General features: G+C 70.1%; 55 protein-coding genes and 1 pseudogene (2 of these 56 cut by a window edge). 32 read left to right on the top strand and 24 right to left on the bottom strand.

Features of this window, described 5'->3' with window-relative positions; translation table 11 throughout:
• Positions 1–1054, top strand: partial view of an APC family permease gene (locus JJ691_RS39575; RefSeq protein WP_249227304.1) — the 3' portion only. Its footprint begins 749 nt before the window's first position; only the last 1054 of its 1803 coding nucleotides appear in the window; the start codon falls outside the window, past its left edge; the stop codon is at positions 1052–1054.
• Here the strand turns inward: JJ691_RS39575 and JJ691_RS39570 are convergent.
• The gene (locus JJ691_RS39570; protein ID WP_211764607.1) at positions 1051–1698 is read right to left on the bottom strand and encodes a TMEM175 family protein; all 648 of its coding nucleotides are present in this window, start codon (positions 1696–1698) and stop codon (positions 1051–1053) included. The genes JJ691_RS39575 and JJ691_RS39570 overlap by 4 nt on opposite strands.
• A gap of 11 nt (positions 1699–1709) precedes the next feature.
• Positions 1710–2948 (bottom strand): acetyl-CoA C-acetyltransferase, encoded by a 1239-nt coding sequence (locus tag JJ691_RS39565; RefSeq protein WP_211764606.1) that lies wholly within the window; start codon positions 2946–2948, stop codon positions 1710–1712.
• A gap of 57 nt (positions 2949–3005) precedes the next feature.
• On the opposite strand from JJ691_RS39565, the gene JJ691_RS39560 reads away from it, so the two are divergent.
• Both JJ691_RS39560 and JJ691_RS39555 read left to right on the top strand, forming a co-directional pair.
• Positions 3006–4307 carry a 3-oxoacyl-ACP reductase gene (locus JJ691_RS39560; RefSeq protein ID WP_211764605.1) on the top strand — a complete coding sequence of 434 codons (1302 nt, stop codon included), beginning with the start codon at positions 3006–3008 and terminating at the stop codon, positions 4305–4307.
• Positions 4307–5152 (top strand): MaoC family dehydratase, encoded by an 846-nt coding sequence (locus tag JJ691_RS39555; RefSeq protein WP_211772002.1) that lies wholly within the window; start codon positions 4307–4309, stop codon positions 5150–5152. The genes JJ691_RS39560 and JJ691_RS39555 overlap by 1 nt, the downstream gene beginning before the upstream one ends.
• Positions 5153–5209: 57 nt before the next feature.
• Here the strand turns inward: JJ691_RS39555 and JJ691_RS39550 are convergent, their stop codons facing one another.
• Positions 5210–5857 carry a TetR/AcrR family transcriptional regulator gene (locus JJ691_RS39550; protein WP_211764604.1) on the bottom strand — a complete coding sequence of 216 codons (648 nt, stop codon included), beginning with the start codon at positions 5855–5857 and terminating at the stop codon, positions 5210–5212.
• A 75-nt stretch (positions 5858–5932) separates the two neighbouring features.
• On the opposite strand from JJ691_RS39550, the gene JJ691_RS39545 reads away from it, so the two are divergent.
• Both JJ691_RS39545 and JJ691_RS39540 read left to right on the top strand, forming a co-directional pair.
• A complete protein-coding gene (locus JJ691_RS39545) occupies positions 5933–6472 on the top strand; it encodes an SCP2 sterol-binding domain-containing protein (protein ID WP_211764603.1) in 540 nt (179 codons plus the stop codon).
• Positions 6473–6487: 15 nt separating this feature from the next.
• Positions 6488–7702, top strand: a complete 1215-nt coding sequence (locus JJ691_RS39540; protein WP_211764602.1) for an acyl-CoA dehydrogenase family protein — start codon at positions 6488–6490, stop codon at positions 7700–7702.
• A gap of 71 nt (positions 7703–7773) precedes the next feature.
• Here JJ691_RS39540 and JJ691_RS39535 read toward each other — a convergent pair whose 3' ends face one another.
• Positions 7774–8193 (bottom strand): hypothetical protein, encoded by a 420-nt coding sequence (locus JJ691_RS39535; protein ID WP_211764601.1) that lies wholly within the window; start codon positions 8191–8193, stop codon positions 7774–7776.
• Positions 8194–8462: 269 nt separating this feature from the next.
• Here JJ691_RS39535 and JJ691_RS39530 point away from each other — a divergent pair, with 269 nt between their 5' ends.
• Positions 8463–9374, top strand: coding sequence for a glutaminase (locus JJ691_RS39530; protein ID WP_211764600.1), 912 nt, complete (start codon positions 8463–8465; stop codon positions 9372–9374).
• Here the strand turns inward: JJ691_RS39530 and JJ691_RS39525 are convergent.
• The 3 genes from JJ691_RS39525 to JJ691_RS39515 all read right to left on the bottom strand — a co-directional run bounded on the left by JJ691_RS39525 (position 9371) and on the right by JJ691_RS39515 (position 11770).
• Positions 9371–10066 carry a hypothetical protein gene (locus JJ691_RS39525; protein WP_211764599.1) on the bottom strand — a complete coding sequence of 232 codons (696 nt, stop codon included), beginning with the start codon at positions 10064–10066 and terminating at the stop codon, positions 9371–9373. The two genes, JJ691_RS39530 and JJ691_RS39525, sit on opposite strands and share 4 nt — an antisense overlap.
• Positions 10067–10094: 28 nt before the next feature.
• On the bottom strand, positions 10095–10514 hold the full coding sequence (locus JJ691_RS39520) for a pyridoxamine 5'-phosphate oxidase family protein (RefSeq protein WP_211764598.1): 420 nt from the start codon (positions 10512–10514) through the stop codon (positions 10095–10097).
• 266 nt (positions 10515–10780) lie between these two features.
• Complete coding sequence (locus JJ691_RS39515) at positions 10781–11770, bottom strand: helix-turn-helix domain-containing protein (RefSeq protein ID WP_249227303.1); 990 nt, start codon at positions 11768–11770, stop codon at positions 10781–10783.
• Positions 11771–11970: 200 nt separating this feature from the next.
• Between JJ691_RS39515 and JJ691_RS39510 the strand changes: the two genes are divergently transcribed.
• Entirely contained in the window at positions 11971–12189 is a 219-nt protein-coding gene (locus JJ691_RS39510) for a S1 RNA-binding domain-containing protein (RefSeq protein ID WP_211764596.1), read from the top strand.
• Between the two features lie 51 nt (positions 12190–12240).
• Here the strand turns inward: JJ691_RS39510 and JJ691_RS39505 are convergent, their stop codons facing one another.
• The 4 genes from JJ691_RS39505 to pdhA all read right to left on the bottom strand — a co-directional run bounded on the left by JJ691_RS39505 (position 12241) and on the right by pdhA (position 17034).
• Complete coding sequence (locus tag JJ691_RS39505; protein WP_211764595.1) at positions 12241–13383, bottom strand: beta-1,3-glucanase family protein; 1143 nt, start codon at positions 13381–13383, stop codon at positions 12241–12243.
• Between the two features lie 94 nt (positions 13384–13477).
• Entirely contained in the window at positions 13478–14785 is a 1308-nt protein-coding gene (locus JJ691_RS39500) for a dihydrolipoamide acetyltransferase family protein (protein WP_211764594.1), read from the bottom strand.
• Between the two features lie 15 nt (positions 14786–14800).
• Complete coding sequence (locus tag JJ691_RS39495; RefSeq protein ID WP_211764593.1) at positions 14801–15838, bottom strand: alpha-ketoacid dehydrogenase subunit beta; 1038 nt, start codon at positions 15836–15838, stop codon at positions 14801–14803.
• Entirely contained in the window at positions 15838–17034 is a 1197-nt protein-coding gene (gene pdhA / locus JJ691_RS39490) for a pyruvate dehydrogenase (acetyl-transferring) E1 component subunit alpha (protein ID WP_211764592.1), read from the bottom strand. The genes JJ691_RS39495 and pdhA overlap by 1 nt, the downstream gene beginning before the upstream one ends.
• Positions 17035–17439: 405 nt before the next feature.
• Between pdhA and JJ691_RS39485 the strand changes: the two genes are divergently transcribed.
• Both JJ691_RS39485 and JJ691_RS39480 read left to right on the top strand, forming a co-directional pair.
• Positions 17440–17730: a hypothetical protein gene (locus JJ691_RS39485; RefSeq protein WP_211764591.1), complete on the top strand. Its 291-nt coding sequence runs from the start codon at positions 17440–17442 to the stop codon at positions 17728–17730.
• Between the two features lies 1 nt (position 17731).
• Positions 17732–19159, top strand: a complete 1428-nt coding sequence (locus JJ691_RS39480; protein ID WP_211772001.1) for a M20/M25/M40 family metallo-hydrolase — start codon at positions 17732–17734, stop codon at positions 19157–19159.
• A gap of 4 nt (positions 19160–19163) precedes the next feature.
• Here JJ691_RS39480 and JJ691_RS39475 read toward each other — a convergent pair whose 3' ends face one another.
• Positions 19164–19445, bottom strand: coding sequence for a CopG family antitoxin (locus JJ691_RS39475; RefSeq protein WP_211764590.1), 282 nt, complete (start codon positions 19443–19445; stop codon positions 19164–19166).
• Between the two features lie 113 nt (positions 19446–19558).
• On the opposite strand from JJ691_RS39475, the gene JJ691_RS39470 reads away from it, so the two are divergent.
• The 12 genes from JJ691_RS39470 to JJ691_RS39415 all read left to right on the top strand — a co-directional run bounded on the left by JJ691_RS39470 (position 19559) and on the right by JJ691_RS39415 (position 33243).
• Entirely contained in the window at positions 19559–22234 is a 2676-nt protein-coding gene (locus JJ691_RS39470; RefSeq protein ID WP_249227302.1) for an MGH1-like glycoside hydrolase domain-containing protein, read from the top strand.
• 196 nt (positions 22235–22430) lie between these two features.
• A complete protein-coding gene (locus JJ691_RS39465) occupies positions 22431–23864 on the top strand; it encodes a DNA-3-methyladenine glycosylase 2 family protein (protein WP_211764588.1) in 1434 nt (477 codons plus the stop codon).
• Between the two features lie 113 nt (positions 23865–23977).
• On the top strand, positions 23978–24898 hold the full coding sequence (locus JJ691_RS39460; protein WP_211764587.1) for an ABC transporter substrate-binding protein: 921 nt from the start codon (positions 23978–23980) through the stop codon (positions 24896–24898).
• A gap of 8 nt (positions 24899–24906) precedes the next feature.
• Positions 24907–25740, top strand: a complete 834-nt coding sequence (locus JJ691_RS39455) for an amino acid ABC transporter permease (RefSeq protein ID WP_249227301.1) — start codon at positions 24907–24909, stop codon at positions 25738–25740.
• A gap of 111 nt (positions 25741–25851) precedes the next feature.
• Positions 25852–26604, top strand: a complete 753-nt coding sequence (locus JJ691_RS39450) for an amino acid ABC transporter ATP-binding protein (RefSeq protein ID WP_211771999.1) — start codon at positions 25852–25854, stop codon at positions 26602–26604.
• Positions 26605–26743: 139 nt separating this feature from the next.
• A complete protein-coding gene (locus JJ691_RS39445) occupies positions 26744–27601 on the top strand; it encodes a substrate-binding periplasmic protein (RefSeq protein WP_249227300.1) in 858 nt (285 codons plus the stop codon).
• Positions 27602–27605: 4 nt separating this feature from the next.
• Positions 27606–28415 carry an amino acid ABC transporter permease gene (locus JJ691_RS39440; protein ID WP_211764586.1) on the top strand — a complete coding sequence of 270 codons (810 nt, stop codon included), beginning with the start codon at positions 27606–27608 and terminating at the stop codon, positions 28413–28415.
• Complete coding sequence (locus JJ691_RS39435) at positions 28412–29167, top strand: amino acid ABC transporter ATP-binding protein (protein WP_211764585.1); 756 nt, start codon at positions 28412–28414, stop codon at positions 29165–29167. Before JJ691_RS39440 ends, JJ691_RS39435 begins: the two co-directional genes overlap by 4 nt.
• Positions 29168–29287: 120 nt before the next feature.
• Positions 29288–30649: an extracellular solute-binding protein gene (locus tag JJ691_RS39430; RefSeq protein WP_211764584.1), complete on the top strand. Its 1362-nt coding sequence runs from the start codon at positions 29288–29290 to the stop codon at positions 30647–30649.
• Positions 30646–31515: a carbohydrate ABC transporter permease gene (locus tag JJ691_RS39425; protein ID WP_211764583.1), complete on the top strand. Its 870-nt coding sequence runs from the start codon at positions 30646–30648 to the stop codon at positions 31513–31515. The genes JJ691_RS39430 and JJ691_RS39425 overlap by 4 nt, the downstream gene beginning before the upstream one ends.
• Complete coding sequence (locus tag JJ691_RS39420) at positions 31516–32328, top strand: carbohydrate ABC transporter permease (protein ID WP_211764582.1); 813 nt, start codon at positions 31516–31518, stop codon at positions 32326–32328. It begins immediately after the preceding gene.
• A gap of 12 nt (positions 32329–32340) precedes the next feature.
• Entirely contained in the window at positions 32341–33243 is a 903-nt protein-coding gene (locus tag JJ691_RS39415) for an ROK family protein (RefSeq protein WP_211764581.1), read from the top strand.
• Here the strand turns inward: JJ691_RS39415 and JJ691_RS39410 are convergent.
• Positions 33240–33767, bottom strand: a complete 528-nt coding sequence (locus JJ691_RS39410) for a TetR/AcrR family transcriptional regulator (RefSeq protein WP_211764580.1) — start codon at positions 33765–33767, stop codon at positions 33240–33242. The genes JJ691_RS39415 and JJ691_RS39410 overlap by 4 nt on opposite strands.
• Positions 33768–33841: 74 nt before the next feature.
• On the opposite strand from JJ691_RS39410, the gene JJ691_RS39405 reads away from it, so the two are divergent.
• Complete coding sequence (locus JJ691_RS39405; protein WP_211764579.1) at positions 33842–34648, top strand: SDR family NAD(P)-dependent oxidoreductase; 807 nt, start codon at positions 33842–33844, stop codon at positions 34646–34648.
• A 73-nt stretch (positions 34649–34721) separates the two neighbouring features.
• Here JJ691_RS39405 and mctP read toward each other — a convergent pair whose 3' ends face one another.
• From mctP to JJ691_RS39390, 3 genes are all read right to left on the bottom strand, one after another.
• Positions 34722–36314: a monocarboxylate uptake permease MctP gene (mctP, locus tag JJ691_RS39400; RefSeq protein WP_249228333.1), complete on the bottom strand. Its 1593-nt coding sequence runs from the start codon at positions 36312–36314 to the stop codon at positions 34722–34724.
• A gap of 59 nt (positions 36315–36373) precedes the next feature.
• Positions 36374–36583: a DUF3311 domain-containing protein gene (locus JJ691_RS39395; protein WP_211764577.1), complete on the bottom strand. Its 210-nt coding sequence runs from the start codon at positions 36581–36583 to the stop codon at positions 36374–36376.
• Positions 36584–36689: 106 nt separating this feature from the next.
• Positions 36690–38396 carry a M4 family metallopeptidase gene (locus JJ691_RS39390; protein WP_211764576.1) on the bottom strand — a complete coding sequence of 569 codons (1707 nt, stop codon included), beginning with the start codon at positions 38394–38396 and terminating at the stop codon, positions 36690–36692.
• A 74-nt stretch (positions 38397–38470) separates the two neighbouring features.
• On the opposite strand from JJ691_RS39390, the gene JJ691_RS39385 reads away from it, so the two are divergent.
• Both JJ691_RS39385 and JJ691_RS39380 read left to right on the top strand, forming a co-directional pair.
• Positions 38471–39772: a hypothetical protein gene (locus JJ691_RS39385; protein ID WP_211764575.1), complete on the top strand. Its 1302-nt coding sequence runs from the start codon at positions 38471–38473 to the stop codon at positions 39770–39772.
• Between the two features lie 133 nt (positions 39773–39905).
• Positions 39906–40805: a septum formation family protein gene (locus JJ691_RS39380; protein ID WP_211764574.1), complete on the top strand. Its 900-nt coding sequence runs from the start codon at positions 39906–39908 to the stop codon at positions 40803–40805.
• 3 nt (positions 40806–40808) lie between these two features.
• Here JJ691_RS39380 and JJ691_RS39375 read toward each other — a convergent pair whose 3' ends face one another.
• The 6 genes and pseudogenes from JJ691_RS39375 to JJ691_RS39350 all read right to left on the bottom strand — a co-directional run bounded on the left by JJ691_RS39375 (position 40809) and on the right by JJ691_RS39350 (position 48102).
• Positions 40809–40967: a hypothetical protein gene (locus JJ691_RS39375; protein WP_211764573.1), complete on the bottom strand. Its 159-nt coding sequence runs from the start codon at positions 40965–40967 to the stop codon at positions 40809–40811.
• A 142-nt stretch (positions 40968–41109) separates the two neighbouring features.
• Entirely contained in the window at positions 41110–42921 is a 1812-nt protein-coding gene (locus JJ691_RS39370) for a phosphoenolpyruvate carboxykinase (GTP) (RefSeq protein WP_211764572.1), read from the bottom strand.
• 835 nt (positions 42922–43756) lie between these two features.
• Positions 43757–44425: a hypothetical protein gene (locus JJ691_RS39365; protein ID WP_211764571.1), complete on the bottom strand. Its 669-nt coding sequence runs from the start codon at positions 44423–44425 to the stop codon at positions 43757–43759.
• Positions 44426–44496: 71 nt separating this feature from the next.
• Positions 44497–46311 carry a dynamin family protein gene (locus JJ691_RS39360; protein ID WP_211764570.1) on the bottom strand — a complete coding sequence of 605 codons (1815 nt, stop codon included), beginning with the start codon at positions 46309–46311 and terminating at the stop codon, positions 44497–44499.
• Positions 46308–46601: pseudogene (locus tag JJ691_RS39355) on the bottom strand (nucleotide exchange factor GrpE); the annotation flags it as partial. The pseudogene JJ691_RS39355 and the gene JJ691_RS39360, both read right to left, overlap by 4 nt.
• Positions 46602–46605: 4 nt before the next feature.
• The gene (locus tag JJ691_RS39350; RefSeq protein ID WP_249227299.1) at positions 46606–48102 is read right to left on the bottom strand and encodes a dynamin family protein; all 1497 of its coding nucleotides are present in this window, start codon (positions 48100–48102) and stop codon (positions 46606–46608) included.
• A 146-nt stretch (positions 48103–48248) separates the two neighbouring features.
• On the opposite strand from JJ691_RS39350, the gene JJ691_RS39345 reads away from it, so the two are divergent.
• Positions 48249–49430, top strand: a complete 1182-nt coding sequence (locus JJ691_RS39345) for a sensor histidine kinase (RefSeq protein WP_442912798.1) — start codon at positions 48249–48251, stop codon at positions 49428–49430.
• Between the two features lie 5 nt (positions 49431–49435).
• Positions 49436–50095 carry a response regulator gene (locus JJ691_RS39340; protein WP_211764567.1) on the top strand — a complete coding sequence of 220 codons (660 nt, stop codon included), beginning with the start codon at positions 49436–49438 and terminating at the stop codon, positions 50093–50095.
• A 33-nt stretch (positions 50096–50128) separates the two neighbouring features.
• On the opposite strand, the gene JJ691_RS39335 is transcribed toward JJ691_RS39340, so the two are convergent.
• The gene (locus JJ691_RS39335) at positions 50129–51043 is read right to left on the bottom strand and encodes an esterase/lipase family protein (protein ID WP_249227298.1); all 915 of its coding nucleotides are present in this window, start codon (positions 51041–51043) and stop codon (positions 50129–50131) included.
• Positions 51044–51169: 126 nt separating this feature from the next.
• On the opposite strand from JJ691_RS39335, the gene JJ691_RS39330 reads away from it, so the two are divergent.
• From JJ691_RS39330 to JJ691_RS39320, 3 genes are all read left to right on the top strand, one after another.
• A complete protein-coding gene (locus tag JJ691_RS39330; protein ID WP_211764566.1) occupies positions 51170–51964 on the top strand; it encodes an HAD-IIB family hydrolase in 795 nt (264 codons plus the stop codon).
• Positions 51964–52752, top strand: coding sequence for a hypothetical protein (locus JJ691_RS39325; RefSeq protein WP_211764565.1), 789 nt, complete (start codon positions 51964–51966; stop codon positions 52750–52752). Before JJ691_RS39330 ends, JJ691_RS39325 begins: the two co-directional genes overlap by 1 nt.
• Before the next feature lie 95 nt (positions 52753–52847).
• Positions 52848–53606 (top strand): hypothetical protein, encoded by a 759-nt coding sequence (locus JJ691_RS39320; protein ID WP_211764564.1) that lies wholly within the window; start codon positions 52848–52850, stop codon positions 53604–53606.
• 183 nt (positions 53607–53789) lie between these two features.
• On the opposite strand, the gene JJ691_RS39315 is transcribed toward JJ691_RS39320, so the two are convergent.
• A complete protein-coding gene (locus JJ691_RS39315) occupies positions 53790–54218 on the bottom strand; it encodes a PPOX class F420-dependent oxidoreductase (protein ID WP_211764563.1) in 429 nt (142 codons plus the stop codon).
• A 91-nt stretch (positions 54219–54309) separates the two neighbouring features.
• Between JJ691_RS39315 and JJ691_RS39310 the strand changes: the two genes are divergently transcribed.
• From JJ691_RS39310 to JJ691_RS39300, 3 genes are all read left to right on the top strand, one after another.
• Positions 54310–55227 (top strand): ABC transporter ATP-binding protein, encoded by a 918-nt coding sequence (locus tag JJ691_RS39310; RefSeq protein ID WP_211764562.1) that lies wholly within the window; start codon positions 54310–54312, stop codon positions 55225–55227.
• A complete protein-coding gene (locus JJ691_RS39305; RefSeq protein WP_211764561.1) occupies positions 55224–55952 on the top strand; it encodes a hypothetical protein in 729 nt (242 codons plus the stop codon). The genes JJ691_RS39310 and JJ691_RS39305 overlap by 4 nt, the downstream gene beginning before the upstream one ends.
• 263 nt (positions 55953–56215) lie before the next feature.
• Positions 56216–56715: the 5' portion of an ATP-binding cassette domain-containing protein gene (locus tag JJ691_RS39300; RefSeq protein WP_211764560.1), read on the top strand. Its footprint extends 400 nt past the window's final position; only the first 500 of its 900 coding nucleotides appear in the window; it begins with the start codon at positions 56216–56218; its stop codon lies beyond the right edge, outside the window.

Below are 56715 nucleotides of genomic sequence, written 5' to 3'. Positions count from 1 at the left end.
GGTGCTCGGCGTGCTGCTGATCGGGCTGGCCGTGCTGATCCAGCGGTTCGACGTGCGTCCGACCGAGGGCCGCACGATCTTGTCGCTGGTCACCGAGGGCTCGATCGGCAACGGCTGGCTGTACGTGGTGATCCAGCTGTCCACGGTGCTGCTGCTGGCGCTGGCCGCGAACACCTCGTTCGGCGGGCTGCCGGTGCTGGCCGCGAAGCTGGCGCGCGACGACTACCTGCCGCACGTGTTCGGGCTGCGGGCCGACCGGCTCGTGCACCGGCACGGCGTGCTGGTGCTGGCCGTGCTGTCCGGCGCGCTGCTGGTCGGCACCGAGGGCCAGGTCGACGTGCTGGTGCCGCTGTTCGCGATCGGCGTTTTTGTCGGCTTCGCGCTGGCCCAGATCGGCATGGTCCGGCACTGGCGGGCTGAACGGGGTCGGGGCTGGCTGCCCAAGGCCCTGTTGAACGGCTTCGGCGCGGTGCTGACCATCGCCGCGCTGATCGACGTCACCGCGTCCAAGTTCCTGGAGGGCGCCTGGCTGATCGTGCTGGTGATCCCGATCTTCGTGGTGCTGTTCAGCCTGGTGAAGCGGGCCTACGACCGGATCGGCAAGGACATCGGCGTCGGCACCCTGCCGAAGCGGCCCCGCCGCACGTCCTCGGTGGTCGTGGTGCCGGTGGTGGCGATCACCAAGCTGACCGCGGAGTGCCTGTCGACCGCGCTGTCGATGGGCGACCGGGTGGTGGCCGTGCACGTGACGTTCGACGACGAGCAGGAGAAGGCCCGGCAGTTCCAGGCCGACTGGCAGGAGTGGCGGCCGGAGGTGCCGCTGGTGCTGCTGGACTCCCAGCACCGGGTGCTCGGCCCGCCGGTCGCCCGCTACGTGAACTCGCTGGAGGACGAGCAGGTGGTGGTGCTGATCGGCGAGATCGAGCCGGCGGCCCTGTGGGAGCGCATGCTGCGCAACCGCCGCGGCGCGGTGGTTGCGCGCTGCATCGGGCGCACCACCTCCGCCGTCGTGTGTCGGCTGCGGTTCCGTCTGGGCTTCTCTACCAGTATCTAGGACTGGGGCAATACTGGCTTAGATTTGTTTAGCTGGCGCATCGCGAGGATCAGCGGCACCAGCAGCCACCAGGCATAGTTGGCCTGGCCCGGGTATCCGGAGACGGCGACGACCGCCCACACCGTGAAGACCACGATGGCCACGATCGGCCGGAAGTACCAGCCGAGTCGGGGAAAGCGGCCGGGCATCGGCTCGATGTCGCCGTGGCGCTGGGCCACCGCGATGATCACGGCCTGCACGGCGAACACCGCGCAGACGTTGGCGGCGTAGAGCGCGAAGGAGAGCGGCTCGTCGCCGTGCTTGGCCAGCAGCGAGGACGGGAACGGCAGCACGGCGACCAGCCCGAGCATCACCACGTTCAACGCCATGATCCGGGCCTGCCGCACCCGCAGCCCGCGGAACAGCCGGTGGTGCGCCAGCCACAGCACGCCGATCACCAGATAGCTGATCAGGTAGCCGACGATTGCCGGCTGCAGCCCGGCCAAGGCGCGCAGAAACTCCTCGCCGTGCACCTCGTCGGGAATCCTGATGTCCAGCACCAGCAGCGTCATCGCGATGGCGAACACGCCGTCGGACAGGGCCAGCAGCCGCCCCAGATCGACTACGCCACCGTTGCTTGTCTCGTCTTCATCGCCCTCGGCCACACGGGAAGAAGTTAGGGCTTCTCCAGGATCGCGGTGACGCCCTGGCCACCCGCAGCGCAGATCGAGATCAGACCGCGACCAGAGCCCTTCTCGTTCAACAGTTTCGACAGCGTGGCGACGATCCGGCCGCCGGTCGCGGCGAACGGATGGCCGGCCGCCAGCGAGGAGCCGTTGACGTTGAGCTTGGTGCGGTCGATGTCGCCGAGGCCGTTCTTGTGCCAGGCCGCGAGCGTGGCCAGCACCTGGGACGCGAACGCCTCGTGGATCTCGTAGAAGTCGAAGTCCGCCAGCGTCAGGCCGGCGCGCTCCAGCATTCGCGGCACCGCGTAGACCGGAGCGGTGAGCAGGCCGTCCTCGCCGTGCACGTAGTCGACGGCGCCCGTCTCGGTCCACGTCAGGTAGGCCAGCACCGGAATTCGGTGCTGCTCGGCCCATTCCTCGCTGGCCAGCAGCACCACCGAGGCGCCGTCGGTGAGCGGGGTGGAGTTGCCGGCGGTCATCGTGTCGCCGAAGACCGGCTTGAGCTTGGCCAGCTTCTCCACGCTGGTGTCGGCCCGCAGGTTCTGGTCGCGGGTCAGGCCGAGGTAGGGCGTGACCAGGTCGTCGAAGAAGCCGCGCTCGTAGGCGGCGGCGAGGTTGCGGTGGCTGGCCGCCGCCAACTCGTCCTGGTCCTCGCGGGCGATGCCCCATTCCTTGGCGGTGATCGCCGCGTGCTCGCCCATCGACATGCCGGTGCGGGGCTCGGCGTTGCGTGGGATGTTCGGCACCACGTGGGTTGGGCGCAGCTTGGTCGCCGCGCGCAGGCGGGCCCCGAGCGTGCGGGCCCGGTTGAACTCCAGCAGCACCTGGCGCAGGCCCTCGTTCACGCCGATCGGGGCGTCGCTGGTGGTGTCGACGCCGCCGGCGACGGCCGAGTCGATCTGCCCCAGCGCGATCTTGTTGGCCGCGGCGATGATCGCCTGCAGGCCGGTGCCGCAGGCCTGCTGGAGGTCGTAGGCGGGGGTCAGCGGCGACAACCGGCTGCCAAGCACCGCTTCCCTGGCTAGGTTGAAGTCGCGGCTGTGTTTGAGCACCGCCCCCGCGACCACCTCACCGACCCGTTCGCCCTGCAGCCCGAACCGGCTGACCAGGCCGTCCAGCGCGGCGGTCAGCATGTCCTGGTTGGACGCCGTGGCGTACGGGCCGTTGGACCTGGCGAACGGGATGCGGTTGCCGCCGAGCACGGCCACGCGCTGAACGGTCGGGGTCATGCCTCGACAATAACCTACTTATGAGTAGACTTACCAGCGAGTAGGGAGGCGTCTCGCATGTCAGATCCGTACCTCCAGTTCGCCCAGTCCGGTTTCGGGCGGTTCGTCACCAGCCGGCTCGGGCTGCCGCGGCCCGCCCGGCTGCGGCGCTACCGGCCGGGGCAGCCGGCGCTGGCGGGTCCGGTGCTGACCGGTGGATCCGGCCGGCTCGACGCCGTGCTCAAGGCACACGCCACCGGCGGGGACGGCCCGTACGGCGGGCTCGTTTTCGACGCCACCGGCATCGACAGCCCCGAGCAGCTGCGGACCCTGCACTCTTTCTTCAACCCGGTGATCCGGCAGCTCGGGTCGTGCGGACGGGTCGTGGTGCTCGGCACCCCGCCCGAGGAGCTCACGAGCGTGCCGGCCGTTGTCGCGCAGCGGGCGCTGGAGGGGTTTGTCCGCTCCGTCGCCAAGGAGCTGCGCGCCGGCGGCACCGCCCAGCTCGTGTACGTCTCCGAGGGCGCCGAGCCGAACGTCGAGTCGACGCTTCGCTTCCTGCTCAGCGCCAAGTCTGCCTACGTGTCCGGGCAGGTGATCCGCGTCGGGGCCGCCGAGGTCATCGAGCCGGTCGACTGGGAACACCCGCTCGCCGACCGGGTCGCCCTGGTCACCGGCGCTTCGCGGGGCATCGGCGCCGCCATCGCCGAGGTGCTCGCCCGGGACGGCGCGCACGTCGTGTGCCTCGACATCGCCGCGCAGGGCGCTGAACTGTCCGACGTCGCCAATCGGGTCGGCGGTTCGGCCGTGCAGATGGACATCACCGCGCCGGACGCGCCCGCGCGGCTCGTCGAGTACTTCCAGCTGCGGCACGAGGGCGTGGACATCGTCGTGCACAACGCCGGCATCACGCGGGACAAGACCCTGGCCAAGATGACCGAGGCCCAGTGGGACGCCGTGCTGTCGGTCAATCTGGCCAGCCAGCTGCGGGTCAACGACGGGCTGCTGCGCGCCGATGCCTTGCGGCGCAACGGCCGTATCGTCGGGGTCTCGTCCATCGCCGGCATCGCCGGCAATGTCGGCCAGACCAACTACGGCACCAGCAAGGCCGGCGTGATCGGCATGGTCCGGTCACTGGCCCCCGAGCTGGCCAGCCGCGGCAGCACCATCAACGCCGTCGCTCCCGGCTTCATCGAGACCAAGATGACCGCCGCCGTGCCGCTGGTCATCCGGCAGGCCGGGCGGCTGATGAACAGCATGTCCCAGGGCGGCCTGCCCGTCGACGTCGCGGAAACCATTGCCTGGTATGCCAATCCGGCGTCGTCCGGGGTCAACGGCAACATCGTCCGGGTGTGCGGTCAGAGCCTGCTGGGGGCGTGATGTACCTGCGTGCGGCCTTGACCAGCTTCCGCCGTGGCGGCTCCTCGCTGCCCGACCATGAGCTGTCCCGCTCCGAGGTGGCCGTCTGCGTGGAGCATTTGGCCGCTTACAACCGGGTTTGCGGCTTCGGCCTCCGTGACGAGCTGCCGGCCACCTACCCCCACGTGCTGGCTTTTCCGTTGCAGATGCGGCTGATGACCTCTCCCGGCTTCCCTTTTCCCTTGCCCGGCTTGGTTCATATCGGAAACCGCATCACCGTCTCGCGGCCCGTTCTCGCCTCGGAGCACTTCGACCTCCGGGTACGGGCCGTCGATCTGCGGCCGCACGAGCGGGGCCACCAGTTCGACGTTGTCAGCGAGCTGCTGGTCGATTCCGCCGTGGTGTGGACCGATGTGAGCACTTATCTGCGCCGCTCGGGCACCGGCTCCAGCGGTTCGTCCGCCGGCGATGCGCCCGAGCCGTCCGCCGTGTGGTCCGTGCCCGGCGACATCGGCCGCCGCTACGCCTCTGTCTCCGGCGACCGGAACCCCATCCACCTCAACGCTTTGGCCGCTCGCCTCTTCGGCTTCCGGCGGGCCATCGCCCACGGGATGTGGACCAAGGCCCGCAGCCTCGCCGCTCTCTCGGAACGGCTGCCGTCCTCGTACACCGTCGACGTTCGGTTCAAGCTGCCCGTGCTGCTGCCGGCCAAGGTCGGCTTCAGCGCCTCTCCAGTCGCTGGCGGTTGGGAGTTCGCCGTCCACGACGTGCGCACGGGAAAGCCTCATCTCAGCGGCACCTTAGCCCCCACCCAATCCCAGGGGGGCGACCCCGAGGCCAGTCTACCAGCGGAAACACCCAGCTGATCTTGAAGCAGGCTCGGTTGTGGACAACCCTCGGGCCGGCGACGAGGCTGTGGACAACTACTTCGGCGGTTGCCACACCTGGCCGTCGACCAGGTTGCCGAAGCCCATCCAGACCAGGTTCATTAGGCGGGCGGCGACGGCGCCGGCGGACTCCTCGGGGTGGTCGAGCCACCAGTCGGCCAGCGATTCGCCGGCGCCGACCAGCGCGGCGGCCATCGCGTCGGAGTGCAGGGACGCGGCGTCGCTGTCGGAGGTGTTGGTCAGCAGGGCGGCGACGAGGCTGATGGCCCGGCGGCGCATGTCCATGAGCTCCTGGGCGAAGGGACCACCCTGGGCGCTGGCCTGGCGGTGCAGGACCTGCCAGCTGCCCCGGTACTCGCCGACGAAGCCGAAGAATGCCCGCAGGCCGTGCCAGAGCTGCACGTCCGGACGGTCGCCGGCCTCGCTGACACCGGCGGCAATGGCCTCCATGAGCCGGGTGGCCTCACGGCGGATGCAGGCGGCGAACAGGTCTTCCTTGGAGCCCAGGTAGGCGTAGACCATGGGCTTGGAGATGTCGGCGACCTCGGAGATCTCGTCCATCGACGCGGCGTGGTAGCCGCGCTGGGAGAAGACCTCGACGGCGGCGTCGAGGATCTGCCGCTCACGCACCTCGCGTGGCAGCCGCTTGGCCCGGACCCGACCGGCCGCGTCATTAGTCCGCATTCGATGCAGGCTAGCTTGCCGACGTACCTACTACACAGTAGGCTTACTGGCCAGTAGGTACGCGGAGGTGGGGTTATGGCCGACATCGAGCAGTTGGCATCGATCGACCCGAAGAAACTCAGCAAGGACGAGTTCGTGGCGCTGCTGTCCTCCTTCACCGAGGCGGCCGACGGCGGTGCGGAGTTCGACCTCAGCGCGATGCCGCCGCAGGACTTCGCGCGGATCATCTCGCGGGCGTCCAAGGACCAGATCGAGGCCGTGATGGCCGCGCCCGCGCTGCGCGGGCCGATCCTGGACGAGGTGTTCCGGCGGATGGAGGTGCACTTCCGCACCGAGCGGGCCGGCTCCACCCGAGCTGTCGTGCACTTCCGCCTGATCAACGGCGAGGACTTCGACCGCTATCAGGTCCACATCGACGACGGCGCGTGCGCCATCACCAAGGACGGCGAGGACGAGCCGCGGGCCACCGTGACGCTGGCCCCGCTGGAATTCCTCAAGCTGGCCACCGGCAACGCGTCTGCCCCCGTGCTGTTCATGACCGGGAAGCTCAAGGTCAAGGGCGACCTCGGCTTCGCGGCCGGCTTCATGAGCCTGTTCGACATCCCCAAGGCGTGAGAGGACAAACTCCCCATGGCCGGCTTCTCCCTCGAACTCAACGAGGACCAGCGCGACCTGCGTGACTGGGTCCACGGCTTCGCCAAGGACGTCATCCGGCCGGCGGCGCCGGAGTGGGACGAGCGCGAGGAGACACCGTGGCCGGTGATCCAGGAGGCCGCCAAGATCGGTCTCTACGGATTCGAGTCGCTGGCGACCTGGTTCGCCGACCCGATCGGCCTGTCGCTGCCGCTGGCCACCGAGGAGCTGTTCTGGGGTGACGCCGGCATCGCGCTGGCGATCATGGGCACCGGGCTCGCGGTGGCCGGCATCTTCTCCGCCGGCGAGCCGGAGCAGCTGGCCGAGTGGGTGCCGGAGTGCTTCGGCGACGAGAACGACCCCAAGGTGGCGGCGTTCTGCGCCTCCGAGCCGCAGGCCGGCTCCGACGTCTCCGGCTACCGGACCCGCGCCCGCTACGACGAGGCCACCGACGAGTGGGTGATCAACGGGCAGAAGGCGTGGGCCACCAACGGTGGCATCGCCAACGTGCACGTCGTCACCGCCGTCGTCGACCCCGCGCTGGGCGCCCGCGGCCAGGCCGGCTTCATCGTGCCGCCCGGCACCCCTGGCGTCGCCAGCACCCGCAAGATCAAGAAGCACGGCCTGCGCGCTTCGCACACCGCCGACGTGTTCTTCGACGACGTGCGGGTGCCCGGCCGCTGCGTGCTCGGCGGCAAGGAGCGCCTGGAGGCCCGGCTGGCCCGGGCCCGCGAGGGCAAGCGGGCCGGCGGGCAGGCCGCCATGGCCACCTTCGAGACCACCCGCCCCACCGTCGGCGCCATGGCCGTCGGCGTCGCCCGCGCCGCCTACGACTACGCCCTGGAGTACGCCAAGGACCGCGAGGCCTTCGGCCGCAAGATCATCGAGAACCAGTCCATCGCCTTCGACCTGGCCAACATGCGCATGGAGATCGACGCCGCGCGTCTGCTGGTCTGGCGGGCCGCCTGGATGGGCCGCAACAACGTGCCCTTCGAGGCCGGCGAGGGCTCCATGTCCAAGCTCAAGGCCAGCGAGGTCGCCGTCTGGTCGACCGAACGCGCCATCCAGATCCTCGGCGGCGCAGGCTACACCCGTGAGCACCCGGTCGAGCGCATGCACCGCGACGCCAAGATCTTCACCATCTTCGAGGGCACGTCCGAGATCCAGCGCCTGGTGATCTCCCGCGCCATCTCCGGGATCCACATTCCCTGAGCCGTCAACGGGGAGGGGCACCCGAGCGGCGGTAGGGTGCCTCTTCTTCGTTCGCAGGCTTGGTGGGACCGTCAGCCGTTCTGGAACGGGCAGTGGCCGGTGTCCTCGCCGATCGAGTTGATTTCCGCGTTCGAGCGGCTGTCATTCGTGTAGACGTACTGGTCCGAGCACTTGACGTCGGACTTGTGCTGAAACGGCGGGCAATAGCCGGTGTCCGAACCGATCGAGTTGATTTCCGCGTTCGAGCGGTCATCGCCTGCGTAATTGATCTGGTTCGTGCACCTGGTGTCGGGTTTGTTCGGCACACCCACAGGGGTCGAATTGGGCACAGGGGTCGTATTGGGCGACGGCACCTTAGTGGGCTGCACGGCCGGAGTGCCGGTTACGGCTGGTGCCGATGCGCTGCTGGTCGTCGGCTGCGGCGAACTGCTGGACGTTGCCGGGCTGATCGTAAAAGTCCCGGAACAGCCGGTCAGCGCGATCACCAGCATGCCGACACCCGCAGCACCAGCGATGATTCGGTTAATCTTCACGGTTGTCCCCCGGTTCGGTCTCTTCGAGTTATCCGGTTTCATGAGATTGGACGTGCGCGACACACGAAGGTTGCGTGTCCCCGGTCCGCCCGATCTTGTCGGCCATAGAGACGCGCCACGCACTCAGTGGTTGCCATAGCGACCGATCGCTTCCTTGCGGGCAAGCGGCGCCCCAAGCACACCGCGCCGAGGTGTCAGTTCGGGCAAAAGTGCAACACAATGGCGACGTGAACTACCAGGAGCTGATCGACGGCGCGGTCGACGCGGCCCGGACCCACCTCGGGCACGGCAAGGTCGCGGACTACATTCCAGCGCTGGCCTGTGCCGATCCGAACGCCATCGGCATGGCGCTGGCGACGGTTGACGGCGAGGTGTTCCAGGCCGGCGACGCCGACCAGGCGTTCTCGATCCAGAGCATCTCGAAGCTGTTCACGCTGGCCCTGGTACTCGCCGAGGGAGGCGACGCGCTGTGGCGGCGGGTGGGGCGCGAGCCGTCGGGCAATCCGTTCAACTCGTTGGTGCAGCTGGAAACCGAGCACGGGATCCCGCGCAACCCGTTCATCAACGCCGGCGCGATCGTGGTGACCGACCGACTGCTCGGCCTCACCGGCGACGCGGCTGAATCCGTACGCCAGTTCCTTCGCGCCGAGTCCGGAAACCCTGAGCTGGCAACGAATGCCGCCATCGCCGCATCGGAGGCGGAGCACGGGCACCGCAATGCCGCACTCGCGCATTTCATAACCAGCCACGGCAATCTCGACAACGACGTGGACACGGTTCTCAGGCAGTACTACGAGCACTGCGCCATCGAGGCCGACTGCCGGGATCTCGCGCTGGCCGGCCGGTTCCTGGCCCGGCACGGGATTCGGGCCGACGGCCGGCGGCTGCTGGCCCGCAGCGAGGCCAAGCAGATCAACGCCGTCATGTTGACCTGCGGCACCTATGACGCGGCCGGCGAGTTCGCGTACCGGGTCGGGCTGCCGGGCAAGAGCGGGGTCGGCGGCGGGGTGCTGGCGATCATTCCCGGCCGGGGCGCGGTCTGCGCCTGGAGCCCGGGCCTGGACCCGGCCGGCAACTCGGTGGCGGCCGTCGCTGCGCTGGACGCGTTCACCACGGCCAGCGGCCTGTCGGTGTTCTAGGTGCCCTGCGGCTTCTCGGGCGGCTGGTAGGTGTCGGTGGGCGGCAGGTTGACCGGCACCTCGAAGCCCATCGGCGGCGTGTCCACGTCGACCTGGTAGACGACCACCTCTTCGTCCACCGCGGCCGCCACCGGCGCGGGGGCGGGGGTGGCCTCCGGCGCCAGGCCCAGCATCAACACGAAGCTGAGCGCGCCGAGCAGCGCCGCGGCGATCAGCAGCCACATGCCGGCACCGGTGTCGAAGGTGTACGTGCTGGCCCCGGCGCTGCTGGCGATCGAGTCGACGAGGTTGGTGACGCCGAACCACACGTAGCCGGCGACCAGGCCGGTGGCGGCGATCGCGAACAGCCGCACCTGTGTCACCTGGCGTGGCGTCTCGGCGCGGCGGCGCAGCAGCAGGTCGGCGCCGTAGAGCGCGAGCGCCCCGGCCACGAGCGCCGGCACGCCGAAGTAGTTGGTGCGGCTGGTGGCGCCGAAGGGCAGCCCGTAGGTCGGGTAGTCGCTGACCCACGACGTGACCACGAACGTGTGGCTGAACTGCGACAACCCGAGCGGGAACGCCACCGTGAAGGTGTAGAAGGCGGCGAAGGTGCCGCCGATGGCCAACACCCCGGCCACCAGCAGCACCACGCCCGCCACCATCCGGCGGGACGGCAGCCGGACCACCGGCACGGACGGCGTCGGTTCGCTCATGTCACGATTCTGCACGAACTCGACGCGCTCAGTAGCGCTTGATCTGCTCCACCTCCCGGCCCGGCCGCCACACCTGAATCAGCAGGTGCTTGCCGTCGTCGCCGATGCCCGTGAACACGGCCTGCCGCAGGTCGAGCCGGAACTTGTGGTGCTCGCTCATCGACGCGTCCCCGACGGCGACACCGGACAGCTTGGCGTCGCCGTCGGGACCGGGACAGGAGTGCAACGCGAACCGCCCGTCCCGCAGCAGATCCCGTGCCTTCATCGCGCCCAGCATGGAGCCGATGGTCAGCTCGGGGCCGTCGAACGCGACCTCGGTGCCGCTGACTCTGGGCGAGCCGTCCCGGCGGACCGTGGCGAGCACATGGCTCACCTGCGCCGTCAGCACGCGCCGCACCTCGGTGGCCAGATCCGGGGCTTCCCGTTCGAACTGCTGCCATGTCGCCATGACGCCACCCTGCCCGCCACCCCTGACAAAACCGGCCGGCCGCAGTCCCGTCACTGGCCACATCCCCCACCACTCCCAGGGGTGGCCGCCCCGTCGCCAGCCTATCCGCGGCGGGCGGTGGTGGATCTTGGTCTGGGGGTGGCTGTGGATAACCCGGGGCCTGTGGACAAGCGGGAATCTGCTGGTCAAGCGACCGGCCGAGGAGGGGTCGACCGCCAGTCGCGGATCTCCGGCATCTGGGTGCCGATGGACCAGCCGCCGGGCCGCTAGTCGCGGGCCTCCGGGATCTCCAGCATCTGGGTGCCGCTGGTCCAGTCGCCGGCCCTGGTGGCGGCGGTCAGCCAGTCGCGGGCCGGTTTGGGGCTGGGGTACTCGGGCCAGCTGTTGATGACGCCGAGCAGGGTCCAGTACCGCTCGGCGCGGTCGTCGGCGAAGGTGTCGTAGAGGCGACCGAGCCAGATGGCGAACTCGGCGTCGTCGTCGCGGCCGAGGGCGGCGGCGAGGGCGGCGCGCAGGTCGGCGACGATGCGCCGGCCGGTCGAGGACTCCGGGGTCTCGCCGGCGGCGATGGCCTCGGTGACCTTGGTCAGGGCCTGCTCGTAGGCGGTCTGCCAGGCCTCGGAGACGACCGTGGAGTCGTCGCCCTCCTCGGTCATCCGGGCGTTCGCCACGGCCATCGACCGGATCTTGGCGCGGAAGTCGGGATCACGGACCAGTTCGACGAACTCGATCCAGGCCTCGACCTGCTCGGGCGTGGGATCGTCGGGCAGGTCGGCGCGGACCTTGCGCATCCAGGCGGCGGTGTCCGACTCGGGCAGGTCCGCGTCGACCTCTCCCCAGAAGTCGTCCAGGATCGCCTGCCGCTCCTCCTCGGTCATGCGGGCCAGTTCGTGCACCATCTCCAACTCCTTGGGGCTCGACCCTCGCTTGGCCACCGCGCGCAGCACGGACCGTCGCAGCCGCAGCGTCCTGATCTGGACGTCGAGTGCCTCGGCGTGCTCCGCGGCCAGCTCCGGGATGCCCACCTCGCGGGAGAGCACCCGGTGCACGGTCGGCAGGTCGACGCCGAGCTCACGCAGCGTGCGAACGAACCGGAGCCGGGTCAGCGCGTGGATGTCGTACATCCGGTAGCCGGCGTGGGTGCGTTCGGTCGGGGGCAGCAGACCGGAGTCGGAGTAGAAGCGGATGGTCCGCACGGACAGGCCGGTCAGCCTGGCCAGTTCCCCGATCCCGTACAGGTCGTCGTCCCCGTTCACGCCCACAACGGTGAAGTCTCCACCTACTGGAGGGTCAACGCATTTACGGCTAGGCTCGCCGACGTGACTGCCGGGTCGGCCTTGAGCCACGAGCGGATCGGGTACCCGGCCACGGCGTGACCGCCTCGCGGGCCCGTGGCCCGCCTCCGCGCGCATTCGTCCGTTCGGGACACGCGCGATGGAGAGGAGGTGAGAAGCGAATGTCCGAGAACTGGAACGAGTTCCTGGCCGGCCACACGGTCGGCGACGTCGTCGACGGCACGGTGAGCAAGGTGCTGCCGTTCGGCGCCTTCGTGCGGGTGGGCGGCTTCGACGGTCTGCTGCCGCAGGTCAAGACCGTGGCCGACGGCGAGCGGGTGCGGGTGCGCATCCTGGCGATCGACGACGCCAGCCAGCGGTTCAGCCTGGAGATGGCCTGAGAAAAGACCGGCAGGGGCGGCTGGCGCCCGCCCCTGCCGGCTCCACGCACCCTAGAACGGTGTCAAGGTCACCGTCATGGCCGTGGGCGCGGGGTCCTGGATGAACGCGGCGAAGTTGGCCACGTCGTCGAAGGCGAACCCGTAGGCGTGGCCGTCGACGCTGTTGTCGTGCATCACCTTCGCGTACAGGTGCGGCTTCGCGTTGGCGTAGAACGCCTTCGGGTCGGTCACCGGCTGGTTGGCGGAGGCGAGCAGGGTGCCGCGGTTCAAGCCGGCGGCGACGATGGCGGCGACCGGCCCGGTCACGCCGTCGTTGGGGGCGGCCAGGGCGCCGTCGCAGAACAGCACGTCCCTGGTCGACGGGCGCTTGATCGGCGCGACGCCGTTGTCGAACTGGAGCACGTCGCCGGAGACACGACCGGTGAAGGTGTTGGTGTCGGTCTTCACCACCAGGTTCGTGGTCGAGTACTTGGTCCACACCTGGTCGATGAAGGAGTCGAAGAAGTCGGCCGGGAACACGCCGGCCTCGATGCCGTGCCCGGGCGCCATCACCCGCTGTCCGTTGTCCACCACCAACTTGCCGAACACCGGATCCTTGGCGAGCGCCTGGAGAATCGCCGCCCGGCCGCCGGCCTTCAGGGTGCCGGTGGTCTGGCTGGCCTTGCCGGTGAGCTGGATCGCCAGCGGCATGCTGAACATGTCCACCATCGTGGTGTTGCAGAACATGCCGGCGTCGTTGAACGTGAACTCGATCCAGTCGTGCAGCACGCCGAAGCTGGGATCGCTCGACACCCAGCCGGCGGGGAACTGCAACGCCGTGCCGTTGACGACCTTGAACGGCAGCTTGGCGCCGGCGGCGAAGTACACCCGGCCGGACATCTTGGGCAGATTCACCGTGGTGCCGAACGGAATGCTCAGATCGGCGAAGCCGTCGGGACCGTTGAGCGAGGCGGACACCGCCTGCAGGCTGCCGTCGGCCCGGACGAACGCCTGGTGGCCGGCCGGATCGGTGCCGACGATGTACATCGTCAACTCGCTGTCGGCGTGTGTGCCGGTCTGGTTGACGGCTCTGAGCGTGAGCGCGGCCGGTGCGGCGGCCTTGGCGTCGCCGGTCCACGACGTGACCGCGATAACGACGGGCGCGGCGGCGGCCACCGCCGCCGCGCCGCCGAGGAACATCCTCCTGTTGATCAAAGCCGGCTCCCGTTCCGCGTAGCGTCCTCGTGAGAGCGCTTACGCGGCCCAGGTCCGAAGTGGTTCAGACCTATGAACGGGAGCCGGCCTCGGATCAGTAGGTGATCGCCACCGCCGGGTCGGCCAGCAGCGCGCCGACGTCGGCCAGGAACTGCGAGCCCTGCTGGCCGTCGACCACCCGGTGGTCGAAGCTCAGCGCCAGCTGGCAGACCTTGCGCGGCACCACCTGGCCGTCCACCACCCACGGCATGTCCCGGATCGCGCCGAAGGCGAGGATCGCGGACTCACCGGGGTTGATGATCGGGGTGCCGGTGTCGACGCCGAACACGCCGACGTTGGTGATGGTGATGGTGCCGCCCAACATGTCGGCCGGCGTGGTCCTGCCCTCCCGAGCGGTGTCGGTGAGCTGTTGCAGCGCCTCGGCCAGGCCGCGCAACGACAGCTGATCGGCGTCACGGACCTTGGGCACCACCAGGCCGCGCGGCGTGGCGGCCGCGATGCCGAGGTGCACGTAGTCCTTGTAGACGATCTCGTTGGCGGCGGCGTCCCAGGTCGCGTTCACGTCCGGGGTGCGGCGCACCGCGAGGCAGACCGCCTTGGCCGCGAACACCAGCGGGGTGAGCTTGACGCCCCGGAACTCCGGGCTGTCCTTGAGCTTGGCCCGCAGCTCCATCATCGGCGTCACGTCGATGGTCAGGAACTCGGTGACGTGCGGGGCAGTGAAGGCGCTGTCGACCATGGCCTGGGCGGTCGCCTTGCGCACGCCCTTGATCGGCACCCGGCGCTCGCCCCGCGAGGCGACCACCGGAGCGGCCGCGACCGGCGTGGCCGCCTGCGCCACGTCCTCACGGGTGATCACGCCGCCCGGGCCGCTGCCGGCCAGCGCGGCCAGGTCGATGCCCAGGTCCTTGGCCAGCTTGCGGACCGGCGGCTTGGCCAGCGGCACGTAGCCGCCGGCGACCGGCTCCGGCTCGGGCGCGATCACCGGCGCCGGCGCCGGAGCGACCGCCGCGGAGACGGCGGCCGACGCCGGCACAGCGGCCGGGGCCCCGACCCGGGCGCGGCGCTTGGCGGTGACCGCCTTGACGCCGTAGCCGACCAGGTTGGGCACCCGCTCCGGCTCGGCCGAGCCGTTGATGGGCGCGGCCTCGCCGTTCGGGTCGGTGTCGATCACGATGATCGGGGTGCCGACGTCGACCGTCTTGCCGGTCTCGACCAGCAACTCGGTGACCACGCCGGCGAACGGGCAGGGCAGCTCGACCGCGGCCTTGGCGGTCTCGATCTCCACGATGATCTGGTTGACGGTGACCGTGTCGCCCGGCTTGACGTGCCAGGTGAGGATCTCCGCCTCAACCAGCCCCTCGCCGACGTCGGGCAGGGGGAAGTGCTTGAACTGCGGCATGGCTGCGAGATCCCCCTACCAGGCGAGTGAACGGTCGACGGCGGCCAGCACCCGGTCCAGGTCAGGCAGGAAGTTCTCCTCCAGCTTGGCCGGCGGGTACGGGGTGTCGAATCCGGTCACCCGCAGCACGGGCGCCTCCAGCGAGTAGAAGCACTCCTGCTGGACCCTGGCGGCGATCTCGCCGGCGATCGACGACTCGCTGGGCGCCTCGCTGACCACGATCAGCCGGCCGGTGCGCCGCACCGACTCGTAGACCGGGGCCAGGTCGAGCGGGGACAGCGAGCGCAGGTCGATGACCTCCAGGTCGAGACCGTCCTCGGCGCCGGCGATGGCCGCGTCGAGGCTGGTCCGCACCATCGGGCCGTAGGTGGCGATGGTCGCCGTGTTGCCCCGAGTTGAATCAGCACGGCGCAGCACCCGTGAGCTGAACAGCGGCTGCGGGGCCACGGTCGTGTCCAGCTCGGCCTTCTCGTGATAACGGCGCTTGGGCTCGAAGAACAGCACCGGGTCGTCACACTCGATGGCCTGGCGCAGCATCCAGTACGCGTCGACCGGGTTGGAGCAGGCGACCACCTTGAGGCCGGCGGTGTGCGCGAAGTACGACTCCGGCGACTCGGAGTGGTGCTCGACCGCGCCGATGCCGCCGCCGAAGGGCACCCGGACCACGATCGGCAGCTTGATCTTGCCCTGGGTCCGGTAGTGCAGCTTGGCCAGCTGGCTGACGATCTGGTCGAAGCCGGGGAAGATGAAGCCGTCGAACTGGATCTCGCACACCGGCCGGTAGCCGCGGATGGCCAGGCCGATCGCGGTGCCGATGATGCCCGACTCGGACAGCGGCGTGTCCAGCACGCGCTGCTCGCCGAAGTCCTTCTGCAGGCCGTCGGTGACCCGGAAGACGCCGCCGAGCTTGCCCACGTCCTCGCCCATGACGATGACCTTGGGGTCGCGCTCCATGCAGACGCGCAGGGCCTGGTTCAGGCCCTTGATCATGGTGATGGTCTGGGGCGCGGCCGACGTGACGTCGGTCGAGCGGTCCATGGTCGGCGCGGCCATCAGTGCTCACCTCCGGCGAACCCGGCGAGGTAGTTCTCGTACTCGTCGCGCTGGGCTTCCAGCACGGGGCTGGGCTCGGCGTAGACGTTGTCGAACATCCGGCCGGGCGGCGGTTCCGGCAGGTTGACGCAGTGCTCACGCAGCACCGCGGCCAGCTCGTCGGCCTCGGCCTCGACGGCGTCGAAGAAGTCGTGGTCGGCGAAGCCGTTGCGGCTGAGGTGGGCCTTGACCCGCTCGATCGGGTCCTTCAGCTTCCACTCCTCCACCTCGGTGGACAGCCGGTAGCGGGTGGCATCGTCGGAGGTGGTGTGCGAGTCCATCCGGTAGGTGAACGCCTCGATCAGCACCGGGCCGTTGCCGTGCCGGCACTCGTCCAGCGCCCAGCGGGCGACCGCCAGCGTGGCCAGCACGTCGTTGCCGTCCACCCGGATGCCGGGGAAGCCGTAGCCGCGGGCCCGCTGGTACAGCGGGAGCCGGCTCTGCCGCTCGGTCGGCTCGGAGATGGCCCACTGGTTGTTCTGGCAGAAGAACACCAGCGGCGCGTCGTAGACCGAGGCCCACACGAAGGCCTCGTGCACGTCGCCCTGGCTGGTCGCGCCGTCACCGAAGAAGACCATGGTGGCCTCCCCGTTGTCGTCGCCGACCTTGCTGTCGAAGCGCTGGCCCATGGCGTAGCCGGCGGCGTTGAGGCACTGGTTGCCGATCACGATCGTGTACAGGTGGAACTTGCTGGCCACCGGGTCCCACGCGCCGTGGTCGACGCCGCGGAACATGCCCACGATGTCGTTCGGGTGAATGCCCCGGCACCAGGCCACGCCGTGCTCGCGGTAGCTGGGGAAGGCCATGTCGGTGGGCCGCAGCGCCCGGCCGGCGCCGATCTGCGCGGCCTCCTGGCCCAGCAGCGGCACCCACAGGCCCAGCTGCCCCTGCCGCTGCAGCGCGTTCGCCTCCCGGTCGGCCCGGCGGACCAGGACCATGTCCCGGTACAGGCCGCGCAGCTCCTCAGGGGTGATGTCGATGTGGAAGTCCGGGTGGTCGACGCGCTCACCCTCGGGGGTCAGCAGCTGGACCAGCTCCGGGCCACCCTCGCTGGTGGCCCGCAGACCCGCGATCACCTGCTCCGCCGTTGGCCGGGCCGCGGTGGCGGCTGGGGCTCCCGACGGCTGCGGTTGCGTCCATCGTTCTGGGGACGACATTGCGCCTTCTCCTCGTCTACGACGCCGGCCGGCCGCTTGTGGCGGACCGGACTCGACTTCGTCGCCGGCCACCGCTGACCCGGTGGGGTGAAACGGTGGTCCGTCGACACTGACGGAACTCTCTTCCATCCTGACACGCGCTCACTCGAACTGGTGAGCGTCACCACACCACTGTCAACCAAGCGTGACCACCTACACCACCGTGAACTGGGGAAACACCTGACCAGACCAGGCTAACCGCCGGCAGCGGCGCAGTACCCCGCGACACCGCCGCAGTACTCGTCGCCCACCGTGTCAGCCCGGCTCGCTATAGTGATCATGGGGGATTCGTCGGGCCCTGGGGAAGGCAGCCGGCGAGTGCGAGGGGTGTCAACCCGCGCAGCCATACCTGCCGAAGGGCCGCTAATGCCGATCATCACCAAGCTCACCCGCCAGATTGACGGCAGTGAGTACCCGTTCTCCAAGCGTGACTTCCCGACCCAGCTGATCTCCGCGGTCAGCGAGTGCGGATGCAAGCAGGGAGAGCACAGCTACACCACGATCGCCGTGACACAGACGGACTCCGCGACGCTGGAGCGTCGCAAGTGCGTGTGCACCGGCTGCCACGAGTGCGAGACCTACGAGGTGCGGGTCATGCCGCACGCGCCCAGCACCGGCCGCCGCCACTCCGAGCCGATCGGCCGCTCCGCCTCCTAGTATCGGCCTGGTGGAGTCAACAGCACTGTTCAACACCGTCACCGGGCTGTGGGACGACGCCGTCCTGCCCAGCCTGTCCGAGTTCATCGCGATCCCGGCCGTGTCGCCCGCTTTCGACCCGGACTGGGCCGCCAACGGGCACCTAGCCGCGGCTGTCGCGCACGTGAAGTCCTGGATCGCCGACCGCGATCTCCCGGGCGTCGAACTCGACGTCGTCCAGCTGCCCGAGCGCACCCCGCTGCTGCTGGTCGACATCCCCGCCACGCCCGGCCACGAGGACGCCGGCACCGCCCTGCTCTATGGCCACCTGGACAAGCAGCCGCCGGTCGGCGGCTGGGCCGATGGCCTCGACGCGTGGACGCCCGTGGTCCGGGACGGTCGGCTGTTCGGCCGCGGCGCCGCCGACGACGGCTACGCCGGCTACGCCGCCGTCGCCGCGGTCGAGGCGCTGCGGGCCAACGGCGGCGCGCACGGCCGGTGCGTGATCATGCTGGAGGCCTGCGAGGAGTCCGGCAGCCCCGACCTGGAGGCGTACGTCCGGCACCTGACCGACCGGCTCGGCCAGGTGACCCTCGTGGTGTGCCTCGACTCCGGCGCCGCCGACTACGAGCGGATGTGGCTGACCACGTCGCTGCGGGGCATGGTCCAGGTGACCGCCACCGTGCGGGTGCTGGACTCCGGCCAGCACTCCGGCATGGTCAGCGGCATCGTGCCCAGCTCGTTCCGGATCTTCCGGCAGCTGCTGGACCGGATCGAGGACTCGGCCACCGGCCGGATCGCCATCGCCGAGATGAACGTGGACGTGCCCGCCGGCCGGCAGGCCGAGATCAGGGAGAGCGTCGACACCGTGCCCGGTTTCGCCGGCGCCGGCATCCCCTTCGCCGACGGCGTCGCCCCGGTCAGTGCCGACGAGGTCGAGCAGGTGTTGAACAGCACCTGGGCCCCCACGCTGTCGGTCATCGGCGCCGACGGGCTGCCCAAGCCGGCCGACGCCGGCAACGTGCTGCGGCCCGCCACCACCCTCGTGCTCAGCTTCCGGCTGCCGCCCACCGCCGACTCCGCCGCCGCGCTGGAGGCCGTCGTCAAGACCCTGACCACCGACGTGCCCTACGGGGCCCACGTCGAGCTGGCCCGGCTGGAGAACGCCGACGGCTGGAACGCCCCCGAGCTCGCGCCGTGGCTGCGCGACGCCCTGGACGGCGCCAGCCAGGAGGTCTTCGGCGGGCCGTGGCGGACCCTCGGCGTCGGCGGCTCCATCCCGTTCATGGGCCTGCTCAACGGCATCTACCCCCAGGCCCAGTTCGTCGCCACCGGCGCCCTCGGCCCGGGCAGCAACGCCCACGTGCCCGACGAGTCCCTGCACATCGACTACGCCAAGAAGATCACCGTGGCCATCGCCAAGGTGCTCGACGCCCACGCCCGACGCTGAGCCGTCAGCAGGTGGTGTGCTCCGGCTCGCGGGCCTCGGCCCCGGGCTGGAGTCCACCCCGCTCGGCCAGCCCTTCCACCAGGACCGTCAGGTGCTCCAGCCGGGCCTGGATGTCGACCACGTCGATCGGGTGAGCCAAGTGGTCCTCCAACACCTGCCGGACCAGGGCCGTATAGCGGACGCCCTTGCGCCGGGCCTCCGCCTTCAGCGCCGTGACCACCGTGGCCGGCAGTCGCAGCGACGTGGTCACCATCGGCCGTGGATCGACCCACTCGCCCGCCTCCATCTCGCCGGACGTGTCGTTGTCGCCGTAGTGCTCGGCCAGCTCCGCGAGCTCCTCGGCCGGACGGCCGAGGAGGTGCGGGCAGGTGCCAGGCCCGGGTGCCGCAGACTGGTGGGGTGAGCGAGCAGATCGAGTGGGCGCGACTGGCCGAATCGGACGGGGCGGACGCCGCGTGGCGGCACTGGGGTCCGTATCTGTCGGGTCGGCAGTGGGGGACGGTTCGCGAGGACTACTCGGCCAGTGGGGACGCCTGGTCGTTCTTTCCGTTCGATCACGCGCGGTCACGGGCCTATCGGTGGGGCGAGGACGGCATCGCCGGCATCTGCGACCGCAACGGCTTTCTCAACCTGGCGCTGGCGCTGTGGAACGGCAAGGACCCGATCCTCAAGGAGCGGTGGTTCGGCCTGGCCAACGAGGAGGGCAACCACGGCGAGGACGTCAAGGAGCACTGGTGGATCCTCGACGGCACGCCGACGCACTCCTGGATGAGCGTGCTCTACCGGTACCCGCAGGAGGAGTACCCCTACCAGCGGCTGCGTGAGATGGCGGCGGCCGCGGGGCGGGAGGGGCGGGAGCCAGAGCTGGCGGACACGGGGGTGTTGGCGGACAACCGGTTCTTCGACGTGGTGACGTCGTACGCGAAGGCGGGGCCGTACGACATCTGTGTGGAGATCGCGGCGACCAATCGCGGCCCGGCGGCGGCGCCGCTGCATCTGTTGCCGCAGTTGTGGTTCCGCAACACGTGGGCCTGGGGCCGGGACGCCCGCCGGCCGGCGTTGGAGGCGACCAGGGTGCGCGGCCGGTGCGCGGTGGTGGCGGAGCACTCGTCGCTGGGCCGGTACACGCTGCACTTCGACGGCGCGCCGACACTGCTGGTCACGGACAACGAGACCAACGAAGTGGCGCTGTTCGGCAGTGACAGCAACGAAACCCGCTACACCAAGTGCGGCATCGACGAGCACGTGGTGCGCGGGGCGACCGGCACGTGCCAGGTGGTCGGCGAGGGCGCGGCGTCCCGGCCGGGAACGAAGGCCGCGGCCTGGCACCGGTTCGACTCGGTGGCCCCGGGCGAGACGGTGAAGGTCCGGTTGCGGCTGGTCGCCGGCAACGGCCACGACGACCCGTTCGGCCCGACCTTCGACGCGGCGATGGGCGATCGCCGCAAGGAGGCGGACGAGTTCCACGAGAGCCTCGCGCCGCAGCTGGACGACGAGCGCCGGCAGGTGCTGCGCAAGTCGCTGGCCGGCCTGATGTGGACGAAGCAGCACTATCGGTTCAAGGTGCGGGACTGGCTGGAGGGCGACCCGGCCCAGCCGCCGGCCCCGGACCTGCGCCGCGGCATCGGCGGCCGCAACGTGCACTGGCGGCACTTCGACGTGGCCGACGTGATCTCGATGCCGGACGAGTGGGAGTACCCCTGGTTCGCGGCCTGGGACCTGGCCTTCCAGGCGGTGCCGTTCGCGCTGGTGGATCCGGCCTTCGCCAAGGAGCAGCTGCTCCTGCTGTGTCGCGAGTGGATGATGCACCCCAACGGCCAGCTGCCGGCCTACGAATGGGATTTCGGCGACGCCAACCCGCCGGTGCACGCGTGGGCGGCATTGCAGGTCTACCGGGCGGAGGCGAAACCGGACCGCAAGTTCCTGTCGCGGATCTTCCACAAGCTGCTGCTGAACTTCTCGTGGTGGGTCAACCGCAAGGACGCCGACGGCAGCGACCTGTTCGAGGGCGGCTTCCTCGGCATGGACAACATCGGCCCGGTCAACCGGTCCACGCCGATGCTGGGCGACTGGCGGCTGGAGCAGTCCGACGCCACCTCGTGGATGGCCGCGTTCAGCCTGCACCTGTTGCAGATGGCGCTGGAGCTGGCCCGCGAGGACGAGTCCTATGAGGACGTGGCCACCAAGTTCGTGGAGCACTTCCTCTACATCGCCAGGGCCTTCAACAACTTCGGCTCCGGCACCCGCGGCCTGTGGCACGAGGAGGACGGCTTCTGCTACGACCTGGTGTCGCGGCAGCACCCCGACGGCAGCGTCGAGTCCGAGCACGTTCGCGTGCGCTCCATGGTGGGTCTGATGCCGGTGCTGGCCCAGGCGGTGTTGGAGCCGTGGGTCTTCGCCGAGCTGCCCGGCTTCACCAGCCGGCTGGACTATCTGCTGCGCAAGCAGCCCGAGTTCGCCCAGTTCATCACCTGGGAGGAGATCGGCGACGAGCGCCGGGCCAGCCTGGCCCTGCTGGACGCCGGCAAGCTGCGCCGGGTCCTGGGCCGCATGTTCGACGAGGCGGAGTTCCTGTCCCCGCACGGCATCCGCTCGCTGTCGGCGGCCCACCGGGACGGCCTGGACGTGCAGTTCGCCGGCCAGGCCCACCTCATCGGCTACGAGCCGGGCGAGTCGCGGACCCCGATGTTCGGCGGCAACTCCAACTGGCGGGGACCGATCTGGTTCCCCACCAACGCGATGCTGGTGGAGGCGCTACGCCAGGTCGACGACTTCCACGACGGACAGTTCCACGTGGACCTGCCCACCGGCTCGGGCAACGCCGTGACCGCGGGCCAGGCCGCCGACGAGTTGGCCCGCCGGCTGGTGAGCATCTTCCTGCCTTCCGCCGACGGCAGCCGGCCCTGCGACGGCAAGCGGGTCGAGGCCACCGACTCACCGCTGTGGCGGCCGCACATCGCCTTCAGCGAGTACTTCGACGGCGACACCGGGGAGGGCCTGGGCGCTACCCACCAGACCGGTTGGACCGCCCTGGTCGCCCGGCTGCTGGCCGCGCCCGACCAGCGGAGCCGCTAGTCACGGATGGTCGCGTTGACCAGGTCCGGGTGTTCGTCGGTGATCCAGTGCGTGCCGCCGGGCACCTCGACGAAGGTCAGTCGGGCACGTGGCGGTCGTGGCCGGGGTGCCGGGCGAGCTGGCGGATTCGCGACACCACCGGGTGATGTCGTTTTCTCGCTAGCCGGGACGGCGGTCCGGTGGTGATGCTGGACGGGTGCACGAGGACGTGGAGCGCTGCCTGCGGGCGGTGCGGTCCAAGGACGCGCGGTTCGACGGCTGGTTCTTCACCGCGGTGATCACGACCGGCATCTACTGCCGGCCGAGTTGCCCGGTGGTGCCGCCGAAGCCGGAGAACATGCGCTTCTACCCGACCGCGGCCGCGGCGCAGCGCGCCGGTTTCCGGGCGTGCAAGCGGTGTCGCCCGGACGCCAGCCCCGGCTCGCCGGAGTGGAACGAGCGGGCCGACCTGGTGGCGCGGGCGATGCGGTTGATCGCCGACGGCGTGGTCGACCGGGAGGGCGTGCCCGGCCTCGCCACCAGGCTGGGCTACAGCGTTCGCCAGGTTCAGCGCCAGGTCCAGGCCGAGTTGGGGGCCGGGCCGCTGGCCGTCGCGCGGGCACAGCGCGCCCAGACCGCGCGGCTGTTGATCGAGACCAGCACGGTGCCGATGGCCGATGTCGCTTTCGCGGCGGGGTTTTCCAGCGTGCGGACCTTCAACGACACCGTGCGCGAGGTCTTCGGCCGCACCCCGAGCGAGCTCCGCACGCGGGCCGCCAAGCGAGCGACGTCGGTCGCCGCCGGCGCGCTGGCCGTGCGGCTGCCGTTCCGCAAGCCGTTGTGCGTCGACGATCTGTTCGGTCAGCTGGTGGCCGACGCGATCCCCGGCGTCGAGGAATGGCGCGACGGCGCCTACCGCCGGACGCTGCGCCTGCCGCACGGCTACGGCGTAGTCGCGCTGCGGCCGCTGCCCGACCACATCGACTGCCGGCTGACGCTGACCGATCTGCGGGACCTGTCGACCGCGATCACCCGCTGCCGCTGGCTGCTCGACCTGGACGCCGATCCGGTCGCGGTGGACGACGTGCTGCGCGCCGATCCCGCACTCGAGCCGTTGGTGGACAAGGAGCCTGGTCGCCGGGTGCCACGCACGGTGTGCGGCGACGAGCTCGCGGTGCGGGCGGTGCTGGGCCGCCGGGCCACCGCCGCGGCGGTTGACCTGGTGACCGCCCACGGCGAGCCGATCGCCGATCCGGCCGGCGGGCTGACCCACGTCTTCCCCGATGTGACCGCGCTCTATCCGGCCACGCCGGCCATCCCCAAGGCCCGCCGCGACACAGTCGTGGCGCTGGTCGATGCCCTGGCCCGCAACGAGATCGACGTCGGCCTCGGCAGCGACTGGGGGCCTGCCCGCGGCCAACTGGCCCAGCTACCCGGCATCGGACCGATGGCCGTCGAGACGATCGCGATGCGAGCGCTCGGTGATCCCGATGCCTTCACGCCCGACGACCCGACGGTCCGGCGCGGCGCCGGTGCGGCGGGCCTGCCGACGACGTCCGCGGCGCTGACCTGCCACGCGGCGGCTTGGCGGCCGTGGCGGGCCTACGCCGCGCAGTATCTACGGGCAGCGCCGAACCATCACGCTAGGTAAGATTTCCGCCACATTTCTTAGTGATCCGTGACAAAACGTGATCAGAAAGCTCTAGGAACTCACACGATCGGGTGACAGGATGCGGCAAAACCGACAGTGAGCGGAGGCACGCCGTGTCCAGATCTGGAGTGAGAGCCACGCTGGCTCTGCCCATCGTCCTGCTGCTCGCCGCCGGCTGCGGCGCGACCGGCAACGGCAGCGGCGACACGGGCAGCGCCGGCGGCACGTCGTCGACGGCGGTGAGCGGTCCGGGCAAGAACGCGGCGCTGGCGGCGATGGTGCCGGCCGACGTGGCCAAGGACGGCAAGCTGACCATCGGCACCGACACCACGTACGCGCCGAACGAGTTCGTGGACGACAACAACAAGACCGTCGGCATGGACATCGACCTGGGCGACGCGATCGCCCAGGAGCTGGGCCTGACCGCGGACTTCCAGGCGGCCAGCTTCGACGGCATCCTGGCCGGTCTGTCGGCCGGCAAGTTCGAGCTGGCGATGTCCTCGTTCAGCGTGAACGCCGACCGGCTGCAGACCGTGGACATGGTCAGCTACTTCACCGCCGGCACCTCGATGGCCGTGCTCAAGGGCAATCCGGCCGGCCTGACCCTGGACACCCTGTGCGGCCACACGGTGGCGGTGCAGAAGGGCACCACCCAGTCCGACGACCTGGCGACCCGCTCGGCCACCTGCACCCAGGGCGGCAAGGGCGCGATCACCATCTCCGAGTTCCAGGCCCAGACCGACGTGGCGCTGGCGCTGACCTCCAAGCGCGCGGACGCGATGCTGGCCGACTCGCCGGTGGTGGACTACGCCGTCAAGCAGACCAACGGCCAGCTGGCGAAGGTCGGCGCGTCCTACGCGAACGCCCCCTACGGCATCGGCGTGGCCAAGAACAAGGGCGACTTCGCCAAGGCGGTGCAGGGCGCGGTGCAGGCCCTGATCGACGACGGCACGTACAAGAAGATCCTGGACAAGTGGGGCGTCGGGGCGGGCGCGGTGGCCAAGTCCGAGCTGAACCCGGCGACGTCCAGCTGAGGACAGCCGTGTCGAACCCGATTCAGGCGGTGCCGGTCCGCCATCCCGGCCGCTGGCTCGCGGCCGCGGTCATCCTGGTCCTGGCCGCGATGCTGGCGCACACCCTGGTCACCAACGAGAACTTCCACTGGGACGTGGTCGGCAAGTACCTGACCACCGACAGCATCCTCAACGGCTTGAAGAACACGCTGATCCTGACCGCGCTGTCGATGGCCATCGGCATCGCGGGCGGGATCGGGCTGGCGGTGATGCGGCTGTCGGCGAATCCGCTGCTGTCGTGGACGGCCGCCGGCTACATCTGGCTGTTCCGCGGCACGCCGGTGATCACGCAACTGCTGTTCTGGTTCTACCTGGGCGCGCTGTTTCCCCGGCTGGGCTTGGGAATCCCGTTCGGGCCGACGTTCGTCAGCGTGGACACGAACTCGCTGATCGCCCCGTTCACCGCGGCCCTGCTGGGACTGGGCCTGAACGAGGCGGCGTACATGGCCGAGATCGTGCGCGGCGGCATTCTGTCGGTGGACCACGGGCAGACCGAGGCGGCCGAGGCGCTGGGCATGACCAGGGCCAGGATCCTGCGGCGAATCGTGCTGCCGCAGGCGATGCGGGTGATCATCCCGCCCACCGGCAACGAGACGATCTCCATGCTGAAGACGACCTCGCTGGTGGTGGTGATCGCCTACTTCGAGCTGATGACGGCCGTGCAGCAGATCTACTCCCGCAACTTCCAGACCATTCCGCTGCTGATCGTGGCGGCGATCTGGTACCTGCTGCTGACCTCGGTGCTGACGCTGGTCCAGGGCCGGATCGAGAAGCGCTTCGCGCGGGGGACGGTGCCCCGATGAGGCCGCCGACGACCCGCGAGTCCCGCTCTCGGGACGTCATGAACCGGTTTTTCGCTTGCCCGAGAGCGGGACTCGCGAGGGCACAGGGGGTGGGCGGTGAGTGGTGAGCTGATGGTCAGGGCCGAGGGCGTGCACAAGAGCTTCGGCCGGGTCGAGGTGCTCAAGGGCATCGACCTGCAGGTCCGGCCGGGCGAGGTGATGTGCGTGATCGGCCCGTCCGGCTCGGGCAAGTCCACGCTGCTGCGCTGCGTCAACCACCTGGAGAAGATCAACGCCGGCCGGCTGTGGGTGGACGGCGAGCTGGTCGGCTACCGGCAGAAGGGCGACAAGCTCTACGAGCTGCCGGACAAGGAGGTGGCCCGCAAGCGGCGCGAGATCGGCATGGTGTTCCAGCGCTTCAACCTGTTCCCGCACATGACCGCGACCGAGAACGTGATGGAGGCGCCGGTGCAGGTCAAGCGGGAGCCGCGGGCGCAGGCCCGGGAGCGGGCGCTGGAGCTGCTGGCCCAGGTGGGGTTGGCCGAGAAGGCCGGGGCCTACCCGGGCCAGCTGTCCGGTGGCCAGCAGCAGCGGGTGGCGATCGCCCGGGCGCTGGCCATGCGGCCCAAGCTGATGCTGTTCGACGAGCCGACCTCGGCGCTGGACCCGGAGCTGGTCGGCGACGTGCTGGCGGTGATGCGCCAGCTCGCCGCCGACGGCATGACCATGGTGGTGGTCACGCACGAGATGGGCTTCGCGCGCGAGGTCGGCGACTCGCTCGTGTTCATGGACGGCGGTGTCGTGGTGGAGCAGGGCTCGCCCCGCGACGTGATCACCGATCCGCAGCACGAGCGGACCAGGTCATTTCTGGCGAAGGTGCTCTGACGGCCAGCAGGCCAGGTCGTTCATCGGCTGCTGGTCGACGGGTGTTCCGAATGGTGGTCGCGCGTCCGGTCAAGTGGGCAGCGGGCCCGTCCGGTGGCAGGATTGCCGATCAACCAGTACCCGGACGAGGGAGAACGTTGTGACCCGCCTGAAAGTGTGGACCGTGATCCCGGCGGTCGCCGTCGCGCTGGTCGCCGGCGGGTGCGTCGAGTCGACGACCGCCTCCGGACCGGGCGCCGACGGGGTGCAGCTGGTGCAGTCGGGCAAGCTGCTCACCTGCGCGCACCTGCCGTATGTGCCGTTCCAGTACAAGGACGGCGACAAGGTGGTCGGTTTCGACGTGGACGTGGTCGACTTCGCGGCCAAGAAGCTGAACGTGCCGCAGCAGATCGTGGACACGCCGTTCGACGGCATCCAGTCCGGCACCGACCTGGACTCCAACCAGTGCGACGTGGTGGCCGGCGCGATCACCATCAACGACACCCGGGCCAAGAACTTCGACTTCACCGTCCCGTACTTCGCGGCCACGCAGGCGTTGCTGACCAAGACCGGCAACGACTACAAGACGCTGGAGTCGCTGGCCGGCAAGAAGGTGGGCGTGCAGTCCGGCACCACCGGCGAGTCCTACATCAAGGGCTGGAACGCCAAGAACGGCGGCTCCATCACCGCGGTGGCGTTCGAGGACTCGGCGCTGCTGGAGGCGGCGGTCAAGACCGGCCAGGTGGACGCGTCCGTCAACGACAACGGCATCCTCTACGACTACGCCAAGAAGAACCCGGACACCCAGGTCAGCGCCGAGTTCAACACCAACGAGCAGTACGGCTTCGGCGTGAAGAAGGGCAACTCCGCGCTGCTCAAGGTGCTCAACGACGCGATCAAGGCCTCGGCCGGCGACGGCACGTACGCGGCGGCGTACGAGAAGTGGTTCGGCAAGAAGCCGGCCTGGCAGCCGGGCGACTCCACCTCGGCGGCTCCGACCACGACCAGCAAGGGCTGAGGCGGTGGCGCTGACCCGTCGGCAGCGGCGGACGGCGATCCGCGGCGTGCAGTACGGCGTGCTCGTGGTTGTCGTCCTGGTGGTGGCGTTCGCCGCCAACTGGGGCGACATCCAGCGCGGCTTCTTCGACCTGGACGCGGCCCGCCAGCTGTTCCCGGACGTGTTGTCGGTGGCGCTGGTCAACACCATCAAGTACACGGTGCTGGGCTTCGCGTTCGGTCTGGTCCTCGGTCTGGCGCTGGCCCTGATGCGCCTGTCCTCGGTGCCGCCCTACCGCTGGATCGCCACCGTCTACATCGAGTTCTTCCGTGGTGTGCCGGCGCTTCTGGTGTTCCTGGCCTTCGGCTTCGGCGTGCCGATCGCCTTCCACATCCGGTTCACCACGCTGAGCACGGTGGTGGTGGCGTTGGGTCTGGTCGGGGCCGCCTACATGGCCGAGACGATCCGCGCCGGCATCCAGGCCGTGCCGAAGGGGCAGCTGGAGGCGGCCCGCTCGCTGGGCATGTCGCAGGCCCGGGCGATGGTGTCGATCATCATCCCGCAGGCCTTCCGGATCGTGCTGCCGCCGCTGACCAACGAGTTGATCCTGCTGGCCAAGGATTCCTCGCTGGTCTACCTGCTCGGTCTGACCGGCACCGAGTACGAGCTGACCAAGTACGGCCGGGACGCGATGAACACGGTGCAGTCGATGACGCCGCTGATCGTCGCCGGCCTGTGCTACCTGATTCTGACGATCCCGCTGTCCTACCTGTCCCGCTATCTGGAGCGGCGCACCGGCGGCAAGTCCAAGCGCGGCCTGGAGGTGCTGACGTGAGCGAGACCGTCGTCGAGATTTCCGGGCTGCGCAAGGCTTTCGGCTCGCTGGAGGTGCTGCGCGGCATCGACCTGACGGTGGCCCGCGGCGATGTCGTGTGCATCATCGGGCCGTCCGGCTCGGGCAAGTCGACGCTGCTGCGCTGCGTGAACCTGTTGGAGCAGCCCGATTCCGGCAAGGTCGTGGTCGACGGCACCGAGCTGACCGATCCGGACGTGGACATCGACAAGGCCCGGCGCAGCCTGGGCATGGTGTTCCAGGGTTTCAACCTGTTCAACCACCTCACCGTGTTGGACAACCTGACCATCGCGCAGCGCAAGGTGTTGCGCCGCGGCCGGGAGGAGGCCGAGCGCATCGCCCGGCAGAACCTGGACAAGGTCGGCCTGGCCGGTCGCGAGCAGTCGATGCCCGCGCAGCTGTCCGGCGGCCAGCAGCAGCGGGCGGCGATCGCCCGCGCGCTGTCCATGGACCCGCAGGTGATGCTGTTCGACGAGCCGACCTCGGCGCTGGACCCGGAGCTGGTCGGCGACGTGCTGGGCGTGATGCGGACGCTGGCCGGCGAGGGCATGACGATGCTCGTGGTGACGCACGAGATGCAGTTCGCCCGCGAGGTCGCCGACACGGTGCTGTTCATGGACGGCGGCGTGGTGGTCGAGCAGGGCCCGCCGGAGCAGGTCATCGGCGCGCCGACCCAGGAGCGGACCAGGACGTTCCTGGCCCGCGTGCTCAACCCGACCGGCGACAACGCGTGACAATGTCCATTCCTGTCACGAACTGCGGCCAAGTCACGACGGTGCGTTGACTTTGTTCGATCACCAGATTTACGGTCGCCCCCTGTGGTCCACGTCGCAGTCGACCAAGGGGAGGCGCCCATGCGGGCACGTACCGTCGCCGCAGGTCTGGCCGTCGCCGCGCTGACCCTGCCACTGGCCGCCTGCGGCGGTGGCGGGGCCTCGGCCAGCGGGGACGCCAAGACGATCAAGGTCATCTACCGCAACTACAGCGACTTCCCGCAGATGGACACCTTCATGAAGGAGGTGAAGAAGCAGTTCGAGGCGGCCAATCCGGGCATCACCGCCCAGCTCACCCCGGTGTCCAGCCTGGACAGCGACTACCTGGCCAAGGTGCAGCTGATGCAGCGGTCCCCGTCGACCGCGCCGGACGTGCTGTTCGAGGACAGCTTCAACGTCAACGCGGACGCCGCCGCCGGCTACCTGCTGCCCATCGACGACTACCTGGCCAAGTGGTCGGACTGGAACAGCCAGTTCATCCCGACCACCAAGCAGGCCGGCAAGGCGGTGGACGGCAAGACCTACGCGGTGCCGATGGGCACCGACTCGCGTGGCCTGTGGTTCAACAAGGACATCTTCGCCAAGGCCGGGCTGCCCACCGACTGGCAGCCCAAGACCTGGAACGACGTGCTGGACGCGGCCCGCAAGATCAAGCAGACCCAGCCGGGCGTGGAGCCGATGTACCTGCCGCTGGGCAAGCCGGCGGCCGAGGCGATGTCCATGCAGACGCTGGAGATGCTGGTCTACGGCACCGACACCAAGAACCTCTACGACGAGCAGGCCGGCAAGTGGGTCGCGCCCAGCAAGGGGTTCCAGGACGCGCTCGGCTACGTGCAGACGGTGATGAAGGAGGGCCTGGCCCAGACCCCGGCCCAGGCCGAGGACACGCAGTGGGCGCAGACCCAGATGCCGCTGCTGATGTCCCAGGGCAAGATCGGCTTCATGATGGACGGCGGCTGGTACGCCCGGTACTGGCAGGACGGCGGCGTCGCGCCGTGGCCGGACTGGTCCAAGACCCTGGGCACCACCACGTTCCCCACCCAGAACGGCCAGGCGCCCGGCAAGGTGACGCTGTCCGGCGGCTGGACGCTGGCGGTCGGGGCCTCCACCGGCAACGCCGACGCGTCCATGAAGTTCATCCAGACCGCGCTGAACAAGGAGAACTCGGCGTCGATCGACGTGGCCTGCTCGTGGCTGCCGGTGCGGGAGGACGTGAAGTCCGATCCGCGGCTGGCCAAGTCGGACCCGACCGAGCCGTTCTGGAGCAGCCTGGTCTCGTTCACCCGGTACCGGCCGACGCTGGCCGAGTACCCGCAGGTGTCCAACGCGATGGACGTGGCCGGTGACTCCGTGGTCAACGGCGGCGATCCGGCGCAGGCGGCCCAGCAGTGGGCCAAGGACGTGGCCAAGGCGGTCGGCTCGGACAAGGTGAAGACCGGTTGAGGCGCTCCCCCCGAGTCGGGGTGTGGCTGCCGCCGCTCGCCCCGTCGATCGTCCTGCTCGGACTGTTCGTCGCCGGCCCGATCCTGTGGTGTTTCTACGCGGCGTTCACCAACTCCGCGCTGAGCGGGATCGCGGCCCGGCGGCCCCGGTTCGTCGGCCTCGACAACTTCACCACGGCGTTCACCAGCCCGGACGTGGCCGCCTCGCTGTGGCTGACGGTGGTTTTTGTGCTGCTCTCGGCGGTGGTCGGGCAGAACGGCCTGGGCATCCTGCTGGCGGTTTTCATGCAGCACAAGGGAAAGCTGCTGCGGGGCATCGTCGGCACGGTGGTGGTCGCGGCCTGGGTGCTGCCGGAAGTCGTTGCCGCGTTTGCCATCTACGCCTTCCTCAACGCGCAGGGCACGCTCAACGAGGTGCTCGGCTGGTTCGGCATGAGCCAGAACTGGCTCTACACCGCGCCGATGCTGGCCGTGGTGCTGGCCAACATCTGGCGCGGCACGGCGTTCTCCATGCTCGTCTACCAGGCGGCGCTGTCCGAGGTGCCCAGTGATCTGGTCGAGGCGGCCGAGGTGGACGGGGCCGGGCCGGTGCGCCGGTTCTGGCACGTGGTCCTACCGGTGATCCGCCGGACCGTGGTCACCAACCTGATGCTGATCACCCTGCAGACCCTCGGCGTGTTCGGCCTGATCTACGTGCTGACCGCGGGCGGGCCCGACAACAAGACCCAGACGCTGCCGCTGCTGATGTACGAGCAGGCGTTCAAGTTCGGCCAGATCGGCTACGGCACGGCGATCGCGCTGGTGCTGCTGGTCCTCGGCGCGGTGTTCTCCCTGGTCTACATCCGCAGCCTGAAGGCGGAGGTCTGAATGCGTGGGCCCCGCCTGGTGGTCAACCTGGTGCTGCTGGTCGTCGCCGTGCTGTTCGTGGCGCCGCTGCTGTGGCTGCTGACGGCGTCGTTCGACGCCCGCGGCGGGGTCGCCGCGAAGCTGCCCGGCCAGTTCACCCTGGACAACTTCGGCCACATCCTGAACTGGGACGTCGGTGGCCGGCCGCTGATGAACGGCCTGTTCATCAGCGGTGGCGCGGCGATCATCGTGATCATCGTGGCCGTGCTGGCGGCGTATCCGCTGTCCCGCTACCAGCTCCGGTTCCGGCGGCCGTTCCTGTACACGATCCTTTTCGCCACCGGGCTGCCGGTGACCGCGATCATGGTGCCGGTGTACGGCCTGTTCGTGCGGCTGGAACTGGTGGACTCGCTGTGGGGGACCACGGTTTTCCTTGCCGCCACGGCGCTTCCGATGGCCATCTGGATGTGCAAGAACTTCATGGACGGCATCCCGGTCAGCCTGGAGGAGGCGGCCTGGGTGGACGGGGCCTCGTCGATGCAGGCGCTGCGGTCCATCGTGCTGCCGCTGATGGCGCCGGGCGTGGCCGTGGTCGGGATCTTCACCTTCATCCAGGCGTGGGGCAACTTCTTCGTGCCGTTCGTGCTGCTGGATCCGGACAAGACGCCGGCCTCGGTGAACATCTACTCGTTCTTCGGCCAGAACGGCCTGGTCGCCTACGGGCAGCTGGCCGCCTACTCGATCCTCTACACCACGCCGGTGCTGGCGCTGTATCTGGTGGTGTCCCGGTGGCTCGGCGGCGGCTTTAGCATGGCCGGAGCAGTCAAGGCGTAGGGAGGAACACCGGTGACCGACCACGTGCTGGCGCTCGACGTGGGCGGCACCAAGATCGCCGCTGGGCTCGTCGACTCGCGCGGCGCCGTGCTGCGCCGCGCCGTGCGGCCCACCCCCGCGCACGACGCCGAGCTGGCCTGGCAGGCCGTCGCCGGCCTGGTCGCCGAGGTGCTGGACGGCACGGTGCCCAGTGACATCGATATCCGGGCCGTCGGCATCGGCTCCGCCGGTCCCGTCGACGCCGACGCCGGCACCGTCAGCCCCATCAACATCAATGGCTGGCAGGCCTTTCCGCTGCGCGACCGGGTTCAGTCCCTGCTTCCCGGCGTTCCCGTGTCGCTGGCCGGGGACGGCCTGTGCATCGCGCTGGGGGAGCACTGGCTCGGGGCCGGCCGCGGCAGCCGGTTCATGATCGGCATGGTGGTGTCGACCGGTGTCGGCGGCGGGCTCGTGCTCGACGGCAAACCGTTCGGCGGGCGGACCGGCAACGCCGGGCACATCGGCCACGTGGTCGCCGAGCCCGACGGCTGGCCGTGCACCTGCGGCGGCCGGGGCTGCGTGGAGACCGTGGCCGGCGGGCCGAACATGGTGCGCTGGGCCCGTGAACAGGGCTGGTCCGGGGCCGACGCCATCGAGTTGGAACGCTCCGCCCGCGCCGGCGACCCCGTTGCCGCAGCGGCATTCGAACGCGGCGGCAAGGCCGTGGGCCTGGCGATCGCCGCGGCGGCAGCGATCTGCGACCTGGACCTCGCGGTCATCGGCGGCGGCATCTCGAAAACCGGCGACCTGCTGTTCGACCCGATCCGGCGGACGTTGAAGGTGCACGCCGGCCTGTCGTTCCTGAAGGGCTTGCGGGTGGTGCGCGCCGAACGCGACGACTCCGGACTGGTCGGAGCCGCCGCCCTGGTGCTCTAGGCGTCGAGCACCCGGCGCGCCGCAGCCAGGATCTCCTTGCGGTCGGTGGATTCCAGGCTGCGCTCGGCCAGCACGGCCGTGGTCGCTTCCTTGACGACGGCGAACGCGGCGTGGGCGCGGATCAGCGCCGCGCGGTCCGGGGCCGGGCCGGCGAGGGCGGCGATCACCGCTGCCATCATGTCGGCCGGCTGGCTGGGGAAGCGCTCGTCGAGCAGATCCCGCACGGCCGGATCGCTGGTGACCACGGGGATCACGGTGTGCGCCCGTGCGGTGAAGTCGACAAACGCCGCGAGCAGCTCGGCGGGCGCCAGCTCGGCGGCGTTCTTCGCCAGCTCGGCGTAGGCGGCGAGGGGCTCGGCCAGCAACGCGTCGAGCACGTCGGCCTTGGACTTGTAGTGGTAGTAGAGCGCGGCCGGGGTGATCGACAGTCGGCCGGCGATGTCGGCCATCGAGGTGCCGGTGTAGCCCTGCCGCGCGAACAGTTCGCGGGCCACGTCCTGGATGCGCTGCTTGGTGTCGGCCACCCGGACAGCCTACTTGCTGAACATTCAGTAAGGGCCTACGGTCGCACTTACTGAGCATTTAGTAAGGGGGAGACATGGCCGTTCTGATCACCGGCTGCTCGACCGGCGTGGGCCGGGCCAGCGCGATCGCCCTGGCCCGGGCGGGCCTGCCGGTCTGGGCGTCCGCCCGCAACATCGACACCATCGCCGACCTGGCCGCCGAGGGCTGCCGCCTGGTCGAGCTGGACGTGACCGACGAGCAGTCCCGGCTGGCCGCCGTCGACACCGTCGGGGCGCTCGACGCACTGGTCAACAACGCCGGCTACGCCCAGGCCGGCCCGGTCGAGGAGGTGTCGCTGGACCGGCTGCGGGCCCAGTTCGAGACCAACGTCTTCGGCGCGGTCCGGCTCTGCCAGCTGGTGCTGCCGGCGATGCGCGAGCGCGGCCGGGGCGTGATCGTCAACATCGGCTCGGCCGGCGGGCTGATCGGGGTGCCGGCCTCGGCCGCGTACGACATGACGAAGTGGTCGTTGGAGGCGCTGTCCGACGCGCTGCGGATGGAAGTGCGCCGGTTCGGCGTGCGGGTGTCGCTGCTGGAACCCGGCGGCGTGGTGTCCGCGTTCGCCGCGACCCAGGCCTCGACCTGGCCGGAAACCGCTGGCCCGTACGAGAAGTTCCGCGCCAACCACCACGAGCGCATGGTCCGCTACACCCGTCCCGGCGCGCCCGGTATGACCACGCCGGAGCGGGTGGCGAAGGTCGTGCTGCGGGCCGTGACGGCGCGAAACCCCAAGGCCCGCTACAAGATCGGCCCGGCGGCCCGGGTGCTGCCGCTGCTCTACCGGACCCTGCCCGCCCCGCTCTGGGACGCCTTCATGACCCGGCTGTTCCCGATGACCTGACGCAGTGAAGGGACCATTCCTCGCATCCAACGAGAGGAATGGTCCCTTCCAAACGGAAAGCGGTAACGCCGACTCAGTGGACGGCGATCTCCTTCAGCTTCGGGTGGCCGTCGTCGGCGTCGTAGTCGTCACGGTTGGTGGCGTCCACGCCGTTGAACCACTTGGCCTGGCGGGCAATCAGGGTGACGACCACCGCGACCACCAGGTTGGCGACCAGGGCGACGGCGCCGACGTAGATCTGCACGGCGGAGCCGGCGAAGGGGTGCCAGCCGAACAGGGACAGGTTGCCCAGGGCCAGCGCCGAGCCGCCGAAGTGCAGGTGGCCGTTGGCGGGATTGGGAATCGTGTACAGCAGGTACAGGCCCCAGCCCATGCCGACGATCCAGCCGGCGACCAGGCCCCAGCGGTGCAGCCAGCGCGTGTACAGCGCGATGGCCACGGCCGGCAGGGTCTGCAGGATGATCACGCCGCCGATCAGCTGCAGGTCGATGGAGAACTGCGGGTCCACGAACAGCACGAAGGCCACCGCGCCGAACTTGACCACCAGCGAGGCCAGCTTGGCCTGGGTGGCCTCCTGCTTGGGGGTGGCGTCCCGCTTGAAGTACTCCTTGTAGATGTTGCGGGTCCACAGGTTGGCCGCGGCAATGGACATGATCGCGGCCGGCACCAGCGCGCCGATGCCGATGGCGGCGAAGGCGATGCCGGCGAACCAGGCCGGGAACTGCTGGCCGAACAGCACCGGCACGATGGTGTTGGAGTCGGGCTTGCCGGTGGCCTGGTTGACGATCGGCTTGGCCCCGGACACCAGGGCCACGTAGCCCAGCAGCGCCAGCAGGCCCAGCACCAGGGAGTAGGCCGGCAGCGCGACCATGTTCTTCTTGATCACGGTGCGGCTCTTGGAGGCCAGGATGCCGGTCACCGAGTGCGGGTACAGGAACAGCGCCAGCGCGGAGCCCAGGGCCAGCGTCGCGTACTGCAGCTGGTTGGTGGGCCCGAGGATGATCGAGCCGGCCGGCTTGCCGGTGGTCGGGCTGGGCTTGGCCAGGGTGCTGGCCGCCTGGTCGAAGATGTGGCTCCAGCCGCCGAGCTTGGCCGGCAGGTAGATGATCGCCACGATGATCACCAGGTAGATCAGCGCGTCCTTGACGAAGGCGATCAGCGCCGGGGCCCGCAGGCCGGACTGGTAGGTGTAGAGCGCCAGGATGACGAAGGCGATGAACAGCGGCAGGTGGCCGAGCAGCCCGCTGCCGTTGATGCCCATGGTCCGCAGCACCGACTCCAGGCCGACCAGCTGCAGCGCGATGTAGGGCATGGTGGCGACGATGCCGGTGATGGCGATCAGCAGGGCCAGCAGCGAGGAGCCGTAGCGGCCGCGCACGAAGTCGGCCGGCGTGACGTAGCCGTGCATCCGGGACACCGACCACATCCGCTGCAACGGCAGGAAGACGATCGGGTAGAGCACCACGGTGTAGGGCAGCGCGTAGAAACCGAGCGCGCCGGCGCCGAAGATCAGCGCGGGCACCGCCACGAAGGTGTACGCGGTGTAGAGGTCGCCGCCGACCAGGAACCAGGTGATCCAGGAGCCGAACTTGCGGCCGCCCAGGCCCCACTCGTCCAGGTGGTCCAGCGTGGTGCCGGCCTGCCAGCGCGAGGCCAGGAAGCCCATCACCGCGACCAGCACGAACAGCACCAGGAAGACGACGAGCTGCACGATCTGCGAGGTGGTCACCGGCGCTCACCCCGGCTCTTGGCGTAGACCACGCCGACGCAGATCACGCCGACCGGCACGAACAGGAACTGGTACCAGTAGAAGAACGGCAGGCCGAACACCCGGGGCCCGTCGAAGTTGAACCACGGCGTGATCAGCATCAGCAGCGGGACCAGCAGCAACAGGTTCCACGGGTTCCACCGCCGCGGTGGCGGTTCGTTCGACATGACTTCCTCCCGGCGTCGCGAATGAAGCGGATGTTAAGCCGGGATGATCGTGCCCGCCCCGATCAGGTGATCAGGTGTCTGAATTGTGACCGTACGAGTGCTCAGGTCAGCGCGGCGCCTGGTCCAGCTGAGTGGCCGAGACGGCGTTGGCGACCTGGGCGCAGTCGTCCTGGGTGAGGCCGGTGACGCCCGCGGCCAGGTTGGCCTGGCAGGACGTGGTCAGCGCGTTGCCCAGATCCTGGAACGTGGACCGCGGCGTGAGCAGGTTCTCCACCCCGAACCACACCTGCACGGCCTTGGCCACACCAAGCCCGCGCACGGTCCGGCCGTTGAAGGCGGCGCCGTCGGTGATCAGGAACGCCGTCTTGTTGACCACGCCGTCGTTGGCGTGCGGGTCGGGGTTGTCGGTCACCCAGAACGCGCCGTTGACCCGGTCCGGCTGCTGGAACCGGTTGGGGTTGCGCATGTCCCGGATGGTGCCGATGGCCGAGCCGGCGCCGATGGACCAGCGGTTGGCACCGGCGTCGTTGGGATCCGCCGAGGTGATGCCGATGAACTTGCCGAACACGTCGGACATGCCCTCGTTGATGGCGTCAGCCTGGCCGCCTTGCAGGCCGGAGGTGTGCTGGGTGACGCCGTGGGTGAGCTCGTGGCCGGTGATGTCCTCGGTGGTCACGCCCTCGCCGAAGGCCATCTGCTCGCCGTCCCAGAACGCGTTGAGGAACGGGCAGCGTTCGCCGACCATGCAGATCCGCACCGTGCCGCGGATGGCCTTGCCGGTGCCGTCGCCGTAGTCCGCGCCGATCAGCGAGGTCAGGTCGAGGCCGGTGAACCGGGCGTAGAAGTTCTGGGCGTCGCCGAAGAACTTGAACACATTGCCGACGTCGCCGACTCCTGCGCCGCCCTGCTCGGTGCGGACCAGCGGGAACGACGTGCCGCAGCGGACCGAGCCCTGGCTGCCGCTGACCAGCTGCCGGCGGGCGTCGCAGACGTCCCGGTTGGTCGCCTCCCTGGTCTCCGACCAGGACTGCACCACGTCGGTGGCGGCCGCGCCGACAACCATGGACCACTGTTGGTCGGCCCTGGTGCCGCGGATGTGCACCACGTAGACCGGCTTGGCCACGGCCTTGCCGGTCGTCACGCCGCCCAGCGTCGGATCCCACCAGTACTGGTCGGTGGCCTGCACGCTCAGGTCCTTGGCCGCCAGCTTCTTGGCGTCGGCGGTCGCGGACACCGCCTTCTGGCCGGCGGCCCGCACGGTCTGCGACTGGTCGGTCGGGAAGCCACCGGACCGAGCTTTCGTGGTCTTGCCGACCGCGCTGACCAGCGAGCCGTCCTTGGTCAGGGCCTCGACGATCTGGCCGCCGAACACCGGCACACCGCCGATGGTCTGCTGGTAGCGCACGACCGTGCCGAACGGCACCGGCCGCACGTCGGCGACCCGCAGCGAGGCCGGGTCGACCTGCCAGACCTGGGCGATGTCGGCCAGGTGGGACTGGGCGGCCGGCACCGGGGAGCTGCCGGCGGTCGAGGGCAGCGGGGTCCGCGGCTGCATGCCGACGACCCGTCCGGTGGCGTCGGTCTGCACGACGATCTGCGCCCGTACGGTGGTGGTCGGCACCGCTGACCCGGTCGAGGCCGGCGGGGGCGGGCCGGGCAGCGCCACCGCGGGCGCGTCGTCGCCGCCGGTCAGCTGGTTGGCAAACGCTTGCACCTTGGCATTGGGCGTGGCCACCGCGACCAGCACACCGGCCGCGACCAGCACCGCCGCGCCGACGATCGCCACGTCCCCGGCCATGCCTCTGCGTGCCATCGGCTTTGACCCTCCGCGCGAAAACCGACTACTTGCCGTGTTGCTCTACGCACGGATGCACAACACTCGTTCAGGTGGCGATTACGAAGAAAGTTCACATCCTGGCCCCGGCGGTCCTGGCGCTCACCCTGCTGAGCCCGGCGGTCGCCCAGGCCGCACCGGACGCCCAGTGCCTCAACCCGAACGCCCAGCTCACCGTGGAGGAGCAGCGGCTGGCCGCGACCATGCCGGCCGGTGGCCCCGCCGTCGGGCCGACCCTGGTCACCCAGGCCGGCTTCGACCCGCTGGTCGCCGACTTCACCCAGAAGCTGTGCGCGGCCAAGTCCACCTCGGCCGCCCGGCTGCTGGTGACCGCGGCCGGGGACAACCTCTGGCAGACCGCCGTCGACCGCGCCCAGGGCCGCCGCCCCGGCATGGGCACCGATGACCAGCACGACGACCGCCCGCTGTACTGGGCCCGCCTTGAGATGAGCAAGGCGCTGCGACAGTGGCAGCCCAAGTTCACGGTGTCGGCGACCGACCGCACGGCCCTGCTCACCGCCCTCGACCACGGCTCCCGCGGCCTCGACACGGACCGGCTGCCGGCCGGCGCCGGCGTCAAGAAGATCATGGTCAGCGGCTTCGACCCGTTCGAGCTGGACGGCGCCGGGGTGCGCATCTCCAACCCGGCCGGCGCGGCCGCGCTCCAGCTGGACGGCCTGACCATCACCACGCCCAGCGGGCCGGCCGTGGTCCAGGCGGTCAGCTTCCCGGTCGTCTGGAGCTACTTCGACCAGGGCATCGTCGAAGCGGCTTACGGCACGGCGATCAAGGACGGCGCCCACCGGCCGGACATGATCATGACCATCAGCCAGGGCCGCCCCGGCCAGTTCGACATCGAGCGCTGGGCCGGCGACTGGCGTGGCGGCTTCCCCGACAACCTGGACGCCAGCTCCACCGGCCCGGTCCCGGCGGCCGCCGGCTGGCCCCAGCCGGCCGACCAGTTCATCGAGACCACGCTGCCGTACCAGCAGATGCAGGCCACCCCGACCGGCAGCTACCCGGTCAACTTCGACCTGCTGTTCTGCGTCTGGTCGGACAGCAGCCATCCGGGCACCGGCCAGCAGGTCTGCCGCACCGACGCGCCGAAGCCGGGCGAGATCGCCGCGCAGGGCGGCGGCGGTGACTACCTGTCCAACGAGAGCATGTACCGGTCCAACCGGGTGCGGCTGGGCCTGGGCGCGACCGCCGTGCGCGGCGGCCACCTGCACACCCCGGTGCTGGGCGACCCGGCCGGCACGACGGCGCTGACCGACCCGGCGTTCGAGGCCCGGCGGACCGCCATCACCACCCAGACCGTCGCATTGGTCACGGCCGCCGCGAATGCTTTGAGCTGACCGTGGGTAGTCGATCTGGGGGATGCTTGCCCGCCACGGCAGCGTCGGAGCATCCCTCAGGTCATTGCCAGGTTGGGGTCCGGTTGAGCCGGTACGGTCGTACGGCCGGATAGCCGAATGGACGAGGAGGTCGATGGTGCGGCAGGGCTGGTTGGCGGTCATCGTGCTGGCATTTGTTGGCATGGTGGCGGCCTGCGGCAGACCGACCATGGACCTGTCCGAGGCACTGTCGGTCACACCGAGTTCACCGGACAACGCGGCCGGTGACGCCCCGCTGCCGATGCCGCGGGTGGACAGCGGCGGCGTCAACCACGACGCGCTGCCGGCCGTCGGCGACTGCATCGACGCCGATCACAAGACCATCGCGTGCACCCAGCCGCACCAGGGCGAGGTGACCCTGGTCGGCGACCTGCCGGACGGGCTGCCCAGCGCGCTGCCCGACGACACCACGATGACCAGGTCGACGCTGCCGCAGTGCCGGGACGCGCTCGCCGACTTCGTGGGCGGCAAGGACGCCGATGCCACCGACATCCAGGCCTGGGCGTTCTGGCCGCAGGCCGACGCTTGGACGCAGGGCGAGCGGTGGCTGGTGTGCGCGGCCACCCAGATCGACTCGGCCGGCAACCCGCTGACCATCACCGGCTCGCTGCGGCGCGCCCTGGCCGGCGCCGGTTTCGACAAGTACCAGACGTGCACGGTCAGTTCGCCCTCGCACAGCCAGACCCTGCAGTTCGGCTCCTGCGACAAGCCACACCTGGGCGAGGCCCTGCCGGGCGTGCAGGCGCTGGGCCGGTCCACCGATCCGATGCCGGCCACCGACGTGATCAACCAGGTCGCCCGCGACCGCTGCTCGCAGGAGCTGGTCAGCTACCTGGGCACGGCGTCTCGGACCGACATCACCTACACCTGGCGGGCCCCCGACACCCGGCAGGCCTGGGCGCAGGGCTACACCAATCTCATCTGCTACGCCGAGGCCGCCCGTCCGGTCGGCACCCGCCTCGAGCACATCGGCAACGGCCCGTTGCCGAGCTGAGCGCTAGCGGGCCGCGGCCGGGTCGCTGTCGTGCTGATCCGTGGTCGCCGGCGGTTCCCCGTCGGCGGCCGTGGTCTTGTGGGCGGATCTGGTCAGCGCGATGGTCGCCATGGGTAGGGCGATCGCCGCGAGCACCAGCATCGCCAACGCCGCGAAAATCACGTGACACACCTCCTCTTTCGTTGAGGAGGACGCCGAACCCCGTTGTCCGGTTGCTCACTCGTCCGGGCGAGCGGCGAAGACACGAAACGGCCGGCAGGGCCACGTCATCGAGACCCTGCCGGCCGAAGTCTTCCCAGATAGATCAGCCCAGGCGCTGCTTCAGCGCCTCGAACTCGTCACGCAGCGAGGTGGGCAACTTGTCGCCGATCTTGTCGAACCACTGCTCGATCAGCGGCAGCTCGGCCCGCCACTCGTCGGCGTCGAAGGCCAGCGCCTCGGCGATGGCCTCGGCCGGCGCGTCCAGGCCGGCCAGGTCGAGGTCGGCCGGCGTCGGCACGTGGCCGATGGCCGTCTCCTCGGCGGCGGCCTTGCCCTCGATGCGCTCGATGGCCCACTTCAGCACGCGGCTGTTCTCGCCGAAGCCCGGCCACAGGAAGCTCTTGTCCGCCCCGCGACGGAACCAGTTCACGTAGAAAATCTTGGGCAGCTTCTCCGCGTTGGCGTTCTTGCCCAGCTGGATCCAGTGGTTGAAGTAGTCACCGGCGTGGTAGCCGATGAACGGCAGCATCGCCATCGGGTCGCGGCGCACCACACCGACCTGGCCGACTGCCGCGGCCGTCGTTTCGCTGGACAGCGTCGCGCCCATGAACACGCCGTGCTGCCAGTCGCGGGACTCGGTGACCAGCGGCACCGTGGTGGCGCGACGGCCGCCGAAGAAGATCGCCGAGATCGGCACGCCCTTGGGGTCGTCCCATTCCGGGGCCAAGATCGGGCACTGCTGCATCGGCGTGCAGTAGCGGGAGTTCGGGTGCGAGGACAGCTCCGTCGACTCCGGCGTCCAGTCCTGCTTCTTCCAGGAGGTGAGGTGCGCGGGCTTCTCGCCCATGCCCTCCCACCAGATGTCGCCGTCATCGGTCAGCGCGACGTTGGTGAACACCGAGTTGCCCTGCTCGATGGTGCGCATGGCGTTCGGGTTGGTGTGGTAGTCGGTGCCCGGAGCGACACCGAAGAAGCCGTACTCCGGGTTCACCGCATACAGCCGGCCGTCCTCGCCGAAGCGCATCCAGGCGATGTCGTCGCCGAGGGTCTCGACCTTCCAGCCCGGGATGGTCGGCTCCAGCATGGCCAGGTTGGTCTTGCCGCAGGCCGACGGGAAGGCGGCCGCGATGTAGTGGACCTTGTTCTCCGGCGAGATCAGCTTGAGGATCAGCATGTGCTCGGCCAGCCAGCCCTCGTCGCGGGCCATCACCGAGGCGATGCGCAGCGAGTAGCACTTCTTGCCCAGCAGGGCGTTGCCGCCGTAGCCCGAGCCGTAGGACCAGATCCGCCGCTCTTCCGGGAACTGCGTGATGTACTTCGTGTCGTTGCACGGCCACGGCACGTCGTCCTGGCCCGGCTCCAGCGGCGCGCCAACGGAATGCAGCGCCTCCACGAAGTCCGCGTCCTCGGTGAAGCGGGCCAGCGCCTTGCTGCCCATCCGGGTCATGATGCGCATCGAGGCGACGACGTATTCCGAATCGGTGATCTCCACGCCCAGCATGGGTTTCTCGGCGTCGAGCGGACCCATGCAGAACGGAATGACGTACATCGTGCGGCCGCGCATGCAGCCCCGGTAGAGCTCGGTCATGATGGCCTTCATCTCGGCCGGGTCCATCCAGTTGTTGGTCGGACCCGCGTCGGCCGGCTCGACCGAACAGATGAAGGTGCGCTCCTCGACCCGGGCCACGTCGGTCGGATCCGACGCCGCCCAGTAGGAGTTGGGCTTCTTCTTCAGCGGCACGAAGGTGCCCGCTTCGACCAGGGCCGCGTTGATGCGCTCCGACTCCGCCTCGGACCCGTCCACCCAGACCACCCGGTCCGGCGTGGTCACCTCCGCCACCTCCTGCACCCAGGTCAGCAGCCGCGCGTTGGTGGTCGGTGCCTGGTCGAGACCGGGGATGGTCAGTGCGGTCATCTCGTCTCCTGCCCTGGGGTCTGCCGGACGAAAGCGCAGGGACGCCGCTGTCCCTAAGCAGACGACGGCGTCCTCATGAAATGCGGAACCACACCCGGCGGCGTCCGGGTGTGAGGTTTTAGGGGATGCCCAACTGTATCCGGGTTACACACCGGTGGCCGACCGTTCACCTGTCAGCCACCTCACATAAGCGATCAAGGAATCGATTCAGCACTCTTTTCGAGCACGCCCGAACCCCAAAACCCGATCATTGAGAGCGCTTCCACGCTGTAACCCCGGTCACTCCGGAATCGTTTCGGAAAACCCATTGGTTCAGACCATCACGGACCACGTGGATCACTACCGTGAAATGCCGACAGAAAAAGAGACATCCCCGACACCTGATGGTATCGGGGATGTGTCCATGCTTACCCACGATCGGCTCAACTCACCCGCGTCCGCCGGTTGTCCACAGCCCGCGAGTTGTCCACAACTCGATCTTCCCCCACCTCGCCCACCCCCTCCCGCCGATAGGCTGGGCCTGGGACGCCCCCCGGGATCGGGTGGGGGATGGTTTCCGTCGGCCGCACGCGCGACTGAGGATCAGTTCTGGTGGCAAGGGCGGCTGCGGATCAGTGGCGGGTGCCACGGCGAGTCGGTGCTGGGCGGTGACTGTCGGCGCAGGACCGTGCCAGGCGGCGAGCGTCACTGCCGACCGGCGGATCGGTCCCAGCAGGTGCCTGGGGTCAGGCCCGTCGGTCGTGGAATCCGTGCGGACCGCGGGCCAGCCCATGAATGGGGGCTGGCCTCCGCCGGCGTTGCCGCTCGATCAGGTCCGTTTGGCCGTCGCGCTCGATCAGGTCCACTCGCCGGTGGCGGGGTCGGTGCGCACGAGGCCTTCGCCGTTGGCCTGCTCGGCGCCGCCCCAGGACTGGTCGTCGGCGCCGAACTGGAGCAGGCTGCTGGCGTCGCTGTCCTTCTGGTAATTGCCGCTGCCGTCGAGGTGGCCGTGCTCGATCTGGGTCCACTGGTGGTCGCCGGTGTGCTCGGAGATGGTGACCTGGCCGTTGGCGGCGATCTCCATGGCGTAGTCGGCTTTGCCGTCGCCATTGGTGTCCGTGTACAGGAAGGTGTTGCCCTCGGCGTCGGTCACGACGGCGGTGTCGTTGGTGCCGTCGCCGTCGGTGTCGGCGGTGGCGGGCCCGACGTTCTGCTCGCCCTGGGCGGTGTCGACGGTCATGCCGGAGCTGGCCGAGCCAGCCGACTGGTTCCACTGGCCGGTGGCGGCGTCGTAGTGGGACTCGCCGACGACGTGGCCCTCGGCGTCGTACCGGGTGGCGAGGTCGGCGGTGCCGTCGTGGTCGGTGTCGGTGTAGGCGGTGTGCCCGCCGTCGTCCCCGTCCACGTCGGCGGTGTCCATGGTGCCGTCGTGGTGCAGGCTCTCGGTGGCCTCTTCGGTGTACTCGTGGCCGTCGACCTCGATCTTCAGCTCGTGACCGTCGGCGCCGCTGTTGTCGATGTACACCGCTCTACCCCCGTCTCCACTGGTTAGTGCCGATTGGACTCACGTTAGGGCGGATCGGTTCCCACAACCAGTCAGCCCCGGTCCCGAAGCTGCCGCATGGTGGTCAGCAGGGCCTCGCCATGGTCCCGGGCGGAGGTGACGTCGGCCAGCTCCCGGGCGACGGCCTGCTGCCGGGCGGAGCGTTCGGCGGCGTCCAGCTTGAGGGCCTTGTCGACCTCCCGAAGCTCCTCCTCTATCGCCTCGATACGCCCGGTCAGCGCCTCGTCCAGGGCCAGCGACAGCTGCCCCTCGGCGTCGATGAGCTGCTCGGACACCAGCTGGTCGAGGGTGGACCGGGCGTCGGCGAGGGCGTCGGACAGCCACTGCCGCATGTGCTGCTTGTCGGCGAGGTGCTTGCGGGTGCGGGCCATCCAGTAGCCGGCCCCGAGACCGAGCACGATGGTCACGGGCAGCACGATGGGGTTCAACGCGGCGACGCCGAGGCCGGCCAGCGGCAGGGCGGCGATCCGGCCGGCGCCCATGCCGCCGGAGATGCCCATGAACACCAGCAGCTTGTCCTCCGCGGTGGCGGCCCGCTTCTCCGGGGCCCGCAGCAGCACCGGCGGTTGGTCGCCGCGGGCGAACTGGGCCCGGATCACGGCCAGCTCCTCGGCGGCGAACAGCTCGGTCAGCGCGGCGTCGGCAGCTCGCCCGAGCCGGTCGGCGAGCACGGCGTTGACCCGCGCGGAGATCACCTGGAGCGCGGCGTCCAGCTGTTGGGGCAGCGCGGCCAGGGCATCCCGGTCGGCAGCGTCGATGGCCTGTCGGAACCAGGACTGGGCGTCCCGGATCTGCCGGCTGACCTCGTGCAACGACTCCAGCCGCGCCCGCTGGATCTCGGTGCGCAGCTTGACCTGCCAGCTGCGGGTGGACGACTTGCGGTCGGCGGCCAGCCGGTCGCGACGGGCCCGCAGCGCGTCGGCCTCGTCATGACCGGTGTCCAGGGCCCGGGCCGACGCCCGCAGCCGGACCTCGACCTCGCCGATGGCGGTGGTCAGCGTGCGCAGGGCGTTGGCCTCGGCCAGCATCAGGGACCGGCCGACGACCAGTTCCTGCACGGCGACCTGGAGCTCACCGACGCCGGAGCGCTCCCTCAACATGCCAGCGGCATCGGGATTCGGGGCCTTGGCCGCCATCTCGAACATCCGCGGCGACACGGCGTGGAACTTCGCGCCGGCGAACCGGGGCGCGTGCTCGGCCAGCAGCCGCTGGTTGGCGTCGAGGATTTCCCGCCAGCCGCGGAACTGGTCCACTTTGGTCAGTGCGAACAGCACCGTCTCCACGCGTTCGCCCACGGTGGCGAGAAAGTCCAGTTCCCCCTTGGTGAACGGGGCCGAGGCGTCGACCACGAACAGCAGGGCCGTCGCCGTGGCGGCGGCCTCGGCGGCCAGTTCCCCGTGCATGGAGTTGAGGCCGCCGACGCCGGGTGTGTCCACAATGGACAGGCGTTGCAGCAGGGGAATCGGGGCCCGCACGTCGACGTGCCGCGGCGGCTGCTGCTCGCCGCCGGTGACCCAGCGGCCCACGTCCTCGATGGGGATGTCGATCGGCTCGGCGTAGCCGGCCGAGGCCGTCCACTGCGGGCCGTGCCGCAGCACGAGGTAGGTCGCGGTGGCCACGTCGGCGTCCACCGGGGACAGTCCCGGCGTCGCGATCAGGGCGTTGACCAGGGAGCTCTTGCCCCGGTTGGTCTCGCCCACGACCACGATCGACGGCGTGTCGTCACGACGGGCCAACAGCTTGTCGACCTGGTCGGCGGCCCGCTTGTCGTGTTCGCGAAGCAGCGTCGCCAGCCGCTCCCGGGCCTGCTTGACCAGCTGCGGCAGCTGCGGGGTCGGCGGCGTCACGACGACTCCCGTGCGACGTAGACGATCACGATCGGGGCCCGCAGCGACTGGCCGCGGTCAGTGAAGCCGGGGACCTCGGTCTCGGCGATCAGCCCGACCAGGGCCAGGTCGTCGATCGGCTCCGTGCCGCCGGCCTCGTGCACCGACGGATCGAACCGCTCGCCGTCCGGACGCACCGCCCGCACCCCGACCTCGGCGAGCCCGGCCTCCAACCGTTCGACCACGCCGGCGCTGCGCGCCCGGTCCAAGGCGTACAGGCACAGCGAGATCAGTGCCCGGCGTTCGGCGATCAGCTCAGCCTCCACTGGCCCCCCTCAGTTGCTGCCAGATGAGGAAATATGCCCGGTGCACGACATGCGCGACCCGGCTTTGCGCGGGAGTGGCCCCGAACGAGGCGAACGAGCGCCACCAGCCGGCCCGCTCCAGCGCGTAGGCCACGAGCTCGTGCGGCGGCCGGCCGACCATACCGAGCTGGGCCGGGATGTCGCCGGAGCCGCCGACCCGCAGCACCTCGTCAGCCAGGTCCTCGGGCATGGTCACGGCGTTGGCGGCGATCAGCGTCAGCGCCTCCAACAGCCGCAGCTGGTGCGCTTCCGGGCGGCCGAGCAGCTGCTCGATGGCGTCGTTGACCCGCTGCCGCTCGCCGGAGTCGCCAGCCGCCAGGGCGGTGATCGAGGCCAGTGCGGCAGCGGCCTTGATGCCGTCGGCCCGGGCCCGGAACACGGCGTCCAACCGCGCCCGCACGCCGGCGAGGCCGGAGGCGTCAAGCAGTGCACGGCGCAGGGCCCCGGCGGTGATGCCCAGCTCGGCCTGGACGGCCCGCACCGCTCGGTCGACGCCGTAGAGATCAAGCTTGGCCAGCAGCCGGGACCGGGTCGCCGCCGGCACCGGGCACTCCCAGGTGGTGAACAGGTCGGCCGACATCAGCATCGTCATCCAGCTGGCCTCGTCCAGCTCGGCCAGGGCCCGCAGCGCGTCGGCGTCGGCCGAGGTGAACGCCCCGGTCTCGGCCGACTCGGCCAGCAGCCCCATCACCGGCAGCACGTCGGCCACCCGGGGCCGCAGCGCCGCGGCCTGCTTGCCGGCGAGGATCGCCGCCGCCCGCCACACGTCGCCGTCCGCGCCGGCGACCGACTCCGGCGCGATGGTGTCGGCCTTGTTCAGCACGGCGATGGCGTTGACCGGGCCGGCCTCGCGGCCGGCGGTGGCCGCGGTGAAGGCCCGCAGGGTGTCCCGGTCGTCGGCGCGGACCGTCTGCGTGAACACGTAGAGCACGGCCTCGGCCCCGGCGACCGCGTCCTGCGACACCTGGTCCAGCAGCTTCTCGGTCCGGGCCACCGAGTCGGAGTCCAGCGAACCGAGCCCCGGTGTGTCGATCACGGTGAGTTCCCGCAGCACCTCGTTGGTGAGATACGCCTCAAGGTGGGAGACGGTGTCCAGATCCACAGCCAGGTCGGCGGGGATCATGCCGTCGGCGTCGAAGGGCAGCACCCAGCGCGAGCCGTCCGTGCCGACCACTTCGATCCGGTCCACCGCGCCGTACTGGAAGCGGGTCACCAGCCGGGTGCACTCGCCGACCCCGACCGGCGCCACCCGACGGCCGATCAGGGCGTTGACCAGTGTGGACTTGCCGGATTTGATGCGCCCGGCCACGGCCACCTGCAGTGGCGCGGACAGTCGGCGCACCACCTCGTCGAAGCCGGCGGCGGTGCCCGGGCCGACCTGCGGCCGCAGCGTCGCGACCAGCCGCGCCACCGCGGCGGACAGCGGCCCGGCCAGGGAGGACGTCACCTGGCAGATGGTGCCATGCCGGCGAAGTGGATCACTCATTCTGGGGTAGCAGACGCCAGTCGTACCGCAGAGTGACGCTGACGGCGGGGTCGCGCTTCTAGGCTGTCGTGGTGCGACGGCTGAGCCTGTGGATGCGTGCTCACCCGGTGTTCGGGGACTCCCTGATCGCCGGGCTGCTCGGCCTTCCCGACCTCGCGACCACCGCCGCCGGCCTGGGCAGCACCCCGCGCGGGCTCTACCTGCTGGTCGGCCTGTTCCTGTGGGGCCCGCTGATCTTCCGCCGGGCCCAGCCCAAGCTGGTCTGCAACATCATCCTGATCGCCGGCTTCGTGCAGCTGGTCACCCACAACGTCACGTACAACGAGTACGGCGTCATGGACGGCGTGCCGGTGCGGCCGGCCGACTTCGCGCTGGGCGTCGCGCTGTACACGATGGTCGCCTACGTCGGCCGCCGGCAGGGCGCAATCTACGCGGCCTGGTTGCTGCTGGGCACAGTGCTGTGGGAAATCTGGCGGGTCCAGCAGCCGGTCATGATCGCCTTCACCTTCTTCATGGTCGTCTGCGTCTTCGGCTTCTGCTGGGCCGTCGGCGAGTTCGTCGGGGCCCGCCGCGCGCTCAACGTCGAGCTGATGGAACGGCTCAAGCTGCTCGAAGTGGAGCGGGACCAGCAGGCCCGCATCGCCGTGGCCGAGGAGCGCAGCCGGATCGCCCGCGAGCTGCACGACGTCGTCGCGCACGCGGTCAGCGTGATGGTGGTGCAGGCCGACGGGGCCAGCTACGCCCTGCAGTCGGATCCGCAGATGGCCCAGATGGCGCTGACCACCATCTCCGACACCGGCCGGCAGGCGCTGGGCGAGCTGCGCCGGCTGCTCGGCCTGATGCGCAACGAGTCGGAGAGCGAGACCGATCGCGTGCCGCAGCCGGACACCAACTCGCTGCCGCAGCTGGCCGAACAGGTCCGCACCGCCGGCCTGCCGGTGTCCCTGACGCTGCGCGGCGACCTGAACGACCTGCCGGCCGGCGTGGGGCTGTCCGTCTACCGGATCGTGCAGGAGGCGCTGACCAACTCGCTCAAGCACGCCGGCGGCAGCGCCTCGGCCGATGTGTTCGTGACCAGGTCCGACGACCAGGTCGACGTGGTCGTGGACGACGACGGCTTCGGCACGCCTCGGGAGCTGTCCGGCATGTCCGGCGGCAACGGCCTGATCGGCATGCGGGAACGGGCCGGCGTGCTCGGCGGCAGCCTGGAGGCCGGGCCTCGGCCGGGCGGCGGCTGGCGCGTTCACGCCGTGCTGCCGGTGGGCGCCGGGTCGGGACCCCTAGTCTGATGGCCGTGATCCGAGTTCTGCTGGTTGACGACCAGGAACTGATGCGGATGGGCTTCCGCATGGTGCTCAACGCGCAGGAGGACCTGGAGGTGATCGGCGAGGCCGCGGACGGCGTGGACGCGGTGCGGCTGGCCGACGAGCTGCGGCCCGACGTGGTGCTGATGGACGTGCGCATGCCGCGGCTGGACGGTGTGGAGGCGACCAAGCAGATCACCGAGGCCGGCACGGCCAAGGTGCTCGTGATGACCACCTTCGACATGGACGAGTACGCCCTGTCGGCGCTGCGCAACGGGGCCAGCGGCTTCCTGCTCAAGGACACCCCGCCGGCCGACCTGGTGTCGGCGCTGCGGGCGGTGGCCAGCGGCGACGCGGTGGTGTCGCCGAGCGTGACCAAGCGGCTGTTGGACCGGTTCCTCGGCCCGGCCGGCGGCGGCGAGCTGCGCGACGCCACCGTGCTGGACGTGCTCACCGAACGTGAGCGGGAGGTGCTGGTGCTGATCGCCAAGGGCCTGTCCAACACCGAGCTGGCCCAGAAGCTGTTCCTGTCCGAGGCGACGGTGAAGACCCACGTCGGCCGCATCCTGGCCAAGCTGGAGCTGCGGGACCGGGTGCAGGCCGTGGTGCTGGCCTACGAGACGGGGCTGGTCCGACCCGGCGACGTGTGAGCCCGGGCCGGACCAGGGTAGGGATCCCCTGGGTCAGGTCAGGCAGTTCGGCGTCCAGGCGTGCGCCGGGTCCAGGGCGTTGCGCACGAGTTGGATCGCGATGTGGTCGTAGGTGATGTTGATGTGCTCGGTGCCGTCGATCATGCAGTAGTCCTGCAGCCGCAGGTTGGTCACCTTCGAGCCGGACAGGTAGGCCGAGGTGTAGGGCGTGACCACTTCGTCGGTGCGGGTGGCGACGACGGTGTAGTTGACGCCGGGCATGGTGTCGCCGCCGCTGTTGAGGCTGGTGATGAAGTTGGAGCCGACCTCCTGCTGCACGCAGGCCGGGCAGACCACGCCGATCACACCGTCGGCGAAGTCCCCGCCTCCCGGCAGCGACCGCACGGCCGTGACCAGGCCGTCCAGGTCGGTGCCGTGGTTGGACGGCGCCAGGCCGACCAGCGTGCCCACCTTGCTCGCCCCGCCGAGGTTCTTGAGGTAGTAGCGGGGCATCATGCCGCCCTGGGAGTGCCCGACGATGTCCACTTTGGACGCGCCGGTGGCGGCGAGCACCTTGTCGATGTACTGGCCGAACTGGCCGGCCGTGGTGGGAATGTCCCCCAGGGCCTGGAACATGCCGCCCTCGGGGCCGCCGAGGTTCGGCGCGAACACGCAGTAGCCGTCCTTCTTGAGGACCCCGGACAACCCCGCCCAGTCGTCGTAGGCGTTGGCCCCGGTGCCGTTGGACAGCACGACCGGCCGCGGGTGGGCGGCGGTCGGCTTGCAGGAGAAGTCGTTCGACCCCGGTGGGGAGGCGGTCGGATGACTGAGTGCGTACAACGCCGCCGAGGCGATGTTGGGCTGGGCCGGGCCGGCGGCGGACTCGCTCGCCGACGCAGTTGAGGTAGTGGCGATCATCGTGGCCGTGACCAGGGCTAGCCCGGCCACGGCGCGTGCGACAGGTCCCACGGACGCCCTCCGCTTCCGCAGGCGCCGGCCCCGTTGCCGGCGCGCAGAATGCGAAACGATCCATTACCGTTTCGGTGATGGCACTCACAGCGGATTCACCCCGCAGGGGTAGTTACGCTCCGTGTCGTGCGCCCTGCCCTCATCGCCCTTGACGTCGACGGCACGATCCTGGACTCGACCGGCGTAATTTCGCTGGCCGTCCGCTCTTCCATAGCCAGAGCCCGCGCCGCCGGCGCGCACGTGGTGCTGTCCACCGGACGCACCGTGCTCGGTGTACGCAGCGTGATCACCTTGCTCGGCTTCACGGACGGCATCGCGCTGTGCTCCAACGGCGCGGTGCGGCTCAACCTGGCCACCGGCGAGGTGATCCCGCTGGCCACCTTCGAGCCGGCGCCGGTGATCGCCCGGCTGCGGTCGCTGCTGCCCGGGGCGGTGTTCTCGCTGGAGGAGCCCGGTGTCGGCAACCGGGTCAGCGACGGCTATCCCGGCGACATCATCGGCACCCGCCGGCAGGTCGACGACGTTGAGCTGGGCGCGACCCCGACCACGCGCATGGTCGTCTACTGGAACGGCGCAACCTTGGAGCAACTCGCGGAGCTCATGGACGTCTCAGACATTGCGGGCGTCACCTGGACGTACGACCATCACAGTGACGCCTGGCTGACCGTCGTCGCCGCGGGCATCTCCAAGGCGAGCGCGCTCGAAGAGCTCCGCCGGGAGCTGGGCGTGTCCGAGCGGGCCACCGTGGCCTTCGGCGACGGGCACAACGACATCGCGATGCTCCGCTGGGCGGCCCTGGGCGTGGCCATGGGCAACGCCGCGGCCGATGTTCGGGCCGCCGCCGACGAGGTGACGGGTAGCGTCGCGGAGGACGGCGTGGCGACCGTGCTCGACCGACTTCTCGACGAGGGGATGAGCTAGTGCGCAAGTCCGTAGTGGGTGTTGGTGTCGCCCTGTTAGTGGCGCTGGGCGCGTGCAGCGCGCAGACCACCGGCTCACCGGCCCCGGACAACTCGGCCGACCAGCAGTCCGCTTCGACCACCACCGACGCCGTGCAGCTGGTCGCGCTGGCCAGGACCAGCACCTCGAAGAGCCGCACCGTCAAGATCGACGCCACCGTCGACACCAGTGGCACCCACGTCACCATGACCGGCCAGGGTTCCTTCGGCGGCGACGCCTCGAAGATGGCCATGCAGCTGGGCACCGCGGCCGGCTCCATGGAGCTGCGCCTGGTCGACAAGGTCGCGTACATCAAGCCGCCGGCCAGCGCGGCCCAGCTGCTGCACGCCGACAAGCCCTGGATCAAGATGGGCGGCACCGACGACGCGCTGTCCAAGGTGATCAGCGGCGGCCTGGACCAGCTGGCCCAGGAGAACGACCCGACCACCTTCCTGAACCAGATCGCCCAGGGCGGCAAGGTCGCCAAGACCGAGAAGACCACCCTGGACGGCCAGGCCGTCACCCACTACACGGTCGACGTGGACACCGCCAAGGTCCAGGCCGAGCTGCCGCCGCAGCTGGCCGGCGCCGCCTCGCCGATGACCGTGGACCTGTGGCTGACCAACGAGAACCTGCCGCTGCAGGTGACCGCGGTGGCCGGCGACAAGTACACCGCCAAGATCCACTACACCGACTGGGGCGGCCAGGTCGACGTGCAGGCCCCGCCGGCCGACCAGGTCGCGGACATCAACTCTCTGGGCGGTCACTGAGTCTTCAAAAATCGGTGGTCCCCCTGGCTAGCATCGAGTCAGGGCCGCAGAGCGCGGCCGGATCCTAGGGGGGATCACCGTTCCGTAAGACTGTTGTGGGCTTTGCCGCGCTCGTCACGCTCGCCGCCTGTGGTGGGCCGCAGGCCGCCGCCCCCGCGCCGACGACCGGTGCGCCGGTGGTCACCGACGCCGTGCAGCTGGCCGCGATGGCCAAGACCAGCGCCGACAAGACCAAGAGCGTCGACATCGACGCCGTGATCAACCAGCAGCAGACGAAGATCCAGATGACCGGCGCCGCGCTGGTCGACGGCGCGAACACGCAGATCGCCATGAAGATGAGCGCGGACAGCGGCGACGCCGAGGTCCGCGTCGTCGACAAGGCCGTGTACATCTCGCTGCCGGCCGACGCCCGCGGCAAGCAGGGCATCAGCACGCCGTGGCTCAAGCTCGGCGGCGGGGACGACCCGGTGTCCAAGGCCCTGGCCGGCGGCTTCGACCAGATGGCCGAGCAGAACAGCCCGACCAGCATCCTGGACGAGCTGTCCAAGGCCGGCAAGATCACCAAGAGCTGGCAGACCACGCTCAACGGCCAGCCGGTCACCCACTACGCGCTGGTCCTCGACACGTCCAAGGCCGGCCAGGCCGCGCAGCTGCCGGCCGACGAGGCGGCCAAGCTGCCCAAGACCGCGGACATCGACGTCTGGATCAACTCCGACCAGCTGCCGGTGCAGGTGGTGATGACGATGGGCGACCTGCTCACGTCGACCATGCACTACACCAACTGGGGAGCCAAGGTGGACGTCGCCGCTCCGCCGGCCGACCAGGTCACCGACATCGCCAAGCTGAAGCACTGAGTTTGCCGCGCGTTCCGCGCGGGGCGAGGCCGCTCGTGACCGGTGCCGTCCCTAGCCGGATTTAGATCGCCGCGTCGGCGTGCCCGGTGGGGCGCGTCGAGTGCGGCGATCGAAATCCGGCGACAGTCCAGGCACCGGCGCGGCCTCGCATCTCCGCGTCTCCGGCCCCCTTCCCAGCACGGCTCAGCCGGCGACGTCCCGCTGGGCGATGATCTTGGCGTCGACCACGCGGACCAGGAGCTCGCCGGGCACGCCGTTGCGGGCCCCGTACTCGTCGGCCCGGTCCGCGCCCATGTAGCGGCCGCCGATCACGCCGGCCCAGTGCCGCACCTGCGCCGGGTCCTCGACGACCTCGGCCCGGCCGCGGACCAGCACGAAGCTGAACGGCGGCCGCTCGTCGTCGAAGCTGAGGGCCACCCGGCCGTCGCGCAGGATCGACTTGCCCTTCAGCGAGTCCCGGCCGGTGTTGAACACGATGGTGTCGCCGTCCAGCGCCACCCAGATCGGGGCCACGTGCGGCGAGCCGTCCTTGCGGACCACCGCCAGCTTCGCGGTCCTCGCCGGCAGCTCGTTGATGAATTCCCGCCACCAGCCGTTGTCGGTGTCAGCCATACGGCCGACCGTAGCGGTCAGCCGCGAGTACTACCCGGGATAGCACCCGGGGCCGATGTCCGATGACTTCCCGACCGGCATGCTTGCACTCATGATCGAGGCAATCGGCCTGACCAAACGCTACGGGCACACCGTGGCCGTGCGGGACCTGTCGTTCACGGTCCAGCCCGGCCGGGTGACCGGCTTCCTGGGGCCGAACGGGGCTGGCAAGTCCACGACCATGCGCATGATCCTCGGCCTCGACCGCCCGACCGAGGGCCGGGTGCTGATCGACGGCAAGCCGTACGAGCAGCTCCGGCACCCGATGCGCACCGTCGGCGCGCTGCTGGACGCGAAGTGGGTGCATCCCAACCGTTCGGCCCGCAACCACCTGCGCTGGCTGGCCAAGGCCAGCAAGCTGCCGAAGTCCCGGGTGGACGAGGTGCTGGCCCAGGTCGGGCTGACCACCGTCGCGGACAAGCGGGCCGGCAGCTTCTCGCTGGGCATGTCGCAGCGGCTGGGCATCGCCGCCGCCCTGCTCGGCGACCCCCAGGTGCTGTTGTTCGACGAACCGGTCAACGGCCTGGACCCGGAGGGCATCCTGTGGATCCGCCGGTTCATGCAGGGCCTGGCCGAGCAGGGCCGCACCGTGCTGGTGTCCAGCCACCTGCTGTCGGAGATGGCCCAGACCGCCGAGGACCTGATCGTCATCGGCCGGGGGCAGTTGATCTCGCAGGGCGGCGCCGCCGAGTTCGTCGGCGGCGCGACCGAGACCACCGTGCTGGTGCGCAGCCCGCAGGCGGCCCGGCTGGCCGAGGTGCTGACCCAGTGGGGCATGTCGGTGCGTAACACGGAGGATGACGCTCTGGTGATCAGCGGCGGCAGCAGCGACCAGATCGGCGAGATGGCCGCGACGCACGGCGTCGTGCTGCACGAGCTGAGCCCGCAGCAGGGCTCGCTTGAGGAGGCGTTCATGCGGTTGACCGGCCACGCGGTCGAGTACCAGGCGGACGGGGTGAAGGTGGCATGACACTGCTGGCCGTCGAACGGATCAAGCTGTTCTCCACCCGGGCCCCGGTGTGGTGCATCGCCACCGCGCTGGCGCTGACCATCGGCATCACCGCCGGCCTGGTGTGGCTGCGCAACAAGGACGCCATCGGGGTGTCACCGGAGAGCACGCAGACCATGTACATCCTGGGTCTCGTGGTGATCATGGTGATGGCCACGCTGTCGGTCACCACCGAGTACCGCTTCGGCACGATCAAGGCGACCTTCCAGGCCGTGCCCAGCCGGACCCGGGCGCTGCTGGCCAAGGCGGCCGTGCTGGCCCTGGTCGCCGGCGTGGTCGGCGAGGTGTCCTCGTTCGGGTCGTGGGGCGTGGCCCGCCTGATCACCGGCAGCTCGGCGACCGACATCGTCACCGCCGCGCAGTGGCGGGAGATCGGTGGCATGGGCCTGGTGTACGCCATCGCCGCCGTGCTGGCCGTGGCCGTCGGGGCGCTGCTGCGCCAGAGCGCCGCCGCCGTGGCCATCCTGCTGGTGTTCCCGCTGCTGGTCGAACAGCTGGTGGAGATCATTCCGCGGGTCGGCGACCGGCTGCACGAGTGGATGCCGTTCGTGGCCGCCGGCCAGTTCGCCAGCACCGCCGACAAGGGTCTGCCCTACGGGCCGTGGGGCGGATTGGTGTACTTCGCCGCGGTCGCCGCAGCCCTGCTGGTGGCGGCCATCGTGGTGGTCGAAAAAAGAGACGCCTGAACCGCGTCATGACGGCGCACGTGTGTCGTCTCACCGGTACAGGGGCTGGGGAACGAGTGGGAATCGGGGCCCGCTCGGGTGAGGGTCCGGACCGCCGATCGGGGGGCGGCCCGGGCCCTCGCCGCATCCCGGGCGCCGGCTGACCCTCCCGTCACGGCCGCTCCCCCTGCGGCGTTCGGCTCTCCCGCGCCGGCCGCTGCTGCCCCTTTTCCCGCACCCGGCCCGCTCCCGCCACCGGCCGGTCTCCTGGGATCATCGGCGCCATGATCGAAGCGGTGGGGCTGACCAAACGCTACGGCCGGACCGTCGCCGTCGACGATCTGTCCTTCACCGCCCGGCCCGGCGTGGTCACCGGCTTTCTCGGGCCGAACGGGGCCGGCAAGTCCACCGCGATGCGGCTGGTGCTGGGCCTTGACCGGCCGGACACCGGCTTCGTGCTGATCGACGGAAAGCGCTTCGAGCAGCTGCGGCGGCCGTTACGCGTGGTCGGCGGCCTGTTGGACGCGAAGTGGGTGCATCCGCACCGAACCGCGCGCAACCACCTGCGCTGGCTCGCCCGAGCCGCCGACCTGCCCCGCAAGCGAGCCGACGAGGTGTTGGAGCTGGTCGGCCTGGCCAAGGCGGCGCGCAGCCCGGCGGGCGACTTCTCGCTGGGCATGTCGCAGCGGCTGGGCATCGCCGCCGCCCTGCTCGGCGACCCCCAGGTGCTGCTGTTCGACGAACCGGTCAACGGCCTGGACCCGCAGGGCATCGCCTGGGTGCG

Source organism: Kutzneria sp. CA-103260 (assembly GCF_018263855.1).
Taxonomy (GTDB): Bacteria; Actinomycetota; Actinomycetes; order Mycobacteriales; family Pseudonocardiaceae; genus Kutzneria.
The sequence above is the reverse complement of the archived record's forward strand: the minus strand, read 5'-3'. Positions and strand labels throughout refer to the sequence as shown.

What these genes read in the sequence shown, in the direction of transcription:
- JJ691_RS39390 (WP_211764576.1), bottom strand. Translation starts at nt 38,396, where the DNA reads ATGGCACGCAGAGGCATGGCCGGGGACGTGGCGATCGTCGGCGCGGCG.
- JJ691_RS39370 (WP_211764572.1), bottom strand. Translation starts at nt 42,921, where the DNA reads ATGACCGCACTGACCATCCCCGGTCTCGACCAGGCACCGACCACCAAC.
- JJ691_RS39555 (WP_211772002.1), top strand. Translation starts at nt 4,307, where the DNA reads ATGTACCTGCGTGCGGCCTTGACCAGCTTCCGCCGTGGCGGCTCCTCG.
- JJ691_RS39450 (WP_211771999.1), top strand. Translation starts at nt 25,852, where the DNA reads ATGGTCAGGGCCGAGGGCGTGCACAAGAGCTTCGGCCGGGTCGAGGTG.
- JJ691_RS39395 (WP_211764577.1), bottom strand. Translation starts at nt 36,583, where the DNA reads ATGTCGAACGAACCGCCACCGCGGCGGTGGAACCCGTGGAACCTGTTG.
- JJ691_RS39315 (WP_211764563.1), bottom strand. Translation starts at nt 54,218, where the DNA reads ATGGCTGACACCGACAACGGCTGGTGGCGGGAATTCATCAACGAGCTG.
- JJ691_RS39520 (WP_211764598.1), bottom strand. Translation starts at nt 10,514, where the DNA reads ATGGCGACATGGCAGCAGTTCGAACGGGAAGCCCCGGATCTGGCCACC.
- JJ691_RS39305 (WP_211764561.1), top strand. Translation starts at nt 55,224, where the DNA reads ATGACACTGCTGGCCGTCGAACGGATCAAGCTGTTCTCCACCCGGGCC.
- JJ691_RS39500 (WP_211764594.1), bottom strand. Translation starts at nt 14,785, where the DNA reads ATGCCGCAGTTCAAGCACTTCCCCCTGCCCGACGTCGGCGAGGGGCTG.
- JJ691_RS39310 (WP_211764562.1), top strand. Translation starts at nt 54,310, where the DNA reads ATGATCGAGGCAATCGGCCTGACCAAACGCTACGGGCACACCGTGGCC.
- JJ691_RS39540 (WP_211764602.1), top strand. Translation starts at nt 6,488, where the DNA reads ATGGCCGGCTTCTCCCTCGAACTCAACGAGGACCAGCGCGACCTGCGT.
- pdhA (WP_211764592.1), bottom strand. Translation starts at nt 17,034, where the DNA reads ATGTCGTCCCCAGAACGATGGACGCAACCGCAGCCGTCGGGAGCCCCA.
- JJ691_RS39495 (WP_211764593.1), bottom strand. Translation starts at nt 15,838, where the DNA reads ATGGCCGCGCCGACCATGGACCGCTCGACCGACGTCACGTCGGCCGCG.
- JJ691_RS39380 (WP_211764574.1), top strand. Translation starts at nt 39,906, where the DNA reads ATGGTGCGGCAGGGCTGGTTGGCGGTCATCGTGCTGGCATTTGTTGGC.
- JJ691_RS39565 (WP_211764606.1), bottom strand. Translation starts at nt 2,948, where the DNA reads ATGACCCCGACCGTTCAGCGCGTGGCCGTGCTCGGCGGCAACCGCATC.
- JJ691_RS39420 (WP_211764582.1), top strand. Translation starts at nt 31,516, where the DNA reads ATGCGTGGGCCCCGCCTGGTGGTCAACCTGGTGCTGCTGGTCGTCGCC.
- JJ691_RS39535 (WP_211764601.1), bottom strand. Translation starts at nt 8,193, where the DNA reads ATGCTGGTGATCGCGCTGACCGGCTGTTCCGGGACTTTTACGATCAGC.
- JJ691_RS39475 (WP_211764590.1), bottom strand. Translation starts at nt 19,445, where the DNA reads ATGGAGGCGGGCGAGTGGGTCGATCCACGGCCGATGGTGACCACGTCG.
- mctP (WP_249228333.1), bottom strand. Translation starts at nt 36,314, where the DNA reads ATGGGCTTCCTGGCCTCGCGCTGGCAGGCCGGCACCACGCTGGACCAC.
- JJ691_RS39525 (WP_211764599.1), bottom strand. Translation starts at nt 10,066, where the DNA reads ATGAGCGAACCGACGCCGTCCGTGCCGGTGGTCCGGCTGCCGTCCCGC.
- JJ691_RS39430 (WP_211764584.1), top strand. Translation starts at nt 29,288, where the DNA reads ATGCGGGCACGTACCGTCGCCGCAGGTCTGGCCGTCGCCGCGCTGACC.
- JJ691_RS39510 (WP_211764596.1), top strand. Translation starts at nt 11,971, where the DNA reads ATGTCCGAGAACTGGAACGAGTTCCTGGCCGGCCACACGGTCGGCGAC.
- JJ691_RS39405 (WP_211764579.1), top strand. Translation starts at nt 33,842, where the DNA reads ATGGCCGTTCTGATCACCGGCTGCTCGACCGGCGTGGGCCGGGCCAGC.
- JJ691_RS39550 (WP_211764604.1), bottom strand. Translation starts at nt 5,857, where the DNA reads ATGCGGACTAATGACGCGGCCGGTCGGGTCCGGGCCAAGCGGCTGCCA.
- JJ691_RS39485 (WP_211764591.1), top strand. Translation starts at nt 17,440, where the DNA reads ATGCCGATCATCACCAAGCTCACCCGCCAGATTGACGGCAGTGAGTAC.
- JJ691_RS39545 (WP_211764603.1), top strand. Translation starts at nt 5,933, where the DNA reads ATGGCCGACATCGAGCAGTTGGCATCGATCGACCCGAAGAAACTCAGC.
- JJ691_RS39560 (WP_211764605.1), top strand. Translation starts at nt 3,006, where the DNA reads ATGTCAGATCCGTACCTCCAGTTCGCCCAGTCCGGTTTCGGGCGGTTC.